Genomic DNA, 55,600 nt, shown 5'->3' on the forward strand with positions numbered 1-55,600 from the left:
CGCCTCCGCGAGCCGCTCCGGCCGGACCCGTCCTGGTCCGCGGCGTAATTAACTTCGTTATAGCATACATTATACGAAGTTATACGAGGTTCGGCCGCCAGCGCGTCCACCCGGGCGGCGCCGCCCGTCCGCACCAACTCCCGCCAGGCGTAGGCCACTTCCGGATCGGTCGGGCGGCCCTCCCGAAGGCGGCGGGTGAGCACGGCACCGACCAGGGCGAAGCGGGACTCCCAGGACGGGGCCGCTCGTAGCCGTTCCTCCAGCCGGCCGGCCTCGCGCCCCCACAGGTCCGCGAGCGAGACCGCCGCCGCGCCGGAGGTCGAGAGGCCGCCGAGGACGGCGTGCGCGACCAGCGGTGAGAGCCGCAGTTGCAGGCACACCACGCCGCGACCGCCGCCCCGCAGCCCGTCCGCCCCCAATGCGATCACCGAACTCCCGGACAGCCGGCGGTCCCCGTCGTCCACCGTCATCGGCCCGTCCCCGAGATCGACCCCGATCGACACCGCCGGAAACGGCACGATGCCCAACTCGATCCCGTTCTCCGCCGGTATCCGGAACCCGGCCATGCCGACACCCGGCAGCCGCCACGAGGGAGTCGAAAGCTCCCAGTCGGCCGCCCCCTGCTGCCCCGCCCCGGTGGATCGCACACCACCAGCCTACGGCGGGCCGAACCGGCCGCGAACCCATGCAGAGCAGGGGAGTTGGCGGCACACGGGCCGCCCCCTCCGAGAGCGCCCGGGCGGGGCTGCGGGTGGTCAGAACCCGGCGGTCAGGCCCTTGGTCAGGGTGACCAGGCCGCCGGCCAGGGCCAGGGCGAGGACCAGTCGACGGAGCGGGCGGTCGGGGATGCGGCCGGACAGCAGGTGGCCGGCCGCTGTGCCCGCCGCGACGGCGCTGCCCGCGGCGGCCCATTGCGGGTGGGTGAGAGCCGGGAAGCCCTTCGCGGAGAGCGACATCGCGTTGACGGCCAGCCCGAAGAGCTGGGCGTTCGGTAGGAACTCCCGCGCCGACCAGCCGCAGTTCGCCGCGTACAGCGACACCGCCGGACCGCCCACGCCCGCCGCCGCGTTCAACAGCCCGCCGGCCGCGCCCGCCGCCACCGCCCCGGGCACCCCGCGCAGCGCGGCCGCGCGCACCCCGAGCATCACCACCACGGACGCCACGCTCACCACCGCGCCGATCGCCACCAGCAGCACCGCCTCGGGCGCCGTCGCCGCCAGTCGCGCCCCGACCGGCACGGTGATGGCGGCGGCCAGCACCAGCGGCACCGTTCGCCCCGGCCGGACCCCGCGCCACTCGGCGGCCAGGCCCAGCACGCTGATCGCCCCCGACGCGCAGTTCGACAGCCCCACCCCGTCCGCCGGCCCGAGCAGCAGCACCAGCACCGGCGCGGCGATCAACGCGAACCCGACCCCGGAGAGCCGCTGCACCGCCGCCCCGGCCAGCACCACTGCCCCCAGCACCGCCACACCCACCGCGCAGCCTCCCGTCGAACCCCGCCATCGGGGTTCACCTGCTGTCGACGACCTTCGGCGGACGGCTCCTTGCCGCGGAGCGTTCGGCGGCGCGGCGGGCGAGCGGGGCGGGGGTCCGCTCCCGGCAGGCCAGCCACTCGCGGGCCTCGGCGACGGAGCGCGGCCGGTAACCGGGGCCGCCGCAGCAGCTCTTGTGGAAGCCGACGCCCGCGCCGAGGAGGAGGGTGAGGGTCTGCCAGGCGGCCGTGTCGCGGCGGCGGGGCGCGGCGAAGGCCGAGCCCGCGTGGAGCAGGGGCCCGGCGCAGCGCGGGCAGCGGCGTTCGTGGTCGCCGAGAAAGCGCTGCTTGTAGGAGGCCCGGCAGGGCAGGCAGACGTACGAGGTTTTCCCGTGGGCCATGCCCGCCAGCGTACGGGCGGGCCGGGGGAGGGTTCGACCGGGTTTTCGAAGGCCCGTCCCGGTGGCGGGAGTTACCAGGCGAAGGGGGAGACCGCGCCCACGCGGGAGGCGGTGAGGGAGTGGCGGAGGCGGCGGTAGGCGGCGTCGTCGAAGTGGCCGGCGCGGGGGTGGAGGACGGTCGCGGCGGAGAGGGCGACCGCGTCGGGGAGGATCGCGGACCAGCCGGCGTTGCCGGAGAGGCCGGCGGCGAGCGCCGCGACGGTGGAGTCGCCCGCGCCGGTGGGGTTGCCGGTGACGGCGGCCGGCGGGGCGCAGCGCCAGGCGCCGTGGGTGTCGACGGCGAGCAGGCCGTCGGCGCCGAGCGAGGCGAGGACGGCTTCGGCGCCGCGCCGCAGCAGGGTGCGGGCGGCGTCGTGCGGGTCGGGCAGGCCGGTGGCGGTGGTGAGTTCGGAAGCGTTCGGCTTGATCACGGTGGGCCGGGCGGGCAGCGCGGCGAGCAGCGCGGGGCCGTCCGCGTCGAGCACCACGGGGATGTCGAACGTGCGTCCGAGGGTGACGAGTTGGGCGTATCCGTCGACGGGCGCGCCGGGCGGGAGGCTGCCGGAGAGGACCAGCACGGCGGCCTGCGGAAGGTGGCGCCGGGTCTCGGCGACCAGGGCGTCCCACTCGGCGGGGTCGAGCACCGGGCCGGGTTCGTTGAGCATGGTGGCGTCGGTGGGGTCGATCACGGCGACGGTGCGGCGGGTGTCCCCGGCGATCGGGACGGGGGCGTGGTCGAGCCCGGCGGCGGTGAGTTCGGTGCGGACCGCGTCACCGGTGGGGCCGCCGAGCGGCAGGACGCAGCGGGCCGGGCGGCCCAGCGCGGTCAGCACCCGGGCCACGTTGACGCCCTTGCCGCCGGCCTGGGTGGCGACGCCGGTGACCCGGTGGCTGGTGTGCGGGCGGAAGCAGGGAACGGTGTAGGTGACGTCCAGCGCCGGATTGGGTGTGACGGTGAGGATCACGACGGACGCCCCCAGGAAACTCGACTGGCTGTTCGAAGCTGCTTGATCATAGCGATATTCGCGCATATTCGAGCAAATCGAACCCCGGGTGGGCGGCCGGACCGCTACTTGAGCAGCCGGGACAGGCGCCGGTCGGCCAGCACCCGCCCACCGGTCTGGCAGGTCGGACAGTACTGCAGCGAGGAGTCCGCGAAGTTCACCGAGCGCACCGTGTCCCCGCAGACGGGGCAGCTCTCGCCGGCCCGGCCGTGCACCGCCAGGTTGGCCTTCTTCTCCGACTTCAGCCCCTCGGCCGGCGCCGCCCGCAACTGCTCCAGCGCGCCGCCCAGTTCCTGTCGGATCGCCGTGTGCAGTCGCTCCAGCCGCTCCGCGTCCAGGGAGGCGGCCAGCGCGTACGGGGAGAGCTTCGCGGTGTGCAGGATCTCGTCGGAGTACGCGTTGCCGATCCCGGCAAGCACGGTCTGGTCGGTGAGGAAGGTCTTCAGCCGCTGCTTGGCCCCGGCGGCGAGCGCGGCGAGCTGCTCCGGGGTGGCGGCCAGCGCGTCCACGCCGAGGCGGGCGATGCCGGGCACCTGCTGAGGGTCCGTCACCACGTGGGCGGCGAGGCGCTTGGTGGTGCCCTGCTCGGTGAGGTCGAAGCCGCTGCCGTCGTCCAGCACGAGCCGCAGCGCGAGCGGCCCGCGTCGGCTCGGCGGCTTGGCCGGGAAGGACGCGCGCCGGTGCACCCAGCCGGCCCGGGCCAGGTGCACCACCAGGTGCGGGCCGCCGTCGGTGGCCAGGTCGAGGAACTTGCCGTGCCGGGACACGCCGCTGACGGCCCGTCCGGTGAGCGCCTGCACCGGCGGGTCGAAGGTCTTCAACGCCTGGATCGACAGCACGTCCACACGGTCCAGGACGCGTCCGGCGCAGGCGGCGGTCATCCGCTCGGCGAGCGCCTGTACTTCGGGGAGTTCGGGCACCCGTCCAGTCTCGCCCCGCCCGGGCGGCCCGGGCCACCGGAGCGGCGACGGGCGGGGCAGCTGTCGGCAGCCTGCCGGTGCGCGCTAAGTTGTCTGTACAAGTCGGCGGGCCGGTGGCCGGTCGGCCGAGGGCCGCAGCCGGCCGGCAGCGGTCGGTGGGTTGACGGACGGGGAGCCGTCGGAGGGAGATTCGGGTGAGCCAGGACGCCGTCCCGGTCGTGGTGTTGGCCGCCGCGCTGCTGCACGCGGTGTGGAACGCGCTGGTGCACGGGGTGCGCGACCGGCTGGCCGGCGTGGCGCTGATGAACCTGGTGTTCGTGGCCTTCGGCGCGGTGTCCGCGCTGTTCGTGCCGCTGCCCGGGGCCCGCGCCCTGCCGTACCTGCTGGCCTCGACCGCGCTGCAGGTCGGCTACCAATTGCTGCTGGCCCGGGCCTACCGGCTCGGCGACTTCGGCCAGATGTACCCGATCGCCCGTGGCACCTCCCCGGCGGTGGTCGCGCTGCTCGCCGCGACCGTGCTGCACCACCCGGTGCCGGCCGGGCAGGCCGTCGCCGTCGTCGTGATCTCGCTCGGCCTGGCCGGGCTGGCCCTGGCCGGCGGGTGGCCGCGACGCGAGCAGCTCCCGGCGCTGGCCGCCGCGCTCGGCACCGGCGTCCTGATCGCCTGCTACACCGTGGTGGACGGGAACGGGGTGCGGGCCGCGAACTCCACCGGCGGCTACCTCGCCTGGATGTTCGTCCTCCAGGGCCTGGCCGTCCTCGCCGCCGTGGTCGCCGTGCGGGGCCGCACCCTGCTGCCCGCGCTGCGCGAGGGGCGCGCCGCGTCGGTGGCCGGCGGCCTGATGTCCCTCACCGCGTACGGCCTGGTGGTGTGGGCCCAGACCGTCGGCGACCTGCCCACCATCGCCGCCCTCCGGGAGACCTCCATCGTCATCGCGGCCCTGATCGGCACCCTCGTCCTGCGCGAACGCCTCGGCACCCTGCGGCTGGCCGCCAGCGCCACCGTCCTCACCGGCATAGCCCTGCTGGAACTCGCGCACTGACGGCGCGTCGGGCCGGCCGGCCTGCGGCGGCTTTCCTTCACCGTCGGGGGGAGCACCGACGGACCGGCCGACCGCACCCGCCGACCCGACGGCGCCGGCGCTCGGCCTCCAGTGGGCGCTCGCGCTCCAGGAGCTCTGCGAGCTCGGGGCGGTCGCTGTCGTGAGCGGGCAGGTGTCGTCCTCGATCCGAACGCTGATGATGTTCTGCTGCCTCCTGTTCACCGTCGTGTGCTGCGCGGTCGGTGCGGTCTGGGTGCGTCGGTGCCGGCGCAGTGCCGAGGCGCTCACTCCCGGCAGCCGGCCGTTCCGGCTGGGCCGGACCACGGCGGGCCGGTGGATCCCGGTGCTCAACCGGTGGACGCGCTGGCGGGTCCTGCTCGGCCGGTGGCGTACCTGGGGCCTCGCCGGCATCCCGCTGCCGGACCACCGTCCGCCAACTGGCCGCCCCCGACATCCCGTCGACGGACCCCTGGGAGGACGCCGTCGCCGCAGACCGGGCGAAGCTCTCGGCGCATTGAGGCGGGCGCGACGGCCAACTGGTCTGTCACTCGGGTGAGTTGAGTGCGGGTCTGGGCAGGGTGGCAAGGCCGGTCGGGGCCGGCTGCCGGCTCAGGCTCTGCCGACTCGTCGTCCTGCCGGCGTGGAAGCTCTCAGGCCAGGGAGGCCAGTGCGGTGGCCAGGCGGTGGGCGGCGTCGGTCAGTTGGGCGTGGGTTTCGGCGGCGGCGAAGGTGGTGCGGGTGCGGGGGGCGGGTTCGGCGGTGAAGTAGCCGCGGCCGGGGGAGACGGCGACGCCGTGCCGCAGGGCGGCCGAGGTGAAGGCGCCGGGGTCGACCGTGCCGGGCAGCGGGAGCCAGAGGTGGAAGCCGCCGTACGGGAGGCGGTCGGGCAGGAGTTCCGGGGCGCGGTGGGCCAGGGCGGCGGCGAAGAGCTGCCGGCGGTCCGTCAGCTCGCGGGCCAGGGTGCGCAGGTGGCGCGGCCAGTCCGGGGAGGTGACGAGTTCCAGGGCGGCTTCCTGGAGGGGGCGCGGGACGAAGAAGGAGTCCACTGCCTGGACGGCGCGGAGCCGGGCCAGGGCCGGGCCGCGGGCGACCAGCGCGCCGACCCGGAGGCTGGGGGCGGCCGCCTTGGTGAGCGAGCGCAGGTGGACCACGGTGCCGTCGGGGTCGTCGGCGGCGAGCGGCGGCGGGAGCTCGGGGGCGTCGGCGTGGGCGAGCAGCCGGGCGAAGTCGTCCTCCACCACGAAGGCCCCGGCCCGCTTCGCGGCGGCCAGCACGGCCCGCCGCCGCTCGGCGCCGAGCACCGCGCCGGTCGGGTTCTGGAACAGCGGCTGGCAGACGAACAGCCGGGCGCCGGTGGCCGCGAACGCCTCCGCGAGCCGCTCCGGCCGGACCCCGTCCTGGTCCGCCGGGACGGGCACCGGACGCAGCCCGGCGGCCCGGGCGATCGCCAACAGGCCCGGATAGGTGGGGGATTCGACCAGGACCGGCGCGCCGGGCGGGGCCAGCGAGCGCAGCGCCGTGGTCAGCGCACTCTGGCCGCCGGCCGTGATCAGCACCTCGGCCGCGGTGACGCCGCCGCCGATCTCGCGGGCGAACCAGCCGCGCAGCTCCGGCAGGCCCTCCAGCGGCGGGCGGCCCCACGCGCCGGGCCGGCGGGCCGCCCGGGAGAGCGCACCGGCGAGCGCGCGTTCCGGGAGCAGCGACGGGTGCGGGTAGCCGCTGTTCAGGTCGATCACCTCCGGCGGGGCCAGGGCGAGCGCCGCCAGCACCCCGGAGGCGTCCACCGTGCGGGCCGGCGGCGCACCGGCCTCCGCGCTGAGCGCGACCTCCTGCCAGGAGAAGTCGCCCTGCGCGACGGACGCGGGCCGCGGCTCGGCCCGGAACACCCCCGCGCCCGGACGCGTCACCACCACGCCCTCCGCGACCAGCTCGCGGATCGCCCGGGACACCGAGACCGGGCTGACCCGGTAGCGCTCCACCAGCTCCCTGCTACTCGGGACCCGCTCCCCCGGCGAGTAGCGCAACACGGTGCTGCGCAGCGCGTCCGTCAGCTCCTGCACGGTCATTGACAGGCCTTCCGATCAGCACGGAGCGACTGCTACCGTCGTTCATGTCAGCACAGAATAGCGCTATCCCTCTTCCGTCAGTAGCGGTCGGCGGCACCGTCCAGGCCGCCCTGGGGACGCTCTGCTTCTCCTTCACCTTCCCCGCGACCAACTGGGCGCTGCACGGCCTCGGCCCGTGGACGCTCACCGGCCTGCGCGGCGTGCTGGCCGGACTGCTCGCCGCGGTCTGCCTGTTCGCGTCCGGGGCCAAGGTGCCGCCGCGCTCCGCGTGGCCGGGCCTGGCGGCCGTCGTCGCCGGGTGCGTGATCGGCTTCCCCGTCCTGTCCACCTTCGCGCTGCGGATCTCGTCCACCGCGCACTCCGCCGTCGTGATCGGCCTGCTGCCGCTCGCCACCGCGACCGTCGCCGCGCTGCGGGCCGGCTCGCGTCCGCCGCGGGCGTTCTGGCTCGCCGCGTCGGTCGGGGCGGCCGCGGTGCTGGCCTTCACCGTCCAGCAGAGCCACGGCGCGGGCCTGGGCACCGCAGACCTCTACCTGCTCGGCGCGCTGCTGATCTGCGCGGTCGGCTACGCGGAGGGCGGCCGGCTGTCCCGCACCATGCCCGGCTGGCAGGTGATCGCCTGGAGCCTGGTCGCCGCCCTCCCCGTGATGGCCGCCACCGGCGCCTTCGCCCTCGCCGCCGAACCCGCCCACTGGACCTGGCACAGCGTCACCGGCCTGGCCTACCTCGGGGCGGTCTCCCAGTTCGGCGGCTTCGTGGTCTGGTACCGGGGCATGGCCGCGATCGGTGTTCCCCGGGCCAGCCAACTCCAGCTCGCCCAGCCGCTGTTGACCCTCTGCTGGGCCGTCCTGCTGCTCGCCGAACCGCTGCCCGGCACCGCCGTCCCCACCGCGCTGGCCGTCGTCGCCTGCATCGCCGTCACCCAGCGCGCGGGCAGTGCGGCGCGGCCCGCCGGGAGTTGAGCGGCTCCCGGCGGGCCGTGCGGGTCACGCGGATTCGGTGGGGAGGCCCGCCTCGATCCAGTCCTGGATGCCCTCGCGGTACTTGCGGACGTCGGTGTAGCCGAGGGCGGTGAGGCGGTCCGCGACCTGTCCGCTGTTGGCGCAGGCGGGGTTGGAGCAGTAGGTGACGATCGCGGCGGAGCGGTCGGGGAGCAGGGCGGCGGCCCGGCTGTCGACCTCGGACGGGTGGAGCGCGAGCGCGCCGGGGAGGTGCTGGCGGGCGTAGTACTCGCCGGCCAGCGTGTCGACGACGGTCACGGTGCCGGCGTCGATCGCGGCCGACAGGTCGGCACGGGTGATGAGAGCGGTCATGTCACCATCTCCAAGGGATTCGGACTACAGTCCTCTTATGGCTCAGGACATTAACGGACCGCAGTCCGGTTCGGCAAGGGCGGATACGGCGACGCCGCTGGAACTCCTCCGGACCCCGCCGCCCAAGGAGCGTGCCGACGCCGCCCGCAACCGCGCGGCGGTGCTGGCGGCGGCCGGCCGGCTGTTCGCCGAGCACGGGGTGGACGCGGTGTCGATGGACCAGGTGGCGACGGCCGCGGGCGTCGGCAAGGGCACGCTGTTCCGGCGCTTCGGCGACAAGTCGGGGCTGGCGGTGGCGCTGCTGGACGCCCGCGAGCGCGAACTCCAGGAGGGGATCCTGCACGGGCCGGCGCCGCTCGGTCCGGGCGCCGCGGCGGACGAACGGGCGGTCGCGTTCGTGGGGGCGTACCTGGACCACCTGCTGCCGCACCTGGCACTGGTGCGGATGTCGGAGACGGCCGCGCCGGGCGCGCGCTACCGGATCGGCGCGTACCGGTTCTGGCACCGCCACCTGACGGTGCTGCTGGCGGGGACGCCCGACCCCGAGCACACCGCGCACGCCCTGCTCGCGCCGCTGGCGGCCGAGCACGTCACCGCCCTGCTGCCGGAACTCGGCGAGCGGCGGCTGCGCGAGGGCGCCGAGCGCTCGGTCCGCGCCGCGTTCGCCGCGACGGGCTGACGGCGCGTCAGCGGATCGGCCCGTTCGGGTTCGAGGGCGGCGGCCGGTCGGGCGCGGGGCACGGGGCCGCCGCCGGGGCGGTGCGGACGGCGGCGGCGTCCGGGAGGCGGAAGGGTCAGCCGGAGAGGCAGCAGTAGAGGTGCTGGTCGGCCTTCTTGGCGCGGCGGGCGAGGACGCCCAGGCGGTGGATCAGCTGGACGAGTTCGGCGGTGGGGAGCGGGCGGAGCTCCTCGGCGCGGACCCAGCGGGCGGCGAGTTCGGGCAGCCGCTTGCGGTCGATCAGGGCGAGGGTGTCACGGGTCTCGTCGGAGAGTTCGACCACCCAGGGCCCGGTCATCCACGGGTCCTCCTGGTCGACCGCGGTGACCTCGCCCTCGTCCCCGGCCGTCGGCCAGGGCTGCGGTCCGGTCGGCCACACCGAGTGGTCGGGTGCGCCGCCGGCCTCGAACTCCTTGGTCTCCACGGCGGCGACCAGGCGGCGCAGCACGGTGGTCGGGTCGATCCGCTTGGCCCGCACCGACTCGAAGGCCTCGGCGGGCTTCCCGTCCTTGGCGGCCATCACCTTCTGCACGGCCGCCGCGTCGGCGGCCCGGAAGTAGTCGGTCTGCAGGTCAAGGTCCAGGGTCAGGTTCTCGGTCATGTCGCACGCTCCCCTCGCTCGGCAAGGTGCCCAGTGGACCACGCGGAGCGGACGCTTGGGTACCGGGCCACCGGTTCGCCGCCGTCCTGTGATCTCCCGGCCACCCTGCGGAGCCGACCCGGCGCGGACCAGGGGGAGCGGGCCGCGCTCGTCGCCCCCGCACAGGGCGCGGCGCGGCCCGTCCCGGTCAGTAGGAGCCGGGGATGTTCGCGGCCCGGCAGGCCGCGGCGAACTGCGGGCTGCAGATCTCCTCGGCCTTGTAGAGGCCGGCCGCGACGACGGTCTCGGCGACCTTGGCCTTGGTGACGACGACCGGGCTGAGCAGCATCGAGGGGATCTGGTTGTCGCCCGAATCGGTGATCGTGGAGGCCACCGAGGTGACGTCGATGCCCTTGACCAGGTAGACGGCCATGTTGGCGGCGGCCTCCGCCTCCGGCTGGTACGGCTTGTAAATGGTGTACGCCTGCTCGCCGGTGAGGATCCGTCGGACGGCGTCCAGTGAGGCGTCCTGGCCGCCGACCGGCACGTCGGTGCGGCCGGCCTTGTGCAGGGCGTCGATGATCGCGCCGGCCATGCCGTCGTTGGCGGAGTAGACGGCCTGGAAGCCGTTCTTGCCCAGCTTGCTGATCGCCTCGTTGACCTTGGCGGCGGCCACCTCGGGCTTCCACTCGCCGGACTGCTCGTAGGCGATCCGCTTGACCTTGCCGTCCAGCGCCCGGTGCGCGCCGGTCTTGAAGTCGGCCGCGTTCGGGTCGGTCTCCGCACCGTTGATCATCACGATCTCGGCGTTCGAGGCCTTGGGCCCGAGGGCCTCCAGCAGCCCCTGGCCCTGGAGTTCGCCGGTGCGCTGGTTGTCGAAGGAGATGTACGCGGCGACCTTGCCGGCGGCCAGCCGGTCGTACGCGATGACCTTGGTGCCCTTCTTCGCGGCCTCGTCCACCCACGGCGCGGTGACGGCGGCGTTCACCGGGTCGAGCAGGATCACCTTGACCTTGCGGGCGAGCAGCGCGTCGAACTGCTGCTTCTGGGTCTTCTCGTCCCCGTCGGCGTTCGCGTAGTCGATGCTGCACTTCGTGCACTGGCCGGTGACGGCGGCCTCGATCAGCGGCTTGTCGAACGCCTCGTACCGGGTGGACGAAGCGCGTTCGGGCAGCAGCAGGCCGATCGCCTGATTGCCCGAGGCCGACGCGGAGTTGTCGTCCCCGCAGGCGGCGAGCGACATCGTCATCGACACGGCGGCGGTGCCGATGACGAGTCGACGCGTCATCGAATTCATGGTGGGTGGTGCCTCCCTGACAGCGCCGCGTCCCTGCGGCGAGGTGAAGGGGAGTCAAGCCCACCCATCATGTGTCGTCAAGAAGTAAATCATTGGTCAGGGGGATAGAACCAAGTCGTTACCTTCTTGAATGCAAGTCGGGAGGTCCGCCCGGATTGCGGTCAGCGCTCGTTGCGCGCCACCAGGAACACGCCGCCGACCACGATCGCGCCGCCGAGCATGATCGGCCAGGTCAGCGACTCGGAGAGGATCAGCCAGCCGAGGAACACCGCCACCACCGGATTCACGTACGCGTAGGTGGCGACCAGCGGCAGCGGTGCGCGCTGCAACAGCCAGGCATAAGACGTGAAGGCGACGATGGAGCCGAACAGCACCAGGTACGCCAGCCCCACCCAGGACGCGGTGGACACCTCCGCCGGGTGGAAGCCGGCCGGCTCGCCCCGCAGGAAGGACAGCGCGAGCGCGCCCACCCCGCCCGCGAGCATCTCGTACACGCTCGCCACGAACGAGTCGGCCGGCATCGGCAGCCGCCCCGCCAGCACCGAGCCGAGCGCCCACACCACCGCGGCGGCCACCACCAGCAGCATCCCGGACAGCTCCACCTCGCCGGTCAGGCCCGGCGCGGTCAGCACCGCCAGGCCGACCAGGCCCACCAGAACGCCAGCCAGCGTGGCCGGCCCGGTCCTGGTGCCGAACGCCCGCCGCAGCAGTACCACCCACAGCGGCACGCTCGCCACCATCAGCGCCGCCAGCCCCGACGGCACGGTGCGCTCCGCCAGCACCACCATGCCGTTGCCGCCGACCAGCAGCAGCACGCCCACCAGGGCGGCGGAGGCGAACTGACGCCACGTCACCCGCAGCGTGCGTATCCCGCGGCGGGCCGCCAGCCCCACCGCCAGCAGCGCCGCCGCCGCGACGAACCGCAGCGCGCCCGAGAGCAGCGGCGGCATGGTCTCCACCACCACCCGGATCGCCAGATAGGTCGACCCCCACACCACGTACACGATGCCGAGCGCCGCCCAGACCGCCGCGCCCAACCCGGCCGGGCGGGCGCCCGGGGAGCCGGGCGCGGGTGAACAGTCGGGGTCGGCGGCGGACTGCGGAGAGGTTGCGGACATGTGCGTCTCCTTCACTTGCTCCTGACGATGGTTCGGCGGAATGACACCACACTCCGTCCGCCACCGGCAGGGAGTTCCGGCAGCCGATACGCGCGAACCCCGCCCCGCGCACGCCGGACAGGGCCGACCGGATGAACCGGCGCACCACCGCACCCCCAACCGGCCCCACCGCCCCGGCCCCGAGTGGTAGGCATGGGGGCGGCCCGAGCACAGCCGACCCGAGGAGCGGCCGGATGGCATGGTTCGCCGCCCCCGAGTACCGACTCGCCCGCGAGCTGTTCCTGCGCCTGCTCGCCCTCGTCTACCTGTGCGGATTCCTCGCCGCCGCCCGCCAGTTCCGCGCCCTGCTCGGCAGCCGCGGCCTGCTCCCGATCCCGCGCTTCGTCGCCCGCGTCCCCGCCCGCCGCGCCCCCAGCCTGTTCCACTGGCACTACAGCGACCGCCTCTACGCCACCGTCGCCCGGACCGGCGCCGTCCTCGCCGCCGCGCTGCTCGCCGGCCTGGCGAACCACGTCCCGCTCGGCGCCGCGATGGCCCTGTGGGCCCTCCTCTGGGCGCTCTACCTGTCGATCGTCAACGTCGGACAGACCTGGTACGCCTTCGGGTGGGAATCCCTGCTCCTGGAAGCCGGCGCCCTCGCCGTCCTGCTCGGCAACGCCGGCACCGCCCCGCCCGTCCTCGGCATGTGGCTGCTGCGCTGGCTGCTGTTCCGGGTCGAATTCGGCGCCGGACTCATCAAATGGCGCGGCGACGCCTGCTGGCGCAACCTCACCTGCCTCTACCACCACCACGAGACCCAGCCCATGCCCGGCCCGCTCAGCTGGTACTTCCACCACCTGCCCAAGCCGCTGCACAAGGCCGAGGCCGCCGCCAACCACTTCGTCCAACTCGTCGTCCCCTTCGGCCTGTTCCTGCCCCAGCCGATCGCCTCCGACGCCGCCCTGCTGATGATCGCCACCCAGCTCTGGCTGATCGCCTCCGGCAACTTCGCCTGGCTGAACTGGCTCACCGTCGCCCTCGCCTGCGCCGCCCTCGACACCGGCACCCTGCGCCGCGTCCTGCCGATCGCCCCCGACCCGCACTACCCCGCGCAACCCGTCTGGTACCAAACGGTGGTGGCCCTCTACGCCCTGCTCGTCCTGGTCCGCTCCTGGCGGCCCGTGCGCAACCTGCTGTCCCCCCGGCAGCAGATGAACCGCTCCTACGACCCGCTCCACCTCGTCAACACCTACGGCGCGTTCGGCTCCGTCAACCGGATCCGCCACGAGATCGTCCTCGAAGGCACCCGCGACCCCGAGGGACGGCACGGCTGGCGGGAGTACGGCTTCCACGGCAAACCCGGCGAACCCCGGCGGCTGCCACGCCAGTTCGCGCCCTACCACCTGCGCCTCGACTGGCTGATGTGGTTCGCCGCGATCTCCCCCTCCTACGCCCACCCCTGGTTCCTGCCGCTGCTCGCCCGACTCCTCGTCAACGACCCCGACACCCTGCGCCTGCTGCGCCACAACCCGTTCCCCGGCACCCCGCCCGCACTCGTCCGGGCCCGCCTCTACCGCTACCGCTTCACCACCGGCCCCGAACTCCGCGACACCGGCGCCTGGTGGCACCGCACCCCGCTGCGCGACTTCCACCACCCCGTCGGCCTCGACGAGCTGCGCCGACTCCTCCCCGCCCCCGCCGGAGCCCGCCCGTGAACCGCCCCAACTCCCGCCACCCACCCCGGAAAGGCGTACTGTCGGTGCCGCTCCCTACCGTACGGACCACGCGGACGGGCCCCGGCCCGACGCCACCGGTCCAGCGCGGCCCGGCAATTCACGGGGTCAGGTGCGTGCAAGCGTCGAACGCGCACCCGTATTCTGGCCTCCCGCGACGCCACCGCCGCCGCAACCACCCCACCCGCCCCCCTGCCCGCCACCACGCCACGAACCGGACTTCACATGACAGTGCGCACCCTGAACGACGCCGACGACGCCGCGTCCGAGACCGCGTCCGCGACGGACGGCGAGACCCGCCAGAGCACCCGTGAGGAGCTCGGCCGGTTCGCCGACCAGGGCGGCTTCACACTCAACCACGAGACCAACCCCTGGCTGGAAGCCGCCGAGACCCTCAACGGACCCGAGGACGCCCGCGCCGCGTCCACCGTCCTCGCCGAACTCCGCAGCCGCGACACCCGCGCCGTCGGCAAGGCCGCCAACGCCATCGCCGACAAGGCCGGCCTGCGCATCCCCGACACCCTCGGCGGCCTCACCACCCTGCTCGACCTGCTCCAGCGCGTCCACGCCACCTCCGCCACCCTGCGCGCCGAGGTCTACGACCACGACCTGCACCAGCTCGCCGCCGCCACCGGCACCAGCACCTACCGCAAGGAACAGGGCGTCAAGCTCGGCTGGAACCGCCGCCGCGTGCTGCGCGGCCAGGCCCGCGCGCTCGCCTCCGCCGGCACCCGCGCACCCGGCCGCGCCGAGCTCCACGCCGCGCTGGTCGCCGCGGCCGCCGCCCACCGCGACTGGACCGCCCTCGCCGCCGACGTCGCCGGCACCACCCGGCCGTCCGTGCCCGTGGACGGGGCCCTCCTCACCGAGACCGCGAACGTCGTCGAATCGCTGGCCGACGCCGTCCGCTCGCTCGCCCGACTCCTCCCCGAGCGCGCCCTCGACTCCCTGCCGCTCGGCGAACTCGCCGACCTCGTCGACCGGTTGGCCGCCGACGAAGGCACCCTCTACCGGCTCTCCGCCCTCCGCCAGCTGCGCCTCGAACTCGCCGAACAGGGGCTGACGGAGCTGCTGGAGGAGCTGACGGAGCGTCAAGCCGACAAGGACGCTGCGCTCGCCGCCTACGACCGTCACCAGTCCGCCCGCGCCGCCCTCGCCGCAGGGCCGCGCCAGGCGACGGACGAGACGGCCGGGGAGACCGAGACCGCGGTCGACGAGGCTGCGGTCGAGGAGGCTGCGGAGGTCGCAGTTGAGGAGGCTGCGGTCGAGGAGGTCGCGGAGGAGGCTGCCGTCGAGGTGGCGGTCGAGCCCGAGACCGAGCCGGTTGTCGAGGCTGCTGCCGAGGTTGAGGCGGAGCCGGTTGTTGAGGCCGAGGCGGACGTCGAGCCTGAGGTCGAGCCGGTTGCCGAGATGACGGAGGTTGAGGCCGAGGCGGAGGTTGAGCCTGTGGTCGAGCCGGTTGCCGAGGTGACGGAGGTTGAGGCCGAGCCGGTTGTTGAGGCTGCGGCCGAGGCGGAGGCTGAGCCTGTTGCCGAGGCGCAGCCGGTTGCTGAGACGGAGCCGGTTGTTGAGGCCGAGGCGGAGGTTGAGCCTGTGGTCGAGCCGGTTGCCGAGGTGGCGGCTGAGGTTGAGGCCGAGCCGGTCGTTGAGGTCGAGGCGGAGGCTGAGCCCGTTGCCGAGACCGAGCCGGTCGTTGAGGCTGAGCCGGTGGTAGAGGCCGTGGCCGAGGCGGCGGTTGAGCCTGAGGCCGAGCCGGTCGCGGAGGCGGCGGCCGAGGTTGAGCCCGTTGTCGAGGCTCCGGTCGAGGTTGTCACGGAGGAGGCTGCTGCCGAGGGTGAGGCGGAGCCGGTCGTGGCGGCGGAGGTTGAGCCCGAGGCCGAGCCGGTCGCGGAGGCCGTCGCCGAGGAAGCGGCTGAGGTTGTGGCGCCGGTGGTTGAGGCCGAGCCGGAGACCGAAGCAGTCGCTGAGCCGGTCACCGAGCCGGAGTCGGTGGTGGAAGCCGTCGCAGAGGCGGAGGTTGAGCCTGAGGCGGAGCCGATTGTTGAGACCGAGGCCGAGCCGGTGGTTGAGGCCGTCGTCGAGCCTGTCGTCGAGGTTGAGGTCGAGCCGGTCGTCGTGCCCGAGCCTGTCGTTGAGGCCGTCGGCGAGACCGTTGCGGGGCCGGTGAAGCCGGAGTTGACGCCTGGGAAGCCGATCACCGGGTACTCCGCGGAGGAACTGGTCGCGTTGGTGGCGTGGTTCGACGCGGACGGGACGGTGCGGAGTGACGACGAGTTGCTGCGGGCGGCGATGAAGGAGCTCGGGTTCGCCCGGCTCGGGCCGCGGATCAAGGAGGCGCTGGGGGCCGCGGTGGCGGCCGTCCGGGGCTGACATTCCACCAGTGGTGCCCTTCGTGCCCGTCGTTGTGCGAGTTCGCGCAGCGGCGGGCACGGTCGTTTCCGGGAGGACGGTCAGCGGGGCTGTTCGCGGAGGGCCTTGGCGAGGGCCTGGAGGGCCGGGGCGGCGTCCTTGAGGGTGGTGCGGTGGGCGGGGGAGAGGGCGGCCAGGGAGTCGGCGAAGATCTCCGTCCAGGCCTGTTCGACCAGGGCCATGCCGTGGACGGCGCCGGCGGTGGGGTGCAGTTGGACGGCGCGGCGGTCGTGGGGGTCGGGCTCGCGGCGGACCAGGCCCTGGGCGACGAGTCCGCGCACGGTGGTGCTCACGTTGCTGGCGTGCAGGCCGAGTTCCCGGGCGACGGTCTTGACGCCGACGCCCGGCGAGTCCAGGACGTGGCGCAGGACTTCCAGGTCGGACGGGGCGAGGGGGGTCAGTCCGGCCTCGCCGGGGCCGCGCAGTCGCAGGACGCGGCCGAGCGCGTACAGGGCGGGGGTGAGGGCCCGCGCCTCGCGCAGCAGGGCCGGGTCGTCGTCCGCGTCGGTCGAAGAAGTCATGGCGTGACCCTAGCAATACCTATAGCTATACCTCTATACATGGAGTGCGCCTGTCGCCGAATCCTCCGACCGTCCAGGAGTACGGATGTCGACCCTGTCCCGGGCGCGGGTGCCGAACGCGCAGGCCGCGCCTGCCGTGACGCTCACCGCGACGCTCGCCCTGCTGTCGTTCCTGATGCCGCTCGCCACGGACATGTACCTCCCGGCGTTCCCCCGGATGATCGAGGAGCTGGGCACCACCGCCTCCGGGGTGCAGTCCACGCTCACCGCGTTCCTGATCGGCTCGGGGGCGGGGCAGTTGGTGCTCGGGCCGCTGTCCGACCGGTTCGGGCGGCGCGGACCGATCCTGGTCGGGGCCGCGGTGTGCACGGTGGCGACGGCGCTGTGCGCGGTCGCGCCGAGCCTTCCCGTGCTGGTCGTGGTGCGCTTCGTGGCCGGGTTCTCCGGCGCGGCCGGTCTGGTCGTGGGGCGCGCCGTGGTCGCCGACCTGGCGTCAGGAGTCGTCGCGGCCAGGCTGTTCGGCGTGCTGATGGCGCTCGGCGGCATCGCGCCCGTCCTCGCGCCGCTGGCCGGCGGCGTCGTGGTGGGCGGGGCGGGCGGCTGGCGGGGAGTGTTCTGGGTGCTGGCGGCCGTCTCGGCGGTGATGTTCCTGGCCGCGCTGACCTTCCTTCCGGAGAGCCTCCCGGCGGAGCGGCGGCGGGCCGGCGACCCGGCGGCGACCGCCCGGGCGGCCCGGTCCGTGCTCACCGACCGGGTCTACCTCGGGTACACCTTCGCGTTCACGTTCGGCTGCGGCGCGGTGTACTGCTACATCGCCGGATCGCCGTTCCTGCTGCAGAACGTGCTCGGGTTCGGGGTCGGCGGGGCGTCGCTGGCGTTCTCGGCCGGTGCCCTGGCCGCCGCGGTGTCGAGCGCGGTCGGGGCCCGGCTGGTCGGCCGGCACACCCCCGAGCGCCTGCTGCGGATCGGCCTGACCGTGCTGCTGGTGGCGACCTTCGCCGCGCTGGCGCTCGCGCTGGCCGGGCGGCTGGACCGGGTGCCGGCGCTGTCGCTGATCTTTTTGGGGTTCCTCGGTCTCGGCCAGGTCTTCGGCACGGCGACCGCACTCGCCGTCGGGCGGGTGCCGCACGCCGCGGGCACCGGCTCCGCCGTCCTCGGCGCGCTGCAGAGCGCCTTCGGCGCGGCGGTCGCGCCACTGGTCGGCCTGGGCGGGGAGCACACCGCGGTGCCGATGTTCGTCGGCATGGCGGGCTGCGCGCTGGCAGCGGTGCTGTCGCTGCTGCTGACCCGCGAGAGCGCCCCGGCGGCGAACCCGAACTGACGCGACATCAGGAGTCGGTCGATCGGTTCCGGCGGGCGATGGGCGGCGCATGGCGGGCTGCTTGCTGCCGGCCCGTGAGGGTGCCCCGGTGACGAGCGGGACCTGACGCGGCATCCAGGTTCGGGCGGTCGGCGGTCAGTGGTCGGCGGGCTGTCTGCTGTTGGCCGATGAAGGTGGCCCGGCGGCGACTGGAATCTGACGGGGCATCAAGAGTGGGGCGGTCGGCGGGCGGGGCGCGCGGGGCTGTCTGCCGCCGCCGGCCGTGTGGGTTCCCCAGCAGCGAGTGGGACCTGGCGTGGCATCAAGTTCCGGGCGGTCGGTGGTCGGTGGGCGATGGGCGGGGCGCGCCGGGCTGTCTGTCGCCGGCCCGTGAGGGTGCCCCGGCGGTGAGTGGAACCTGATGTGGCATCAACGTCCGGGCAGACGGCTGTCAATGGTCGGTGGGCGACGGGCGCGGCCTGGCGGGCTGCTTGCTGCTGGCCCGTGAGGGTGCCACCCGGCGTCAACGTCCGGGCGGGCGGGGGTGTGCGGCGGGGAGGGTGCGGTCGCGCTCGTCGGCCCGTGGTCGGGGGCGAGGTCAGCGGTGGTGGTCGGCGAGGGCCGTGATGCGGGCGGCGAGGGCGGCGAGGGTGGGGTCCTGGCGGGTGGCGGCGGCGGTGAGGCGGCGCAGGTCGGCGTACGGGTCGCCGGTGGTGCGGTGGGGGAGGCCGAGGCGGGCGAAGGCGCGGGCGATCAGGCCGTGGGCGGTGGCGGGGCGGCGGCGGGCGAGGGCCTTGACAGCGGCGACGGCGTTGGCGAGGGCGCTGGCGGGCCGGGACCATTCGGTGTCGTCGGCGCGGGCGTCCGGGTTCTCGGCGTCGTAGCCGGGGTCGTCGGCGACGGACGCGGCGCGCACGTCCAGGTCGAGCCGCCAGAACAGCGGGACGCCGGAGAAGCGGACGAACAGCAGGCGGCGGCGGTCGGAGTGCAGGAAGTCCGGGTCGCTGCGCACCTGTTCGACGGGGCGGACGGCGGCGAGCGCGGCCGTCCCGGCGGCGAGGCAGGAGGGGAAGGCGGCGTCGGGCACCACCCAGCGGAGGTCGATGTCGCTGAACCGGTCGGCGGTTCCGGCGGCGAGGGAGCCGAGCAGGTCGGTGCTGGAGCCGTCGCAGCAGCGTTCGAGGGCGGTGCGGACGGCGGCGGCCAGGGCGTCGCGGGTCATTCGCCGATGTCCTCGTGCCACAGGTCGGGGCGGGCAGCGATGAAGTCGGTCATCAGCCGGACGCACTGCGGATCGTTCAGCAGGGTGATGCCGGTGCCGTGCTCGGCGAGCCAGTTGTGGCCGCCGGTGAAGGTGACGGACTCGCCGATCACCACGTGGCCGATGCCGAACTGCCGGACCAGGCCGGAGCAGTACCAGCAGGGGGAGAGCGTGGTGACCATCACCGTGTCCCGGTAGCCGCGCAGCCGGCCGGCGGCGCGGAACGCGGCGGTCTCGGCGTGCATGGACGGATCGCCGTCCTGGACGCGGCGGTTGTGGCCGCGCCCGAGCAGTTCGCCGTTCAGGCCGAACAGCGCCGCCCCGATCGGGATGCCGCCCTCGGCGAGGCCGAGCCGGGCCTCCGCGACCGCGACCGTCAGCCACTCGCGGGCCTGATCCTCCGTCACCCGACCGTCCACCGGCCACCTCCTCCTGTCCGGTGCCGTCTACCCGCTCGTCCCGGTGCTCACCGCCGGCGGGGCGTTGTTCGCCCGATGGGGTGTTCGCCGCGGGCGGGGCGCGGTGGACCGAAGGGCTGAACCCGGCCACCCGCCGGGCGGGCGTGCGGTCGGCCGCCGGGGTCCGAACCTACGTTGGGGGCGACCCCGCCCGGGCCGTGTCCGGCGGCCGGGCGCCCACCCGAGGAGTGAGCATGACGGCAGAACCGATCGCGTCGCCGGCCGCGCTGGCGATGACCCTGGCCGCGATCGCGGCGACGGGGGCGACCCCGCGGCCCTCGGGGGAGTCCCTGGCGGAGCAGCGGCTGCGGATCTCCGTCGGCATCACCCGCCAGCTGTCGGACCGTTCGCTGGCCACGCAGGGCACCTGGGAGCTGGCCTGGCTCGGGCTGAGCCCGTACAACGCGAACCTGGCGTACGTGGCGCGGAACCTGCACGACCCGAACGTGCTGGCGGTGGTCGTCCGCGGGACGGACGCCGAGGTGACCGACCTGCTGGAGGACCTGGACGTCGGCACGGTGGTCCCGTTCACCACCGGCGGATCCGCCCGGCCGCTGTCCGTGTCGAAGGGCGTGATGGCCGCGTTCACCGAGGTGCTCGGCATGCTCGACGCGCCCCCGCCGACCGGCGGCGGCCTGGAGCAGGCGCTGACCGGCCTGATCGCCGACGCGCCCGGCCAGGCGGCGGTGTACGTGATCGGCCACAGCCTGGGCGGCTGCATCGCGACCGTGCTGGCCCTGCACCTGCACGCCCGGGCCTGGGGCGGACCGAGGCCGGAGGTCGGGGTGATCACCTTCGCCGCGCCCACCGCCGGACTGAAGGACTTCGCCGAGCACTTCGAGTCGGTGAAGTGGACGGTCGACCTGCGCTACGCCAACGACTACGACCTGGTGCCGCGGGCCTGGGACGACCTCGCCGCCGCCCGCAAGTGGTACCCGGCCGACCACGGGCCGGTCGCGCCCGCCGACGTCAAGGACGTGCTGATCCCCGAGTTCGAGGCGCTCACCGGGCCCAACACCTACGTCCAGCCGGGCAAGGCGCAGGGCCTGAACGGCGAGTACGGGCACTACGACCACGACCTGGTGAAGAGCTCGACCGAGGACTTCTTCGGCCAGGTCGCCCACCAGCACGCCAACTCCACCTACCTGAAGCTGCTGAAGGCGCACCAGTTGCCCGCCGGCCCGGTGGTGACCTCCGTCGAACCGGCCACCGGCGAGGCGGGCAGCACCGTCGTCGTCACCGGCCGCGGCTTCGGCCCGGACAGCGCGGTCGACTTCGGCACCCTCGCCTGCCCGGCCCACCTGGTCGAGAGCGACACCCGGATCACGGCGACCGTGCCCTTCGGCACCGGTGTCGTCGACGTCCGGGTCACCACCACCCTGGGCACCTCGCCCGCCGTCCCGACCGGGCAGTTCGCCTACGGCGGCCCGCAGCCCGTCCTGCTCACCGGCATCAGCCCCGACAGCGGGAAGGCCGGGACCACCGTCACCCTCACCGGCACCGGCTTCGCCGAGCACCCCGTCGTCTACTTCGGCAAGCGCCGCTCGGACTCCGTCACCTACGAGTCGCCGACCCGGATCACCGCGCAGGCGCCGGCCTCCGGCTCTCCGCGCAGCAGGACGGTGGACGTCCGGGTGCTGGTGAACGGCTACCTCTCCCCGGCCGGACCCGCCGACGAGTACACCTACCCCGACTGACCCGCGCCGGGTCAGCGCAGCACCGCCGCCAGCAGGTCGGCGCCGAGGGCGGCGGTGGCCGGCAGGTCGAGCGCGTGGTGCACGTAGCGGCCCCGGCGGCGGGCCGTGAGCAGGCCGGCCCGGCGCAGCGCCGCCAGGTGCCGGGAGACCTCGGGCGCGGTGAGGTTCCAGGCGTGCGCGAGCTCCCCGGTGGTGTGCGGGCCGCGCGCCAGGGTGCGGACCAGCCGCAGCCGGACCGGGTGCGCGAGCGCCTCCAGCCGCTGCTGCACCAGGTCCAGCGGGACGGCGTCGGCGGGTCCGCCGGCCACCGGGTACTGGACCACGGGCTGCCAGCCCGCGGCGTGCACGGCGACCAGGTGCGGGTGGCCGAAGACGCTCGGCAGGAAGGTGACACCCGCCGGGCCGGCCGCCGTCGCGGAGTCCTGGAGCTTGTCGAGGACGAGCGAACCGCCGTCCGCCGTGAGCGAGACCGCCGCCGACACCTCGGCCAGCGCCGCCGCAAGCCCCTGGCGGACCGTCAGGTCGGCCTTGGCGCGGACGTCCTGGCCGAGCCGGGCGGCCAGCGCCGGCCACTCGGCGTCGAAGAAGGCCTCCGCGCACTGCTCCAGGGTCTCCCGGATCCGCGCCCGCACGGACCCCGGGTCGGTCAACAGGCGGTCGGCGAACGCCTCCTGGCGCGGGCCGCGGGCCTGCGCCCGGTCGAGCGCGTCGGCCCGGGCGGCCGGGTCGAGCAGCGGCGAGCCGCCGGCCGGCCCGAGGCGGGGAGAACCGCAGGTACTGATCAGCGCCGTCCGGACGTACCGGTCGTCGTCGATCCGGTCGACGTCGTCCAGCTCGGCGGCCAGGGTGGCGCGCGGCCGGGCCGGCACCAGGAAGTCGGCGCGGGAGGACCGCCACAGGAACTCGGCCTCGTGCAGCCGGTCCGCGAGCTCCGGCCGCAGGTCCGCCCGGACGGCGGCCGCCCACCCGGCGTGCTGCGGGTGGTGGTCGGGCGCGGCCAGCACGTGCAGCACGGCGGCCAGTTCGGCGAGTGGTGAGACGGCGAACCGGATCCGCTCCGGCGGCGTCCCGGTCAGGTCGATGCGCAGGGTCACCCGCCCATCCTCCCCGCCCGCCCGTCCGGCCCGCCACGCGCCCACCGGCTCCGCGCCAACCCGGCCGCCGGCTACTGGAGTTGCCGCCACCTGCGGGCTCGCCCTCGGCGCGTGCACGGACGAGCGGCACTGCACCGCCCCGGCCATGGATCTCGGCTACGCCGTCCTTCACGGGCCGGACTCCGGGTGGTGCACATCGGCTGCGCCGCGGTCCTCCCGCTCCCGATCGAGTGGCTGGGCGGCGAGATCGGCCTGTGCACCGTGCCCGTCGCGATGCTGCGGCAACTGGCGGTCGGCGCGGCGGCCCGGCCCCGTCCGGCGCTCGGGCCGCCCCGCCTGCAACGGGAACCCGCCGGCCGAGCTGGGCTCCGCGACGCCGGCGGTCACGGCCCGGGGTGCCGCCCTCGCCCTGCTGGTCGGGCCCGGCCGGTGGGCTCGGTCGCGGGCCGCCGCTTAGCACGCCGGTGAACCGCGGACCGGACCGGCCGCCCGTGGACGGCTCGGTCCGGCCCGCGGCGCCCTACGGGTGGCCGGTCGGTCGGGCCAGGACCACCGGCAGGGTGCGGTGCCCGTTGGAGATCAGCGACTCGACCGGCTCCAGCTCGGCGCCCGGGGCCAGCGCGAGCGCCGGGAAGCGTTCGAACAGCGCGCGCAGCGTCGTCCGGGCCTCCAGTCGGGCCAGCGGTGCGCCGAGACAGAAGTGCGGGCCGTGGCCGAACGCCAGGTGGTCCTTGACCGGCCGGGTGACGTCGAACGCCGCGCCGCTGTCGCCGTGCCGCACCGGGTGGCGGCCGGCCGCCGCGTACGACGCGAGGATCGCCTCGCCCTGATGGACCGTCACCCCGCCCGGCAGCTCGATGTCCGCCAGGGCGTACCGCATCGGCAGGTGCGCCAGCGGCGACTCCCGGCGCAGCGACTCCTCCACCACGTCGTCCCAGCCGGCCTTGCCCTCGCGGACCAGGGCCAGCTGGTCGGGGTGGGTGAGCAGCAGCGCGATGGCGTTGTCGATCAGGTTGACGGTGGTCTCGTAGCCGGCGGCGACCACCAGCATGACGGTGTCGAGCAGTTCCTCCTCGGTGAGCGCCCCGCCGTCGCCCTCGGTGTCGCGGGCGGCGATCAGCAGGGAGGTCATGTCGTCGCCGGGCCGCTCGCGCTTGCCCGCGACCAGCGCCGAAATCACCTCGTACAGCGCCACGTTGTTGGCCTGCGACTCCTCCGGGCCGAGGGTGGTGTCGAACACCCCCTCGACGTAGTGGCTGAAGCTCTCGCGCAGTTCGTCGGGCAGGCCGAGCAGGTGGGCGATGACCAGGATCGGCAGCGCGCGGGCCAGCTCCTGCCGCAGGTCCACCGGCGTCCCGTCGGCGCCGGCGGCGGCGACCGCGTCGAGCAGCCCCGCCGTCATGCCCTCGATGCGGTCGGCCAGGCCCGCGACCTGACGGGGCGTGAAGGCCGCGCTCACCAGGCGGCGCAGCCGGCGGTGGTGCTCGACGTCGGTGGTGGACATGTTGCGGGCCGTCACCCACAGGGCCAGCGGCCAGCCGGCCGCCACCCGCTCGTAGTCCGGCCAGTGCTGCGGGCCGTTCTTGGCGATGCGCGGGTCCTTGAGCAGTTCCTCCAGCAGGTCCGGGTCGGACACCGCCCACACCTGCACGCCGAGGATGTCGGCGGGCGTGGCGGGCCCGCGCGCGATCAGTTCGGCGGTTTCGGCATCGCGGGCCCGGCCGGTGGGGTCCAGGACCAGCATCGAGTGATCGACCGGGCACTTCAGCGGGCGGTTCAGCGAGGTCGTCGGATTCTCCAACTGACGCTCCACGAAAGCTCCTTCAGACGGGTCGAGACGCGGGTCGGGCGCGTTTCGTCGAGAATCACCCGCGGTCCGGAGGCCTGTCGAGTGCGCATCACCCGGGCCCCCGCGCGCCGGACGCGCCCCTGCTCAGCGCCCCTTTTCCTGCCAACTCCGGCGTTGCCCGACCGGCCCTTCCCGATTGACGAGGACCGTCAACCCGCGTGACCCGGACGGCCCCGGCGAAGACCGTTTGCGGCATGACGACGACCACCACCACACCCCGGCCGACACCCCGCCAACTCGTCCGGGCCGGCGGCGGAGCGCGCTACGCGGCGGCGCTCGCCGTGGACGCGGTCGGCACCGGCCTGCTGCGGCCCTTCCTGCTGCTGTACGGCATCACGGTGCTCGGCCTCGGCGCGGCCGCCACCGGCCTGGCCATGACGGCGGGGATCGTCGCCGGCCTGGCCGCGATGCCGCCGCTCGGCCGCTGGCTCGACCGGGGCGCGCGCAGCACCGCCGTCGCCGCGTCCATGCTGGTGCGGGTCGCCGGGGTCGCGGTCCTGCTCGCCACCCCGCACGGGAACGCGGTGCTGTTCGCGGCCGCCGCGCTGATCCTCGGCATCGGCAACCAGGCCTGGCCCGCCGCCCACGCCGCCCTGGTCGCCACCGTCTCCGACGGCCCCGTCCGCGACGCCGCGCTCGCCGCCGCCCGCGCCGTCCGCAACGCCGGCCTCGGCGTCGGCGCACTGCTCGCGACGGTCTGCCTGAGCGGGGGAGCACCCGCCCTGCGCGCCCTGGCGGCCGTCTCGGGTGCGGGCTTCCTGGCGGCGGCCCTGCTGGCCCACTCGGTGCGGGTGACGGCCGTGCCCGCGACGTCCTCGACCGCCACCCCCGTCGCGACGCCGACCGGGCGGGGGCTGGGCGCCGTGCTGCTGGCCAACGTGGTGTACGTGTTCTGCCTGAACGTCCCCGAAGTGGCGCTGCCGCTCATTCTGGTGACGGTCCTTCATGCTTCGCCGGCCTGGTCGGCGGCGGTCTTCGTCACCAACACCGTGCTGGTGGTGGCCCTCCAACTGCCCGTCACCACCTGGGCGGCGGCCCGCTGGTCGCGCGGCACCGTGCTGGCCCTGTCCGGTGCCGTCCTCGCCGCGAGCTACCTCGGCTTCCTGCTGGCCGCCCCGTTCGGACCGCTCGCCGTCGCCCTGGTGTCCGTGCCCTGCACCCTCGGCGAGATCCTCTACGCGGGCAGCTCCACCGCCCTGGTCACCGCCCTCGCCCCGCCACCCGTCCTCGGCCGCGCCCTGGCCCGCTTCCAACTCTCCACCGGGCTCGGCCTCGCCCTCTCCCCGGCCGCCATCACCGCCCTCACCGCCCTCAGCCCCCTCGCCCTCTGGACCACCCTCGCCACCACCACCCTCGCCGCCTCCGCCACCGTCCACCACACCACCCGCCCGACCTGAGCCCCCGACAAGTTGACGATTCCCACTGCTCGCCGTCCCGGCCCGGCCGGAGGCCGCTTTCACGAGCCGGCGGAGTCGATTCATCGCTTCGGGGGCCGGCTGCCGGTCCCGTGGGTTGACGATTCCTTTAAGGTGCGGGGATGCGAGATTTCGGGGCGGGACTGCGGTTCCTGTTCAACGGGCAACGGTGGGTGGCGCGGCACGGGCGCTGGTGGGGCTTCGGACTGATTCCGGCGCTGATCACCCTGGTCGGGTACGTGGCCGCGATGGCGGTGCTGATCGTCTATGCGGGTGATCTGGCGTCCTGGGCGACGCCGTTCGCGGACGACTGGGCGGAGCCGTGGCGTGACATCGTCCGGGTGACGGTCGGCGCGGCGGCTGTCGGCATGGGCGGGCTGCTGGCCATGCTGACGTTCACGGCGGTCACGCTGCTGATCGGCGAGCCGTTCTACGAGTCGCTCTCGGCGAAGGTCGAGGAGACCGAGGGCGGCGGCCCGCAGGGTCCCGACCTGCCGTTGTGGCGCGAGCTCTGGATCGCGGCGAAGGACAGCCTCGCGGTGCTGCTGCGCGCCGCCGGTTTCGGCATCGTGCTGTTCCTGTGCGGGTTCATCCCGGTGGTGGGGCAGACCGTGGTGCCGGTGGTCGGCGTGTGCGTCTCGGGCTTCTTCCTGACCGTCGAACTGACGGGTACGCCGCTGCAGAAGCGCGGTCTGGCGCAGAAGGAACGGCTGCGCCTGCTGCGTTCGCGCACGGGCCTGGCGGTCGGTTTCGGCGCCGGTCTGGTGCTGCTGTTCCTGATCCCGGTGCTGACGGTGCTCGCGATGCCCGGCGCGGTGGCCGGCGCGACCCTGCTGGCCCGGGAGATCGCCCCGCACGAGGAGCCCGCCGAGGAGCCGTCCGACGACGACCGGTCCCCCGTGGACGGGCAGGACGGCCAGGACGGCCAGAACGGTCCGGGAAGCCCGTACCCGTACCCGTACCAGCAGCCGTCCGCCAACCCCTACCAGCAGCCGCACCCCGGCGAGGCCGGGCAGGGGTGGCAGTAGGCCGGATTCGAACCCCTTACCGAACGCGACGGGGATTTGACGTAGCGTCACCGACTGCGCGATAACGTCCCCATGTCCGTATCCGTGGATGCCGCTCCGCGCGGCATTGACCTCGGCGACCCGGCGTTCTGGCGGCTCCCCGAGAAGTTGCGTGTCGACGCGTTCGCCCGCCTGCGGGAGCGCCCGGGGCCGGTCGCGTTCACCGACCGGGCGACGGGGCGGCGCTGCTGGGCGCTGGTCAGGCACGCCGACGTGATGACGGCCAGCCGGTCCCCCGAGGTGTACATCTCGGGGCCCGGCGTGACCTCGCCGGAGCCGGCCCGCTGGGTGCGGACCGTGTTCGGCGACTCGATGGTCAACCTGGACGACCCGCAGCACGCCGACCTGCGCCGGGTGGTCGGCCGGGCGTTCACGCCCCGCCTGCTGGCCCAGGTCGAGCAGGACATCGCCCGCACCGCGTCGCGCCTGGTGGACCGGCTGGAGCAGGAGCGTCCGACCGACTTCGTGGCCGCCGTCGCGGGGGAGCTCCCGTACCAGGTGATCTGCTCGATGATGGGCATCCCGGAGGCGCAGCGCCGCGCCATCCTGGCCCGGATCAACCGGGCCTCCGCCTCGGCGGGCATGTCCCGGCGCGGCCTGCGGGTGCCCGGCCGGGGTCTGCACGCGCTGGCCGCGATGCACCTGACGGTGGCCGCGCTCGGCCGCGAGCGCCGCCGCCGCCCGACCGGCGACCTGATCTCCGCACTGGTCACCGCCGACGTGGACGGTCGCCGGCTGGGCTCGCGCGAGCTCGGCGCGTTCTTCTCGCTGCTGCTGGTCGCCGGCGTGGAGACCACCCGCAACGCGCTCGCGCACGGCCTGCACCTGCTGACCGCCCACCCCGACCAGCGCGAGCTGCTGCTCGGCGACCTGGACGCGCACCTGCCCGGCGCGGTGGAGGAGATCGTCCGGTACTCCACCCCGATCGTGCAGTTCCGCCGCACCGTGGCGGTGGACCACAAGCTGTCCGGGATCCGGCTGGCCGCCGGCGACAAGGTGGTGCTGTTCTACGGCTCCGCCAACCGCGACGAGGCGGTGTTCGACCGGGCGGACGCCTTCGACATCACCCGCTCGCCCAATCCGCACCTCGGCTTCGGCGGCGGCGGCCCGCACTTCTGCCTCGGCGCCCACCTGGCCCGCCAGGAGATGCGCACCCTGCTGCGCGAGCTGCTGACCCGCCTGCCCGGGATCCGCTCGACCGGGGAGCCCGAGCTCGTCCCGTCCTCCTTCGACCACCGGGTCCGCACCCTGCGCTTCACGTTCTGAGCCGGGCCGCGGGCACGGCGGAGGGGCGGCCACCGCGATCGGTGGCCGCCCCTCGCGGCGTGCTGACGCCGCAGGTCAGGACGGGTGGGCGCCCACCGCGTCGCGGACCTCCGCACCGAGCACGCTGTTCGCCCGGGCACAGTTCGCGCAGCAGAAGAACCGGCCCGCGACCTCCACGCCGTGGCCGACGATCCGCACCGTGCACTGCTCGCAGCGCGGTGCCAGCTTCTCCATCGCGCACTCGAAACTGTCGAAGACGTAGGTGTCGCCGGTGATCGTCTTGATCTCGAAGGACAGCCAGTAGTCGTTCTGGCACACCACGCAGACCGCCATGTCGGGCTCCTCTCGCCGTACGGGTCCACCGCCGAGTCTTGGCCCGCGCCGCACGGGCGGCAATCGGCGGCGGTCCGAACGGCTCCCGTCCGGGCATACCGTCCGATAATGGTCAGCAGGGCCCGGGTCAGCCGAGGAGGCCGAGATGATCATTCGAATCTGGGAGGCGCACGTCTCCCCGCTCCGGGTCGAGGAGTTCTGCGCCCGGCTCGCCTCGACCGTCATGCCCGGCTTCGACGAGTGGGACGGCTTCCTCGGCGGCGAGCTGCTCCGCGCCGTCTCCGACGACGACCACCGGGTCCAGATGATCACCCGCTGGCGCGACGAGGACGCCCTGCGCGCCTACGCCGGCCCGATGTGGCGGATCCGCCCGGTCTGGTCCGAAGGCGAACTCCACGACCTCGAACACCCGCCCACCGTCGGCCACTTCGAGTCGCTGCGGCGGATCGGAGCGGTCTCCGCCGACGGCTGACCGGCAGCGGCTCAGGCCCGCTCGGCCGGCCTGCCCCGTTCGAGCGGCAGGCCGCGGTCGACCGGGATGCCGCGATCGGCCTTCACCTGCTTCATCGTCAGATGCGAATGCACCTGCGCGATGCCCGGCAGGCCGGACAGCACATCGGTGACGAACCGCTCGTACGCCGACAGGTCCGCGACCGCGATCCGCAGCAGGTAGTCCGGGTCGCCGAACAGCCGGTGCGCCTCGACCACCTCGGGCAGCTCCGCGACCCGGCGCTCGAACTCGGCGACCGTCGAGCGGTCCTCGTGCCGCATCACCACCGTCACGAACGGCTGGAAGCCGCGGTCGACCGCCACCGGATCGAGCTGCGCGCGGTAGCCGCGGATCACGCCCTGCTGCTCCAGGTGCCGGACCCGGCGCAGGCACGGGGACGGCGTCAGCCCCACCCGGTCGGCGAGTTCGGCGTTGGTCAGCCGGCCGTCCTGCTGGAGCTCGTGGAGGATTCTGCGATCGAGGCGGTCCATGGCGCAACATTCTGCCTCACGGGTGGCCTGACCAGCGAAAACGGGACATCGGCTGCCAGCGCCCGAACGATAGCGTCCGGACGTCGCCCCCACCCCCCGACGCGAAACCGAAGGTGCCATGGACCCGCACGCCCTGCTGCTCTTCCTCGGCGTGGACCTGCTGCTGGTCTGCACCCCCGGGCCGGACTGGCTCTACATCGCCGCCCGCGGCCTCGGCCAGGGCCGCACCGCCGCGCTCACCGCCGTCGCCGGCGTGTGCGCCGGCTACGCCGTGCACACCGTGCTCTCCGCCGCCGGCCTCGCCGCCGCGCTCCGGGCGCTGCCCGGCCTGCTCCCCGTGTTGCGGCTGGCCGGCGCGGCCTACCTGGCCTTCCTCGCCGTCGGCATGCTGCTGAGCCTGCGCCGGGGCGGCGCCACCGGGGCGCTCGCCGCCGCCCGGCCCCAGCCCGCCGCCGTGGTGCTGCGCCAGTCGCTGCTCACCGCTCTGCTCAACCCGAAGGGCCTGCTGCTCTACCTGTCGCTCGTCCCGCAGTTCGTCGCCCCCGAGGCCGCGCTCCCGGTCGGGGCCCAGGTCGCCGCCCTCGGTGCCGTCAACGTGCTGTCCTGCGCCGCCGTCTACACCGCCGTGGCCCTGACCAGCGCCCGGTTCGCCACCCGCTTCGGCGGCACCCCCACCGCGGCCCGCCGGCTCTCGGCCGTCTCCGCGGTACTGCTCCTCGCGGTGGCCGGGGTGACCGCCGCCGCCTGACGCTCCGTCAGCCCGGGTTGCCCGGCGGCGCGTCGTGGGCGGCGAGGGCGGCGCGGAGGGTGAGGAGATCGGGGCCGCGGGTGGGGTGCAGGCCGGTGAGGGCGGCGGTGCGGCGGAGGCGGTAGTCGACGGTGTTGGGGTGCACCAGCAGGTGGGTCGCGGTGCGCCGCCGGTCGAGGTCGTGGGTGAGGAACGCCCGCAGGGTGTCGAGGAGTTCGGGCCGGTCGGCGAGCGGGGCGAGGAGCGCGGCGAGGGCGTCGCGGGCCGGTCCCGGCCGGCTGAGCTGGTACTCGAGGAGCACGTCGGAGAGCAGGTGCAGGCCGGGGCCGCGGCCGGCCGCGGTGGCGACCTGCCGGATCTCGGCGGCCAGCCGGACGGCGGCGGCGACCTCGGCCGGCGGGGCCGCCACCGCGGCGGCGACCAGGGGTGCGCCGCAGGCGCGGGTGAGCCGGTCGACGAGCGCGGTCAGGCCGTCCCGGTCGAGGGCCTCGGCGGGGGCGGCGGTGTCGTCGGGCAGCAGGGCGGCCCCGCCGTCGGTGGTGAGGGCGGTGAGCGGCGCGCAGTGGCGCTCCAGCTCGGCGCGCAGGCGGCGGAGCTTGCGGCGGGCGGCGACGGTGTGGTTGACGCCGGGGCGGGTCTCGTCGGGGTGCGGGCCGATGGCGAGCGAGAGCACCAGGTAGCGGGCGGGGAGCCGGACACCGGCCCGGTCGGCGGCGGTGCGCGGGTCGCCGCCTTCGAGCAGGCGGGAGAGCAGGGCCTGCCGGGAGACGTGTTCGTCGCCGAGCGCGGCCTGCCGTTCCTGGACATAGCCGGCCGCGACCGCGCAGCTGACCACCCGCAGCCAGCCGAGCAGCCGGTCCTGCGCGGTGGCGAGGTCGGCGAGGTCGGCGGGTCCGGCCTCGGCGAGCAGGCGGGCGGCGCACAGTTGGGCGCCGAGGTGGTAGGCGCCGACCACCGATTCCAGCGGGACGCCTTCGTCCGCCCGCCGGGCGGAGGACTCGCGGATGCGGGCGAGTTCGTCCTCGCCGGGCAGCTGCCCGGTGCGCAGGACCTCGACGAAGGCCCGAATGCCGCGCTCGATCTGACGGATCGTCTCGCCGCGGAGCTGCTCGGGCGGGAGGGCGTGGTAGGCGGGGAGGCGCTCCAGCAGGCGGGTCATCACGTCGGCGGCGAGCGCGGGGGCGAGGGCGAGCAGGCGCAGGTGGGCGGGGGTGCCCCCGAACCGCGGTTCGGGGGTGGCGAGTCCGGCGTTGGGTGCGGTCACAATCCACCTCGCGAATCTCTGTGCCGCGGCCCGGCGACGTGGCGGGTCGACGCGTCCATGATGGTTTCCCGGAGGTTACCTACCCGTAGGTAACTCGCGCGATCCCCCCACCGAACCCCCCTCAGGTCGCGCACCCCCACCCCCAGTTCAGAAACGGGAGAGCCATGTACCGAGCCGTCGCCCGGACGATCGCCACCGCCCTCGCCGCCGCCGCCCTCGCCACCGCGGCCCCTGCCGTCGGCGCCTCCGCCGCCACCGCCCAGGCCGACGCGTTCTACACCTACGACGGCAGTGCCCCGCTGTCCTCGTTCGCGCCCGGCACCGTGCTGAAGACCCGCACCCTCTCGTACCACCTGCTGGGCGTGCCCACCCCGGTGCAGGCCGTGCAGCTGCTGTTCCGCACCACCGACGCGCAGGGCCGCCCGTCCGCCGGGGTGACCACGGTGGTGCGGGGGCTGGGCAGCGACGGGTCGCGGGCGGTGTCGTACCAGTCGTTCTACGACTCGCTGAACCCCGCCGACAGCCCGTCCCGGGCGATCGCCGGCGGCCTCACCCTGGGCGGGGCGATCGCCAACGCGGAGGCGCTGTTCGTGGTGCCGTTCGTGCTCCAGGGCTACGACGTGGTGATCCCCGACACCGAGGGCCAGCGCGCCGACTTCGCCGCCGGACCGGAGTACGGCACCACCACGCTGGACTCGATCCGCGCGGTGTCCGCGTCCCCGGCGACCGGCCTGAACGCGGACACCCGGTTCGGCCTGCTCGGCTACTCCGGCGGCGCGATCGCCACCAACTGGGCCGCCGCGCTGGCCCCCGGCTACGCGCCGGACGTCAACCGGCGGCTGGTCGGCTTCGCCGAGGGCGGCCTGCTGGTCGACCCGGCGCACAACCTCAAGTACGTGGACGGCGGGGTGGTCTGGCCCGGCGTCATCCCGATGGCGGTGATCGGCGTCGCCCGCGCCTACGACCTCGACCTGACGCCCTACCTGAGCGACTACGGCAAGCAGGTGTACGCGAAGATGCAGGACGCCTCGATCGTCAACGCGCTCGGCCAGTACCCCGGGCTGACCTGGAAGAAGCTCGCGAAGCCGGAGTACTCCGACCCGAACTCGATCCCCGCGTTCCTGGCCGCCGTCAACAAGGTCAACCTCGGCTCGGCCGCGACGCCCACCGTCCCCGGCTACCTCGCGCAGGGCAACGCGGGCGTCCTGGAGGGCACCTTCAGCAACCTGCCCGGCATCGGCACCGGCGACGGCGTGATGGTGGCCGGCGACGTCCGCGCGCTGGCCCGGCAGTACTGCGCCACCGGCAACAGCCGGATCGCGTACCAGCAGTACGACCTGCTCAGCCACCTCGGCACCGCCGTCCCGTGGGCGCCCACCGCGGTCGCCTACCTGAACGACCGGTTCGCCGGGAAGAGCGCCCCCAGCGACTGCGGCCGGATCCCGGCCGGCAACTCGCTGGCCCCCGAACAGCCCGTTCCCGCCGGGAGGTGACACCGCGAAGGGGCCCGCCCTCCCGGGCGGGCCCCTTCGCTGCGGTGACGGGCCGTCAGAGCTCGCGCGGGAACTGCTTCGCGCCGCTGCGGATCTGCAGCGCCGCGACGATCTCGGCCACGCCGATCACCAGCAGGCCGCAGCCCGCCAGGATCGCCAGCGCGGTGATCGAGTGCGCCGGCCACACCATCAGCACGATGCCGGCCAGCAGGTTCAGCGTGCCGATGAAGCCCTGCCAGCCGCGGGCCGGCATCAGCGGATCGGAAGCCACCGCCGCGAGTTGGGTGATGCCGCGGAACAGCCAGCCGATGCCGATCCACAGCGCCAGCAGCAGGATCGACTGCGCCGCCGAGCGGAAGCACAGCAGCCCCAGCAGCACGCAGATCGCGCCGCTGACGAACGCCAGCACCCGCAGCGCCGTCGAGGCGTGCGTCCCGAACGCCGCGACCAGCTGCACCACGCCGATCACCAGCAGGTACAGGCCGAACAGGACGCCCACCACCCACAGCGTCTGCTTCGGCCACACCAGGACCACCACTCCCAGCGCCAACGAGATCAGACCCCCCGTCAGCACCGCCTGCCAGGCCAGCCGCGCCAGTTGCTGGAACGGCCCGGCCAGGCCGGGACGGTCCTCGGTCCGATAAGGGTCTGCCATGGCTCCTCCGGGATTGCCGCTGCGGGACACGATCACCTCCCACCCTCGACGCCCGTCCCGCCCGCGGGCACCACGGACTCCGCCGAACGGACGAACCGGAGCGTCCCGTTCGCACCCGGATCCGATACCGTCCGTTCACCCGGGCGTCCTGACGGGCCGTCTACCATCTGACGCTATGACGGATCAGGGGCGGGGGAGCCCACCGAGCGGGGTCGACGGCGCGGGGGACGGCACGGGGGACGGCGGCGGGCCGGGGCGGTCGAGGGCCACTACATCGTCTGCGGCGGCAACTCGCTCGCCCACCGGCTGATCCTCGAACTCACCGAGCAGTACGAGGTGCCGGTGATCGCCGTGGTGCCGGACCTCGCCCGCGAACACGGGCCCGCCATCGCCCAGTTACCGGGCGTCGCGGCCGTCCTGGAGTACTCCACGCTGACCGGCGAGGCGCTCGGCGCGGCCGGCGTCGAGCGGGCCCGGGGCATCGCGCTGATGGACGGCACCGACCAGGAGAACATCCACGCCGCGATGGCCGCCGAGAACCGCAACCACGGGGTGCGGATCGTGCTGCGGATCTTCAACCAGCGGCTCGGCGAGCACCTGGAGAAGCTGCTGCCCAACTGCGCGGCGCTGTCCGCCTCCGCGACCGCCGCCCCCGCGTTCGCCAACGGCGCGCTCGGCCGCCCGCACTCCGTCGAGGTCGGCGGACGCCACCTGTACGTCGCCTACGACGAGGACATCCACAGCAACCAGATCTGCCTGGTCGCCGACCGGATCGACCGTCAGGACCTCACCCGGCTGCGGCTGCTGCCCGACACCGGCGGCCGGGCCGCCGACTTCATCCGGATCGCCGAGCGCTTCGGCTCCGGCGAGGGCCCGATCGAACTCGGCCGCCCCGACCTGTCGCCCGCCCACGAACCCGGCGGACTCGCCGCGCTCCAGCCCCTCGACAACGAGCCGGCGCTCCGCCAGCCGCTCGCCAAGCGGATCAAGTGGTGGCTGCTGGACAGCCTCAAGTACTTCACCAACACCCGGCTGCGGATGATCCTGGTCACCGCCTTCGCCGCGATCGTGGTCGGCGCGGTCGTCCTCTACTACCGCACCCAGCACCCGCCCGGCCTCGGCTGGACGCTCTACTCCACGCTGCTGGACGCGGCCGGCGCCGCCCAGCCCGACCTGCCCGGCGACCAGGCCCTCGGCGACCCGTGGGCGCGCGCCGCCCAGGTGCTGATCACCTTCTGCGGCATCACCTTCGTGCCGCTCGCCACCGCCATCGTGGTCGAGGCGCTGGCCAGCGGCCGGCGCGGCCTGCCCCGGCCGCCCGGCGCCCGCACCCGCGACCACGTCATCGTGGTCGGCCTCGGCAACGTCGGCACCCGGGTCGCCACCCTGGTCCACGCCACCGGCCTGCCCGTGGTCTGCCTGGAACGCGATCCGCAGGCCCGCGGCATCGCCGCAGCCCGCGCCCTCGGCATCCCCGTCCTGATCGGCGAAGGCCCGCTGGAGGCGCAGCTCAAGCAGGCCCGGGTCAAGCACGCCCGCGCGGTCGCCGCCGTCACCTCCGACGACGCCGCCAACCTGGAAGCCGCCCTGGAGGCCCGCGCCGTCCGGCCCGAAGTCCGCATCGTGGTCCGCCTGTTCGACGACGACTTCGCCCACCACGTGTACGCCACCCTCGGCAACGTCGCCTCCCGCTCGGTCTCCTACCTGGCCGCGCCCGCCTTCGCCGCCGCCCTGATGGGCCGGGACGTCCTCGGCACCCTCTCGGTGTTCCGGCACGTCCTGCTGGTCGCCGAACTCACCGTCGAGGAGGGCTCCGGACTGGCCGGCCAGAACATCGGCGACCTGGAGGCCACCGGCGGCGTCCGGGTGGTCGCCGTCCGCCTGCAACGCCGCGCCGACGCCTACCAGTGGAACTTCGCCGACCGCTCCCGCCGCCTGGTGCCCGGCGACCACATCGTGATCGCCGCGACCCGGGCCGGCCTGGCCCGTATCATCCAGTGAGCGTCGGCGGCCCCAACCCGGGGCGCCGCAAGGGGAACTGACGGGGCGTCGATGATCAGCGCGATCCTGAACAACAACACGGCCCTGATCCCGGCCTTCCTGGTCCTGGCCGTGCTGCTCGGCTCCGGCGGGTGGGCGCTCGCCGCGCGGCGCGGCCTGCCGCGCTGGTCCACCGTCCTGCTCGCCGTCGTCCTGGCCGGGGAGCTGGTCGCCACCCTGTGCCCCACCGGCCCCGGCGGCGCCCAGGACCCGTCCTGCGCCTGGGGCGCCGACCTCGGCTTCACCCTCAACGCGGAACAGGGACAGCTCAACCTGCTGATGTACGTCCCCATCGGCCTGCTCGGCGTGCTCGCCTTCGGCCGGCCCGCGACGGTCGCCGTCGGCGTCCTCGCCCTGACCGGCGTCACCGAGACCGTCCAGGGCCTGCTGCCGTTCATCGGCCGGGCCTGCGACGGCGGCGACCTCGCCGCGAACACCCTCGGCGGGCTGGCGGGCGTCCTGCTCGGCTGCGCCGTGCGGCTGGTCCAGCGGCGGCGGATCCGGCCCGGCGGGCGGGAGTTGGCGTTCGGCTCCGCGATGGCCGTCGCCCTCGGGGCGCCGGTGCTGGCCCTCCAGTTCATGGTGCTGGAGCCGACGGTCGCCACCGGCACCTCCGGGGCCACCGGGCCGCAACGCGAACTCGCCCGCCGCGACGCCGAGTTGCTGTTCGGCCCCGGCGTCCGGGTGGTCGCCGTCCAGCACGAACTGCTCGGCCCCGGGATCGAGCGGCTGGCCGTCACCCTCGAACACGAGTACTTCACCCTGGACTGGCCGTCCGGCCTGCTGCGCGACCTGGACGGGGCCTTCCTCCCCGGGGAAGCGGACAGCGGCCCCGCCACCGACCAGCAGGCCCGCGAGACCGCCGACCGCTTCCTCGCCCAGTGGGCCGCCGGCCGCATCACCGCCGGCGAGCCGGCGTTCGACCCGCACGGCGGGCAGGGCGGGCGCCGCCGCTTCACCTACCAGGTCGCCGGCGGCACCGTCCACGTGGACGTCGACGGGAACAACCGGGTGGTCGAGTTCCGGCAGGACTGACGGCCGCGCCGCCCGTCCGGAGCCGGAACTGCCGCCTTCGGGTGCGGAATTCGCACCGCGGGTTCCGCAGTCCACGAATGCGGAACCCGCGGGCGAACCCGGACCGGTTCACTCCGTTCCCGAACCTCGAAATCCGGCCGCCGAAAATGGCGCGATCACAGCCATTCCTTCCGCACGGCCTGGGCGCCCGCCTGGAAGCGGCTTTCCGCGCCCAGACGATCCATCAGGTCTTTCATCATTCGACGCACCGTTCGCAGGGAGAGGCCCAGCTTGCGGCTGGCGGACTCGTCCGTGTGGCCCTGGCCCAGCAACTGCAACAGGGCGCGCTCGGAGCCGGTGAGGTCCTGGTCGTCACGGGCGGCGGGCTGCCCGAAGTCGGAGCCGTTGCGCCAGAGTTCCTCGAACAGTGCGCACAGGGGCTGGATGAGGGCCGCGCCGTGCAGCTCCAGGGCGCCGCGGCGGCCGTCGGCGGGGTCGCTCGGTATCAGGGCGATGCTGCGGTCGACTATCACCAGTCGCATCGGAAGTAAGGGCACGGTGCGGGTCATGCCGCCCAGATCGGCCAGCCAGCGGGCATAGCGCAGGGTGTCGGGGTCGTTGCGGAAGCTCTCCTGGAAGATGCTGCGGATGGCCACTCCGCGCTCCAGGGCCAGCTGGTTGGGGTGCTTGCCGGCCTGGATGGAATCGGGGCGCACGGCGCCTCCGCGCATCAGGGACAGGCACTCCTCCTGCGCGGTCGCCGCGAGTTCCTCCAGCCGGTCGCGGACGGCGTCGAGGGAGTCCAGCCGCAGGACCATCTCGTCGTCGAGCCGCCGGTCGAGGTACTCGGCGGAGAGCGCGGCGATCGCGGTCCGGGCGCTCTCCAACTGCTGCTGGCGATGGAGCAGTTGGTTCTGGTTGTGGGCGAGCAGTCTGGTCAGTCCCACCTCCGGGCTGACGGCCCGCAGATTGCGGGAGTCGCTCGCGGGCCGCAGCAGCGTCAGTTCCAGCAGTTCGTCGAGTGCTTCCCGTACCTCCGCCTCCGACAGGTGCAGTTTGGCGGCTATCTGCTCCACCCCTCTGTCCGGCTCGGCCAGCAGGGTCCGGTAGACGCTCTCCGTCAGTGCGTTCAATCCGAGTGCTTGTAACACCACGCGATTCTCCCCCGGGTCGATGATCATCATCATCGCTTCGCCGCGGTCGGCGATGCAATGCTTTCCGCAGACGAAATGATCTGGCACGTAGTTGCCCCGCTACTTGGTGCCACCCCCGAAGTCGTGACACCGACTCGCCCCGGAGGCAAGATCTTCCTCGGCGGCGCGGAAAGCGCCGCGATATCCGGGGCGGGTTCCGCGAACTTCCCACGGACGCAGCATGGTTACGAATCAGGAGGGAACAGTCGTGGCCCACTCCATACGCATCGTTTGCACCGGTCTGGTCTTTGCTTTCACCCTCGGCCTGGGCTCCGGCGCCATGGCCGGCAGCACCGCCGACCGCCCGGCCGGCGGCCAACGCACCGCCGCCAGCACCGGCTTCGACTGGGACATCGCTCCGGCCGCGCCGCCCGCGCAGAGCTGACCCGCTCAGGTGCACCTGGTCGCGGTGACTCTCACCAGTCCTGACCCGGTGCCACTGCGACTGACGCCTGCGGCGGTCACCGATCTGATCTGGCTCCACAGCCGACCCGAGGACCGCGTGGAACACCTCCGCGCCCGGGTCGACGCCGATCGGTGCCGCATCGCTGCCGCGGTCATCGCGGACACTCCGGACGCGGCGGCCGCCAGCCTCCGCCGCGTCTGTGAACGCGCCCTGCAGCACGTGCCGGCCCTGCGCGGCTGGCGCCTCGCCCTCGTCTGAGACCTCCGCGAGCCGAGTCCACGGCTCCGCCGACCGCACGCCCGCGGTCGCGTCGAGAGGTCCGCCCCCACCTGCCCGCCGCCGTCCGAACCCCGCGGACCGGCCGGGCCCCTGACGTCCGCTCGGGAAGCAATCCGCCCGAGAGCGACAGCCCCGACGGCCGATGCGGTGGCCGTCACGGGCTCCCTTGTCCCGTCCGCCGGAGTCCGCGCGCCCCGGAGCCCTCCTGGGTGCGGCCGGCGGAATCTCCTCCAACTCCCGTTCCCCGAAAGGAATGTGTCCACCATGCGCATGCTCACCAAGATCGCTGCCGTCACGGCCCTCGCCATCCCGATGTTCGGCATCGCTCCCGGTGTCGCCAGCGCCACCACCGCCGTCTCCGAGTCCGTCAGCGCCGCCACTCCGGCCGGCTGCTCCAGCGTCACGCAGATCGGTGTCACCGGCTACGTCACCGTCGGCGGCCAGACCATGGCGTCGGTGAAGCAGTACAAGGGCTGTGGCAAGAACTACGCCTACATGTACGTGTGGCAGGGCTACCGCGACACCCACAGCAGCTGGCAGGGGTGCACCAGCATCGTCACCGGCACCACCATCCAGGACGTCCAGTGCAACGACAACATGGTGGAGATCTGGTCCTCCGGCGCCGACACCCTGTCGCAGTGCACCCAGGCCATCGGCTGGAACGGCACCGGCCCGTGGCCGGTCGCCGGTGACGCCGTCGGCAAGACCGACGTCCGCTGCTGACCGCCCGGCCCACCGGCCGGCCCTCGCAACACCGGGCCCCGGGACGGCTGTTGACGACCGATCGGCGCGTTCTCCGACGCCGGTCGTCGATCGAGCAGCAGTGGTCCCCGGCCCGTCGGAACCCTGATCCCGCCCGGTGCGCGGCACCGGGCGGGGCGGGACCGATCCTCCAACGAACGAGAAGGAACCACCGCATGGCATCCGTCACCAAGACCCGGACCGCCGCCACCCGACTGCTCACGGCCGTCGCCGTGCTGAGCGGCCTGGTGCTGAGCGCCGCGCAGGCCCACGCGGCCACCCCGACGCCCCCGGCCGGGGAGTCGTCGGCCACCGCCACCGTGCTGCCCGTGGTGGACATGGAAGCCACCGTGCTGGCCGCCCAGATCGACCCCCGGCGCGCCGACAGCACGCAGACCCCGGGAGCCCACGACTCCGTCCTGGCCGTCGAGCAGGCCCTGCAGGCCCGCGGCTTCCTCGCCGCCCAGTGGGTGGACGGCTACTTCGGCACCAGCACCACCACCGCCTACGCCGCCTACCAGCGCTCCCTCGGCTTCAGCGGCCTGGACGCCAACGGGCTGCCCGGCGTCACCTCGCTCACCTCGCTGGGGCAGGGCCGCTACACCCTGACCCGCACGATCGGTCCCGGCGCGAAGCTGCAGCGCGACGGATACACCGTCAACACCCGGACCCAGAACATGCTCACCGAGGCCGAGCGCCTCCTGGGCTTCCACCTGACCCTGGACCAGGGCTCGTACAACCCGGGCGGCGACCCAACCTCCGCGGGCACCCACGACGGCGGCGGCGTCGTGGACATCAACGTGGACGGCATGACCAGCGCCACCCGCAACAACGTGGCCCTGGTGCTGCGTCAGGTCGGCTTCGCCGCCTGGGTCCGCAACCCCACCCAGGGCAACTGGCCGTGGCACATCCACGCCGCGGCGATCAACGACACCGACCTGGCCACCCAGGCCCAGAACCAGACCGGCGACTACTACCTCGGTCTGAACGGCCTGGCCAACCACGGCGCCGACGACGGCCCGCGCATCACCATCCAGACCTGGGAGCAGTACCAGCGCACCCACTGACCGCGCGCGGCTCCACCCGCGTACCACCACGCACCGCTCCACGACACACCACGAGAAGAGACAGCAGTGAAGAAGATACGCACCATGCTGACCGTCGCCGGCACCACGCTCGCGCTGGCCGTGCCGATCGTCGGGGCCACCCCCGCGTTCGCCGCGTCCCGCGACGGCTCCTGCGACTCCGGTGAGTTCTGCTACTACTACAACAGCGACAACGCCGGCTCGATCTCCGACTTCACCGGCTCGCTCAGCAACTACGGCGACACCCAGCCGAGCTGCTACGACTTCAAGAGCGCGGGCAACGGCCAGGGCGTCTGCATCAAGAACAACGCCGCGTCGGTGTGGAACCGCTCCGGGCAGACCGTCCGCGTCTACTTCAACAGCGGCTACGCCGGCTCGTACCAGGACTTCGCCCCCGGCGCCAAGGGCAACCTGAACTCCACGCTGAAGAACAACAACGCCTCGCACCAGTTCCTCGGCGGCGGCGGCAGCGGCAGCAACGAGAACGCCACCAACGACTTCGACGGCGGGACCCGCGGCTTCGCCGCCAACAACTGCACCGCCTTCGCGGCCTACCGCATCGCCAGCCGTCTCGGCGTCTCGAACTTCAGCAACTCCTACGGCGGCACCACCTGGGGCAATGCCGCGCAGTGGGACGACGCGGCCCGCCGCCTCGGCATCACCGTCAACACCACCCCGTCCGTCGGCGCCATCGCCGTCAACGACGTCCACCGGGCGAGCGACGGGATCATCTACGGCCACGTCGCCTACGTCAACGCGGTCTACTCCGACGGCTCCTTCGACGTGGAGGAGTACAACTGGAACAACAAGCTCGCCTACGGCACCCGCAGCGGCATGCACGTGAGCAGCGCGGACAACGCGTTCCAGTGGATGATCCACTTCTGATCGACCCGGCAGGACACCGGCATCCCCGCGGTGGTCCTGCGAGCGTGCGGGGCACGGCGGTTTGACAGGTCCGCCGGCGCCGGAGCGGTACGCAGCGAAGCCCCGTCGGGCAGGTGACTCCTCCGAGTCGCCCGCGCCCGGCGGGGCTTCGGCGTGCCGGTGCCGGCGTTGCGGCTACTTGTTGGTGAAGGCGGCCGGGCGCTTCTCGGCGAAGGCGGTCATGCCCTCCTTCTGGTCCGCGGTGGCGAACGCGGCGTGGAACAGGCGGCGTTCGAAGCGGACGCCCTCGGCGAGGGTGGTCTCGAAGGCGCGGTTGACGGACTCCTTCATCATGACCGCGGCGGGGAGGGACATCGCCGCGACGGTCTCGGCGACGGCAAGGGCCTCGGTCAGGAGCTGCTCGGCGGGGACGATCCGGGAGACCAGGCCGGCCCGCTCGGCCTCCTCGGCGTCCATCATGCGGCCGGTGAGGCAGAGGTCCATGGCCTTGGCCTTGCCGACGGCGCGGGTGAGGCGCTGGGAGCCGCCGATGCCGGGGATGACGCCGAGCTTGATCTCCGGCTGGCCGAACTTCGCGGTGTCGGCGGCGATCAGGATGTCGCACAGCATGGCCAGCTCGCAGCCGCCGCCCAGGGCGTAGCCGGCGACGGCGGCGACCACGGGCTTGCGGAGGCGGCCCAGCTCGTCCCAGGGGCCCAGCCAGTCGTCGAGGTAGACGTCGGGGAAGCGGTTGTCCTGCATCTCCTTGATGTCGGCCCCGGCCGCGAAGGCCTTCTCGGAGCCGGTGACCACCAGGGCGCCGATCTCGGGATCCCGGTCGAAGGCCTTGGCCGCCGCGACCACCTCGGTCATCAGCTGGGTGTTGAGCGCGTTGAGCGCCTTGGGGCGGTTGAGGGTGATGATGCCGACCCGGCCCTTGCGGTCCACCAGGATCGTCTCGTACTCGGTCATCGCCGCTTATCCTCTCCACGCTGAGCGGAACACTGAACTGACGGTGGATACGATCTCCGAACACCGCCCCGGATACCAGTCTCGACAGGCGAGACGATGGTCACCTCGCGAGTCCCAGGTCACCGCCCTCGGGGACGGCGAAGAAGCGGGCCACGTCCTCGGGGCCGACCGCGGCGAGCGTGCCGGGGCTCCACCGCGGGTTGCGGTCCTTGTCGACGACCTGGGCGCGGATGCCCTCGACCAGGTCGGGGTGGGCCAGCGCGGCGCAGGAGATCCGGTACTCCTGGTCGAGGGTGGCGGCCAGGGTGGGCAGGGTGCGGGCCCGGCGCAGCGCGGCGAGGGTGACCTTGAGCATGGTGGGGGACTTGCCGAGCAGTTGCTCGGCGGCCTCCTTGGCCTCGGCGAGGCCGGTGGCCCGGAGCCGGTCGAGGATCTCCTCGACGGTGTCGGCGGCGTAGCAGTGGTCGATCCACTCGCGCTGCGCGGCGAGTTCGGAGGCGGGGGCGGGCTGCGCGAGCCCGGCCAGCGCGGCCACCGGGTCGGCGGCGGCGAGCAGCGCGGGCAGCGCGGCCGAGGGCAGGAAGTGGTCGGCGAAGCCGCAGTACAGGGCGTCGCCGGCGGTCATGGTGGCGGCGGTGAGGCCGACGTGGGTGCCGAGTTCGCCGGGGGCGAGCGCGAGCAGCCGGCTGCCGCCGACGTCGGGGACGAGGCCGATCCGGGTCTCGGGCATGGCGACGGCGGAGCGTTCGGTGACGACCCGGACCGCGGCGTGCGCGGACAGGCCGACGCCGCCGCCCATGGTGATGCCGTCCATCAGCGCCAGGTAGGGCTTCGGGTAGCGCGAGATCAGCTCGTTGAGCGGGTACTCGACGCGGAAGAACGCCCGGCCGCCGGCGCCGCCGAGCTTGGCGTCGTCGTGGATGGCGCGGATGTCGGCGCCCGCGCACAGGCCGCGGTCGCCCGCGCCGGTGAGCAGGACGGCGGTGATCCGGTCGTCCTCGGCCCAGACGTCGAGGGCGGCGCGGACGGTCTCCAGCATGCCGTGGGTGAGCGAGTTGAGGGCGCGCGGGCGGTTGAGGGTGATGCGGCCGGTGCTGCCGGTCCGTTCGACCAGCACGTCCTGTGGGGTGTCCATCGCCACGCTCCGATCCGGGATGCACGGAAAGTACGAAGATCTTCCCGTGCACGGTACCGGGCCCGCCCGGGCGGACGGTGAGTGCGGGGTGCGGCGGGCCCGGGCGCGGGTCAGCAGGGGCGCAGCGCGGTGGTGAGCAGCACGGGTTCGGTGGGGGCGAAGGCGCGCGGGGCGTAGCCGCAGAGCGGCACGGACCAGGGCGCGGGCGGGGCGGCGTGGGCCTGCGGGGCGGGCATCAGCAGGTTGGCGGCGGCGAACGCGGCTCCGCAGATCAGGGTGCGCAGCTTCGTCATCGGGGTCCTCCGGGGAGAGAGTTGTCCGCGAGCGGTGCGGCGCGTCCTCTCGGGCACCGGGCGTGGGAGGACCGGTTCGGGACGGAGCCGCGTGATGTCGCGTCAACTTCTAGCGGTGGACGGGTTTGCGGGCCCGCAACCTCACCCGAAATGCGGCGAGCTGCGGGCACGTGGTTGACGTACCCGCAGCCCGCGAGGGCGGATCAGCCGATGATCCGTCCGGTGACCTCGCCGAACCCGACCCGCAGCCCCCCGGGCCGGGGGCGGTGGCGGTGATGGACACCTCGTCGCCGTCCTCCAGGAAGGTGCGCCGGGTGCCGTCGGGGAACTTGAGCGGGTGCTCGCCGTTCCAGGTCAGTTCGATGAGCGCGCCGCGGGTCTCCGGCTCGGGGCCGGAGACCGTGCCGGAGGCGAACAGGTCGCCGGTGCGCAGGCTCGCGCCGTTCACGGTGAGGTGGGCCAGCTGCTGGGCGGCGGTCCAGTACATGGTGGCGAACGGCGGCCGGGAGATCGGGTGCCCGTTCAGCGCGACCTCGATCGCCAGGTCCAGGCCCCACGGCTCGGCGTCCCGGTCGTCGAGGTACGGCAGCAGCTCGACGTCGCGGGCCGGCGGGGTGACCCGGGCGTGCTGGAGGGCGTCCAGCGGCACCACCCAGGGCGAGAGCGAGGTGGCGAAGGACTTGCCGAGGAACGGGCCGAGCGGCACGTACTCCCAGGCCTGGATGTCGCGCGCCGACCAGTCGTTGAGCAGGCAGACGCCGAACACGTGCTCGGCGAAGTCGGCGAGCGGCACCGGCGTGCCCATGGTGCTGGGTGCGCCGACGACGAACGCGACCTCGGCCTCGATGTCCAGGCGGCGGCTCGGCCCGAAGGACGGCGCCGCGTCGGCGGGGGCCTTGCGCTGCCCGGACGGGCGGACCACCGGGGTCTCGGAGACCACGACGGTGCCGGAGCGGCCGTGGTAGCCGATCGGCAGGTGCTTCCAGTTCGGGGTGAGCGCCTCCTGGCCGGGGCGGAAGATCTTGCCCAGGTTGGTGGCGTGGTGCTCCGAGGCGTAGAAGTCGACGTAGTCGCCGACCTCGAACGGCAGGTGCAGTTCGACCTCGGCCAGGTCGATCAGGCAGCGCTCGACGGCGGCCCGGTGGGCGGTGTCGGTGAGCCACTCGGTGAGGCCGGCGCGGACCGCCTGCCAGGTCGAACGGCCCGCCGCCATCAGCGGGTTGAGCGTCTCGGCGTCGAGCAGCGGGGACGGGCTGCCGACCGCCCGGGCGGCCGCGCCGGCGTCCAGCACCCGCTCGCCGATCCGGACGCCGATCCGCCGCCGGCCGGGCCGGTCGGGGGCGGTGAAGACGCCGTAGGGGAGGTTGTGCACGCCGAACGGCGAGTCCGCGGGCAGATCGAGCCAGGTGGTGGTGGTCAAGAGTTCTCCAGGAGGCCGAGTCGGGCGAGGTCTTCCAACGGCTCGGCGATGCTACAGGTGCCGAAGGCGGTGAACGAGGCGCGGATCCGCGCGGTCTGATGGTCCGTCAGCGACTGCACGGCGGTCGCCAGCCGGGCCCCGTCGCGCTCCGCGAGCAGTTCGACGGCCTGCTCGCGGTCCGAAGCCCCGGCCGCCAGCAGGACGTTGAGGAAGCCGTGGTGCTCGTAGCCGGTGCCCAGGTCGGTGTGCCGCACCGCGTGGTGCAGACCCGCCGTGCACTTGTACGGCAACTCGCGCTCGGCACAGGCCAGTTGGAACGCGGCGAGCTCGGCGACGCTCGGGAACGCCGGGTAGCTCAGGCCGCCGGTCCGGTACTTGGCGCGGTACGGGGTGCCGGCCAGCGCGTCCAGGGAGTCCTCGATCCGCTCGGAGCGGGGCACCTCGACGGCGGCGGCGACGCCCTCCGGCAGCAGTGCGTCCAGCTCCGCCACCGCGGCCCGGACGTCCTCGCCGGCCACGTACTCGACGCCGGCCAGCGGCAGCCCGGCGGCGGACTTCAGGGCCTCCGCCAGCCGGCCGGTCGGTACGGTCACACCGATCGGGAACCGCGGTGCCAGCGCCACGAGTTCGGGCAGCTTGTCGACCGGCGCGAGCAGCGGGCCGACCGCCGCCGCGTACGGGGCGGCCCGGTGCGCCAGGTGCGCGGGCACGGCGTCGGCCAGCGGCAGGTCGCCGGGCGGGAAGACCGCCGCGTCGTCGAACAGCCCGCGGTACAGCTCGGGTACGTTCATCGCCTCGCCCAGGTCCACGCGTAGTTCGGGTCCTCGCTGGCGGTGGCAGCCTCGCCGAGCTCCAGCGGGCGGAAGGTGTCTACCATGACCGCCAGCTCGTCGAAGAACTCCACGCCGATCGAGCGCTCGTACGCGCCCGGCTGCGGGCCGTGGGTGTGGCCGCCGGGGTGCAGCGAGATCGACCCCTGTCCGATGCCGGAGCCCTTGCGGGCCTCGTAGTTGCCGCCGCAGTAGAACATCACCTCGTCGCTGTCCACGTTCGCGTGGTAGTACGGAACGGGGATCGACAGCGGGTGGTAGTCCACCTTGCGCGGCACGAAGTTGCAGATCACGAAGTTGTTGCCCTCGAACACCTGGTGCGCCGGCGGCGGCTGGTGCACCCGGCCGGTGATCGGCTCGAAGTCCGCGATGTTGAAGGCGTACGGGTACAGGCAGCCGTCCCAGCCGACCACGTCGAACGGGTGGTCCGGCAGGGTGTAGCGGGTGCCGACCACGCCGCCCGGGCCGCGGTGCTTGACCAGCACGTCCACCTCGCCGCCGTCGACCAGCAGCGGGCCCTCGGGGCCGCGCAGGTCGCGCTCGCAGTACGGGGCGTGCTCCAGCAGCTGCCCGTACTTGGACAGGTAGCGGCGGGCCGGGGTGATGTGGCTGTTCGCCTCGATGCAGTAGGCGCGCAGCGGCTCGTCCCCGGTCGGCACCCAGCGGTGGGTGGTCGCCCGCGGGATGATCACGTAGTCGCCCTGACCGACCGTCAGGGTGCCGAACACCGACTCCAGCACGCCGGCGCCCGACTCCACGTACACGCACTCGTCGCCCAGGCCGTTGCGGTACAGCTCGCTGGGCGAGCCAGCCGCCACGTAGGAGATCCGCACGTCCGCGTTGCCGAGGACCAGCCGGCGGCCGGTGACGACGTCCGCCGACTTCCACTCCTGGCCGGGGAACAGCTCGTGCAGCTTCAGGTGACGGGGGAGCAGCGGGAGGTTCGCGGTGGTGGACTGGTCCGGCAGCTCCCACACCGAGGCGGCCGTCACCGCCGACGGGATGTGCCGGTGGTACAGCAGCGAGGAGTCCGAGAAGAAGCCCTCCTCGCCCATCAGCTCCTCGTAGTAGAGGCCCCCCTCGGGGGTGCGGTGCTGGGTGTGCCGCTTCGGTGGCACGGAGCCCAGCTGCCGGTAGTACGCCATCGTCCCGCTTCTCCCTCGTCGCCCTGGTGACTGTCCGTCAGAGGTTGCCGCGCTGCTCCTGCTCGCGCTCGATCGCCTCGAAGAGCGCCTTGAAGTTGCCCTTTCCGAAGCCCAGCGAACCGTGCCGCTCGATGAACTCGAAGAACACGGTCGGCCGGTCGCCGATGGGCTTGGTGAAGATCTGCAGCAGGTAGCCGTCCTCGTCCCGGTCGACCAGGATGCCGCGCGACTTCAGCTCGTCGATCGGCACCCGGACCTTGCCGATGCGCTCGCGCAGCTTCGGGTCGTCGTAGTAGGAGTCCGGGGTGTTCAGGAACTCCACGCCGCGCGAACGCAGCACGTCGACGGTGGTGAGGATGTCGTTGGTGGCCAGCGCCATGTGCTGGCAGCCGGGGCTGGTGTAGAACTCGAGGTACTCGTCGATCTGCGACTTCTTCTTGGCGATCGCCGGCTCGTTGAGCGGGAACTTCACCCGGTGGTTGCCGCTGGCGACCACCTTCGACATCAGCGCCGAGTAGTCGGTGGCGATGTCGTCGCCGACGAACTCCGCCATGTTCACGAAGCCCATCACCCGGTTGTAGAACGACACCCACTCGTCCATCTTGCCGAGCTCGACGTTGCCGACCGCGTGGTCCAGCGCCTGGAACAGCCGCTTCGGGGCGCCCTCGGGGCGGACCACCGAGGTCTCCTTGGCGATGTAGCCCGGCAGGTACGGGCCGTGGTAGCGGGAGCGGTCGATCAGGGTGTGGCGGGTCTCGCCGTAGGCGGCGATCGCGGCGCGGCGGACGGTGCCGTTCTCGTCGGAGACGTCGTTCGGCTCCTCCAGGACGGTGGCGCCCTGGGCGCGGGCGTGCTCGATGCACTTGTCCACGTCCGGGACCTCCAGCGCCAGGTCGACGACGCCGTCGCCGTGGCGGCGGTGGTGCTCCAGCAGCGGGCTGTCCGGCAGCACGCCGCCCTTGATCACGAAGCGGCAGGAGCCGGAGCGCAGCACGAAGGCCTTGCGGTCGCGGCGGCCGGTCTCCGGGCCGGAGTACGCGACCAGCTCCATGCCGAAGACGGCCTGGTAGTGCAGGGCGGTCTGGGTCGCGTTGCCGACCACGAAGACGACGGCGTCCTGGGCGGTCACCGGGAACGGGTCGGTCGAGGCGTCGTACTCGACCAGGCCCACCAGGGTGCGCAGCTGCTCGGCGGTGAGGCCGGCCTCCAGCTCCTCGGGCGTCAGTTGAACAGCGGCGTCGGCGGTCATTGGTGCATTCCTCCACGTCGAGGTCGGTTGCGAGGAGCTTCCTCCTGCCGGGTGAGGTGGGCAACAGGTCCGATTCCTGCTGCTCAATGTGTACAAGATGAGCAGCGGACGGCCGGTCCGACTGGGCGGATTGCTCAGTGTTCCGCCCGATCGCCGCCAGGTTGACGGATCGTGAGGTACCGGGCGAACCACTGCGTGGCCAGGTCGGCGACGGTCTCCAGCGCCCCCGGCTCCGCGAACAGGTGGCCCGCACCGGGGACGACCTGCAGGGCGCTCTCGCAGCGCAGCTCGGAGCGGGCCTGCCGGTTCAGCTCCACCACCTCCTCGTCCGCGCCGCCGACGATCAGCAGCGTCGGCGCGGTCACCAGCGGCAGCCGGGCGCGCGCCAGGTCCGGGCGGCCGCCCCGGGAGACGATCGCGCCCGGTTCGGCGTCCCGCTCGGCGGCGGCCCACACCGCGGCGGCGGCGCCGGTGCTCGCCCCGAAGTAGCCGAACGGAAGCCCCGCCAGCGGCGGGTGGCGGCGCACCGTGCGGGTCGCCTCGGCGAGGCGGCCGCCCAGCAGGCCCGGGTCGAACACCTTCCAGCGGTCCTCCGCCTCACGGGGCGTCAGCAGGTCGAACAGCACGGTCGCCAGGCCTTCCCGGTGCAGCCGCTCGGCGACCTGCCGGTTGCGCGGACTGTCCCGGCCGGAGCCGCTGCCGTGCGCGAACAGCACCACGCCGAGCGGGTGTTCGGGCACCGCGACACTTGCCGGCCCGGTCGGGAAGGCCAGTTCGTGCACCTCGACCACCGGGTGGTGCGGCTGGTTCGCGCGGGCCAGCGCGGCCAGCACCTCGTCGTCGGTGGTCTGCCGGAAGTCCTGGTAGAACTCGCCGACGGCGAGGAACCGGGACGGGGCGTGCACGGCGACGAACGCGTCCGCCGCGCCGGCCAGCCGGGACGTCCAGTCGTGCGGGGCGACCGGCACCGCCAGCACCACCCGGGACGCGCCGCGGGCCCGCACCATCCGGCACGCCGCCAGCGCGGACGACCCGGTCGCCACCCCGTCGTCCACCACCAGCACGGTGCGCCCGGCGAGCGGCACCGGCGGCCGGCCCGCCCGGTACGCGGCCGCGCGGCGGGCGAGTTCGGCCCGCTCGTGGGCCTCCACCGCCGCGAACTGCTCGGGCGTGACGCCCGCCGCGTCGACCACCGTCTGGTTGACCACCCGGGCGCCGTCCTCGCCGACCGCGCCCATCGCCAGCTCCGGCTGGCCCGGCACCCCGACCTTGCGGATCACGCACACGTCCAGCGGCGCGCCCAGCGCGGCCGCGACCTCCACCGCGACCGGCGCCCCGCCGCGGGGGAGCGCCACCACCACGGCGTCCTGCGCGTCGGGGTGTCGGCGAGCGCGGCGGCGAGCCGGCGTCCGGCATCGGTGCGATCGGTGAAGTACATGGGGGAACCTCTCCGTTCTCCACCGTACGCGCGCGGGAGGGGAGCGGAGAGGTCGGGCAACCCGGGGCGCGGAAACCTGGACAGAACGGGTGATAAGTAAAAAATAAGAATGAACCGGTAGGTAGCGTTATTTTCACCTCAGACCGGGTAGCGACCAGTTGGCTCGCATGTCCCGACCACAAGGAGGTGGTTCTGGTGTCGACCCAGCTACCCAAGGGTATGGAGCACCATCCGGACATCCTGGCCCTGCGCGAACACGCGGAAGCCGTCACCTCGACGACCGGCGCGCAGGGAGTCGAGGCGCTGGCGATCTGCACCGGCCTGTTCCTCGCGATCTCCCCGTGGGTCGTCGGCTTCTCCGAGTTCCCCGGCCTCACCATCAGCAACCTGGTGCTCGGCATCGCCTTCGCCGTCCTGATGGCCGGCTACGGCCCGGCGTTCGGCCGGACCCACGCCAGGGCCTGGGCCTGCGTGGTGATCGGCGCATGGACGGTCATCGCCCCGTGGGCGGTCAACGGCGGCGCGCACGTCCGCCGGACCATCCTCACCAACGTCATCACCGGCGGCGTGATGACCTGTCTCGCGCTGGCCGCCGTCGGCCTCGCCTTCACCGGCATGACCGGCATGGCCCGGCGCCGCGACTGAACAACCCTTGCCGCCTCCCCGTCCGCCCCGGTCCGCCGCCGGGGCGGACGCCTGCTCTCCGCTGCTGCGCCAGTGACTGACAGGGTGTCAGGAAGCGTCGGCGGGGCGGGTCATGCGGAGCACGTCGAGCGCCTCGTCGAGCTGGGCCTCGGTGAGCAGGCCGCGGTCCAGGTAGCCGCGCTCGACCACGACCTGGCGGATGGTCTTGCGCTCGGCGAGCGACTGCTTGGCGACCTTCGCGGCCTCCTCGTAGCCGATGTACCGGTTGAGCGGGGTGACCACCGACGGCGAGGACTCGGCGTACTCGCGGGTGCGCTCGGCGTTCGCGGTGATGCCGGCCACGGTGCGGTCGGCCAGCAGGCGGGCGGCGTTGGCCAGCAGGCGCACCGACTCCAGCACGTTGCGGGCGATCACCGGGAGCATCACGTTCAGCTCGAAGTTGCCGCTCGCGCCGGCCACCGTGACGGTCGTGTCGTTGCCGATCACCTGCGCGGCGACCATCAGCACCACCTCGGGCAGCACCGGGTTGACCTTGCCCGGCATGATCGAGGACCCCGGCTGCAGGTCCGGCAGGTTGATCTCGCCCAAGCCGGTGCGCGGGCCGGAGCCCATCCAGCGCAGATCGTTGGCGATCTTGGTGAAGCCGGTGGCGATCGTGCGCAGCTGACCGCTCAGCTCGACCAGGCCGTCGCGTGCGCCCTGCGCCTCGAAGTGGTTGCGGGCCTCGGTCAGCGGCAGCCCCGTCGCCCGCGCGACCTCGGCGATCACCGCGGCGGAGAAGCCGGGCGGGGTGTTGATGCCGGTGCCCACCGCCGTTCCGCCGAGCGGCAGTTCGGCGACCCGGGGGAGCGCGGCCGTCAGTCGCTCCACCCCGTACCGGACCTGCGCCGCGTAGCCGCCGAACTCCTGGCCGAGGGTGACGGGCGTGGCGTCCATCAGGTGCGTGCGGCCGGACTTCACCACCTCGGCGAACTCCGCGGACTTCGCCTCCAGTGCGCCCGCCAGGTGCTCCAGCGCCGGGACCAGGTCGTGCACCACGGCGCCGGTCGCCGCGATGTGGATCGAGGACGGGAACACGTCGTTCGACGACTGCGAGGCGTTGACCTGGTCGTTCGGGTGCACCGGGCGGCCCAGGCGCTCGGCGGCCAGGGTGGCGATCACCTCGTTGGCGTTCATGTTCGACGAGGTGCCGGAGCCGGTCTGGAACACGTCCACCGGGAACTCGTCGTCCCAGCGGCCGTCCGCGACCTCCTCGGCCGCCGAGCGGATCGCCGCCGCGACCGGCTCCTCCAGCACGCCGAGGCGCGCGTTCACCGTCGCCGCGGCCGCCTTGATCCGGGCCAGCGCCGCGATGTGGGCGCGCTCCAGCCGCTGCCCCGACACCGGGAAGTTCTCGACCGCCCGCTGGGTCTGCGCCTGCCACTTGGCCGCCGCCGGCACCCGGACCTCGCCCATCGAGTCGTGCTCGGTCCGCCAGCCCTGCTCGTTCCTGCTGTCCGCCATGGTTGGGACACCTCCTGGTCCCGTCAGCCTTCCACGGCCGCCGGGCATTCCCGCGGTTCCCGGCGAGCGTGTCGGGCCCGCGCCGGCCGGGTGGCCCGGCGCGGGCCGACGGGGCGTCAGCCGTGGTGCGGGGGCTCAGCCGTGGTACGAGGCGATGATCTTGGTGAAGGCGTAGGCGGACTGGCTGATGCCGCTGCAGCTGTCGCCCGCCGAGGTGCCGGACGGGCAGGGGCGGTCGCGGTTGACGGCCCAGAAGGTGAAGCGGGCCAGGTGGTGGGACTTCGCGTAGTTCAGGATGGTCGTGAAGTCGGTGGTGGAGACCGTCTCGTCCGACTCGTCGGTCTTCCCGTTCATCGAGGAGATCCCGATGTGCTTGTACGCCGTGGCCGAGTCGTAGCCGTAGGCGCTCGCCACCGCGTTCTTCAGGCCGTCGGCGGCCTGGGTGGAGACGGTGCCCATCGAGCCGCTGTGCCCGCCGAAGTCGAACGGCATGATGGTCCAGCCGTCCACCGCGAGGCCGGCCGCCGCGCCCTTCTTGATCAGGTCGACGCCGACGGAGTCCGGGCCGGTCGGGGTGGTGCCGAAGGTCACGTACACCTTCAGGCCGGGGTTGTTGGTCTTCACCGTCTTCAGCGCGCTGATCACCCGCTGGCGGACCGTCGCGTTCGCGGCCTCGGTGTTCTCGATGTCGATGTCGATCGCCTTCAACCGGTAGGCGTCGATGACCTTCTGGTAGGCGCCGGCCAGCGCGGACGCCGAACTGCACTTCTCGCCCAGCTTGTTGCCGTCCCAGCCGCCGAAGGACACCAGCACGTCGCCGCCGGCGGCCCGGATCGCGTCGACGGTGCTCTGGTCGCTGCCGCCGGTGAGCGCCCGGGAGCCGTCCCACTTCGGGTTGCAGCCGCCGTCGGAGAGCATGAACGCCAGCGTGAACTGGGTGGCGCCGGTGGCCTGCATCACCTGCACCGGGTTCTGCGGGCTGCCCCAACCCAGGTACTCGTAGGGCGCGTTGAGGCCGACCGGGTCGGGGGAGGCGGCCTGTCCGGCGGGGGCCAGGGCGAGTGCGCCGGCCGTCAGGGCGGCGGTGGCGGCGAGGGCGAGCAGCGTGCGGGCGGGGAGGTGCTTGGCCATGGGTCACCGTTCCGGGAGTCCTGGACGCCGCCGGGCGCGGGGGTGCCCGACGGCCTGGGGGCCGCCGGGTGCGGGTGCCTGACGGCGCGCAACTGTTAGGAAAGTTTCCTGACCTGATAGGGAATCAGCTCGTTCTGTGCGCGTCAAGACTCCGGGCCGGGCGGGCGGCATACTCCTCGGTAGCCCCGTTCCCCGCAACCCTCCGAGGAGCCCGCCCGATGGCCACCGCCCCCGCCGACCGCACCTCCGGCCGTCCCGCCGGCCGTCCCGACCCGCTCGACCTGCTGGGGGTCGACGAGCTGCTCACCGAGGACGAGCGGCTGATCCGCGACACCGTCCGCGCCTTCACCGAGCGGCACATCCGGCCGCACCTCGCCGACTGGTTCGAGCACGGCACCTTCCCGGTCCGCGAGATCGCCCCCGAGCTCGGCAAGCTCGGCGTCCTCGGCATGCACCTGGACGGCTACGGCTGCACCGGCTCCACCGCCACCGAGTACGGCGTCGCCTGCATGGAGCTGGAGGCCGCCGACTCCGGGCTGCGCAGCTTCGTCTCGGTGCAGGGCTCGCTCGCCATGCGCTCCATCCACGCCTACGGCTCCGAGGAGCAGAAGCTGCGCTGGCTCCCGGAGCTGGCGGCCGGCCGGGCCGTCGGCTGCTTCGGCCTGACCGAACCCGAGGTCGGCTCCGACCCGGCCGCGATGCGGACCCGGGCCCGGCGCGACGGCGGCGACTGGATCCTCGACGGCGCCAAGATGTGGATCACCAACGGCTCGGTCTCCGACGTCGCCGTGGTCTGGGCCGCCACCGAGGACGGCGTCCGCGGCTTCCTCGTCCCGCGCGGCACCCCCGGGTTCACCGCCACCGACATCCCCGGCAAGCTCTCCCTGCGCGCCTCCGTCACCAGCGAACTCGCCTTCGACGGCGTCCGGCTGCCCGCCGACGCGATGCTGCCGGAGGCGCGCGGCCTGCGCGCCCCGCTGTCCGGGCTCGGCGAGGCCCGCTACGGCATCCTGTGGGGGACGGTGGGTGCCGCCCGTGACTGCTACCGGGCCGCCGTCGAGTACGCCCGCGACCGCGAGCAGTTCGGCCGGCCCATCGGCGGCTTCCAGCTCACCCAGCAGAAGCTCGTCGACATGGCGCTGGAGCTGGAGAAGGCCTACCTGGTGGCCGTCCGGATCGGCCGCCTCAAGGACGAGGGCCGGGCCCAGCCCGCGCACATCTCCTTCGGCAAGCTCAACAACGTCCGCACCGCGCTGGAGATCGCCCGCACCGCCCGCACCATCCTCGGCGCCAACGGCATCACCACCGCGTACCCCGTCCTCCGGCACGCCAACAACCTGGAGTCCGTCCTCACCTACGAGGGCACCTCCGAGATCCACACCCTCGTCCTCGGCGAGGCCATCACCGGCGAGGCCGCCTACCGCTGAGAAATCGCTGGTCACGGCGTCAAGAGCGGCTCTACGGTGGCGACATGACGACGACCACCACGCTCTGGCGCCCCACCGGCCCCACCGAGCTGGCCCTGGTCGCCGCGTCCGGCTGGCGGGCGTGGCCACCGCGCCTGCCCGAACAGCCGATCTTCTACCCCGTCCTGAACGAGGACTACGCGATCCGGATCGCCCGGGACTGGAACGTCCCGGCGTCCGGCGCCGGCTACGTGACCCGCTTCGAGGTCGAGACCGCGTTCCTGTCCCGCTACCCCGTGCAGCAGGCCGGCGGCGAGACCATCCTCGAACTATGGGTACCCGCCGAGGAGTTGAACGAGTTCAACCGCCACCTGGTGGGCGAGATCGAGCTCGTGCACGAGTTCCGCTGACCCCGCCGCTGGCGGGCCCGGGGTGGTGGTGAGGTGCGCGGGGGCGTCGAGGGGTTGCGTCTTGTCGGGTGGGGATGGTCCGGCCACGAAACAGCGGGTACGCTCCAGAGCGACTTGGAGGTCCGTCCCCGTATGACGTCATTCACGCCCGAACTCCGCTTCGCCCAGAAGGTCCTCGACGAGCAGCCGTTCAGTGTTCTGGTCGGCGCCCGGGTGGAGGTCTTCGAGCCGGGCCGCGCCGTCCTGGCGCTGGACATCCGGGAGGACCTCAAGCAGCAGAACGGCTTCGTCCACGGCGGCGTGCTGGCGTACGCCGCCGACAACGCCCTCACCTTCGCGGCCGGTACGGCGCTCGGGCCGGCGGTGCTGACCGGCGGGCTGACGATCAGTTACGTGCGGCCCGCGACCGGCGTCTCGCTGGAGGCCGAGGCCACCGTGGTGTCCAGCGGGCGGCGGCAGGCGATCTGCCAGTGCGAGATCTTCGCCGTCGCGGCGGACGGCACCCGGACGCTGTGCGCGGTCGCGCAGGGCTCGGTGCTCACCGCAGGATGACGCGACGCCCACCCGCCGTGCCCGCCGACGCCGACCCGGTGGCGGCGGCCGGCGACCTGGTCGCGGCGCGCTTCCCCGAGCTGCGCGCGGCGTTCGTCGCGGGCAGCGTGCTCACCGCGCGGCGCACCCCGACCTCGGACCTCGACATCGTGGTGCTGCTGGCCGGCCCGCCCGCCCCGTACCGGGAGAACCTACGGCATCTGGGCTGGCCGGTCGAGCTGTTCGTGCAGACGGAGGCCGACTGGCACCGCTTCGCCGAGCAGGAGACCGCCGCCGGGCGCTCGCCGCTGCTGCACATGTGCGCGGAGGGCCGGCTGCTGGCCGACACGGACGGGCTCGGCGCCGCACTGCGGGAG

55 protein-coding genes and 1 pseudogene are annotated in these 55,600 nt (G+C 73.7%); 25 read left to right on the top strand and 31 right to left on the bottom strand.

Translation table 11 applies throughout. The features are described 5' to 3' along the window. From KCH_RS42810 to KCH_RS29370, 5 genes are all read right to left on the bottom strand, one after another. Positions 1-647, bottom strand: a 647-nt coding sequence (locus tag KCH_RS42810) for a hypothetical protein (protein ID WP_208865999.1), incomplete at its 3' end; no start/stop codon positions are given. Positions 648-755: 108 nt separating this feature from the next. After that, positions 756-1,475: a sulfite exporter TauE/SafE family protein gene (locus KCH_RS29355; RefSeq protein ID WP_244305480.1), complete on the bottom strand. Its 720-nt coding sequence runs from the start codon at positions 1,473-1,475 to the stop codon at positions 756-758. Between the two features lie 34 nt (positions 1,476-1,509). Then, positions 1,510-1,872, bottom strand: coding sequence for a hypothetical protein (locus tag KCH_RS29360; RefSeq protein WP_051653575.1), 363 nt, complete (start codon positions 1,870-1,872; stop codon positions 1,510-1,512). Between the two features lie 71 nt (positions 1,873-1,943). Continuing rightward, positions 1,944-2,876: a 1-phosphofructokinase family hexose kinase gene (locus tag KCH_RS29365; protein ID WP_035867949.1), complete on the bottom strand. Its 933-nt coding sequence runs from the start codon at positions 2,874-2,876 to the stop codon at positions 1,944-1,946. A 104-nt stretch (positions 2,877-2,980) separates the two neighbouring features. Further along, entirely contained in the window at positions 2,981-3,835 is an 855-nt protein-coding gene (locus KCH_RS29370; RefSeq protein WP_035867950.1) for an Fpg/Nei family DNA glycosylase, read from the bottom strand. Positions 3,836-4,029: 194 nt separating this feature from the next. Here KCH_RS29370 and KCH_RS29375 point away from each other — a divergent pair, with 194 nt between their 5' ends. Beyond that, a complete protein-coding gene (locus tag KCH_RS29375; RefSeq protein ID WP_035867951.1) occupies positions 4,030-4,878 on the top strand; it encodes a DMT family transporter in 849 nt (282 codons plus the stop codon). A 650-nt stretch (positions 4,879-5,528) separates the two neighbouring features. Here KCH_RS29375 and KCH_RS29380 read toward each other — a convergent pair. Further along, entirely contained in the window at positions 5,529-6,944 is a 1,416-nt protein-coding gene (locus KCH_RS29380; protein WP_035867953.1) for an aminotransferase-like domain-containing protein, read from the bottom strand. 44 nt (positions 6,945-6,988) lie between these two features. Between KCH_RS29380 and KCH_RS29385 the strand changes: the two genes are divergently transcribed. After that, positions 6,989-7,906, top strand: coding sequence for a DMT family transporter (locus tag KCH_RS29385; RefSeq protein WP_084223991.1), 918 nt, complete (start codon positions 6,989-6,991; stop codon positions 7,904-7,906). A 24-nt stretch (positions 7,907-7,930) separates the two neighbouring features. Here the strand turns inward: KCH_RS29385 and KCH_RS29390 are convergent, their stop codons facing one another. After that, positions 7,931-8,257 carry a rhodanese-like domain-containing protein gene (locus KCH_RS29390; protein WP_035867956.1) on the bottom strand — a complete coding sequence of 109 codons (327 nt, stop codon included), beginning with the start codon at positions 8,255-8,257 and terminating at the stop codon, positions 7,931-7,933. A 37-nt stretch (positions 8,258-8,294) separates the two neighbouring features. Here KCH_RS29390 and KCH_RS29395 point away from each other — a divergent pair, with 37 nt between their 5' ends. After that, positions 8,295-8,936: a TetR/AcrR family transcriptional regulator gene (locus KCH_RS29395; protein ID WP_157032242.1), complete on the top strand. Its 642-nt coding sequence runs from the start codon at positions 8,295-8,297 to the stop codon at positions 8,934-8,936. Between the two features lie 115 nt (positions 8,937-9,051). On the opposite strand, the gene KCH_RS29400 is transcribed toward KCH_RS29395, so the two are convergent. From KCH_RS29400 to KCH_RS29410, 3 genes are all read right to left on the bottom strand, one after another. Continuing rightward, a complete protein-coding gene (locus KCH_RS29400; protein WP_035867958.1) occupies positions 9,052-9,576 on the bottom strand; it encodes a hypothetical protein in 525 nt (174 codons plus the stop codon). Positions 9,577-9,763: 187 nt separating this feature from the next. After that, the gene (locus KCH_RS29405; RefSeq protein ID WP_035867963.1) at positions 9,764-10,852 is read right to left on the bottom strand and encodes a sugar ABC transporter substrate-binding protein; all 1,089 of its coding nucleotides are present in this window, start codon (positions 10,850-10,852) and stop codon (positions 9,764-9,766) included. Positions 10,853-11,013: 161 nt separating this feature from the next. Next, a complete protein-coding gene (locus KCH_RS29410; protein ID WP_051653576.1) occupies positions 11,014-11,970 on the bottom strand; it encodes an EamA family transporter in 957 nt (318 codons plus the stop codon). Between the two features lie 233 nt (positions 11,971-12,203). Here KCH_RS29410 and KCH_RS29415 point away from each other — a divergent pair, with 233 nt between their 5' ends. Further along, positions 12,204-13,664: a lipase maturation factor family protein gene (locus tag KCH_RS29415; protein WP_035867965.1), complete on the top strand. Its 1,461-nt coding sequence runs from the start codon at positions 12,204-12,206 to the stop codon at positions 13,662-13,664. Positions 13,665-13,790: 126 nt separating this feature from the next. Here KCH_RS29415 and KCH_RS41780 read toward each other — a convergent pair whose 3' ends face one another. Next, positions 13,791-14,249, bottom strand: a complete 459-nt coding sequence (locus tag KCH_RS41780; protein ID WP_157032243.1) for a hypothetical protein — start codon at positions 14,247-14,249, stop codon at positions 13,791-13,793. A 123-nt stretch (positions 14,250-14,372) separates the two neighbouring features. Between KCH_RS41780 and KCH_RS37995 the strand changes: the two genes are divergently transcribed. Beyond that, entirely contained in the window at positions 14,373-16,052 is a 1,680-nt protein-coding gene (locus tag KCH_RS37995; RefSeq protein ID WP_157032244.1) for a hypothetical protein, read from the top strand. A gap of 80 nt (positions 16,053-16,132) precedes the next feature. On the opposite strand, the gene KCH_RS29425 is transcribed toward KCH_RS37995, so the two are convergent. Further along, positions 16,133-16,612, bottom strand: coding sequence for a MarR family winged helix-turn-helix transcriptional regulator (locus tag KCH_RS29425; RefSeq protein ID WP_051653578.1), 480 nt, complete (start codon positions 16,610-16,612; stop codon positions 16,133-16,135). 85 nt (positions 16,613-16,697) lie between these two features. Here KCH_RS29425 and KCH_RS29430 point away from each other — a divergent pair, with 85 nt between their 5' ends. Then, positions 16,698-17,933, top strand: a complete 1,236-nt coding sequence (locus KCH_RS29430; RefSeq protein ID WP_035867967.1) for a multidrug effflux MFS transporter — start codon at positions 16,698-16,700, stop codon at positions 17,931-17,933. 577 nt (positions 17,934-18,510) lie between these two features. Here the strand turns inward: KCH_RS29430 and KCH_RS29435 are convergent. Both KCH_RS29435 and KCH_RS29440 read right to left on the bottom strand, forming a co-directional pair. Further along, positions 18,511-19,134, bottom strand: coding sequence for a hypothetical protein (locus KCH_RS29435; RefSeq protein ID WP_035867969.1), 624 nt, complete (start codon positions 19,132-19,134; stop codon positions 18,511-18,513). Beyond that, the gene (locus KCH_RS29440; RefSeq protein WP_157032245.1) at positions 19,131-19,580 is read right to left on the bottom strand and encodes a nucleoside deaminase; all 450 of its coding nucleotides are present in this window, start codon (positions 19,578-19,580) and stop codon (positions 19,131-19,133) included. Before KCH_RS29440 ends, KCH_RS29435 begins: the two co-directional genes overlap by 4 nt. Positions 19,581-19,825: 245 nt before the next feature. Here KCH_RS29440 and KCH_RS29445 point away from each other — a divergent pair, with 245 nt between their 5' ends. Beyond that, on the top strand, positions 19,826-21,328 hold the full coding sequence (locus KCH_RS29445; RefSeq protein ID WP_035867973.1) for an IPT/TIG domain-containing protein: 1,503 nt from the start codon (positions 19,826-19,828) through the stop codon (positions 21,326-21,328). A gap of 11 nt (positions 21,329-21,339) precedes the next feature. On the opposite strand, the gene KCH_RS29450 is transcribed toward KCH_RS29445, so the two are convergent. Both KCH_RS29450 and KCH_RS29460 read right to left on the bottom strand, forming a co-directional pair. Beyond that, on the bottom strand, positions 21,340-22,422 hold the full coding sequence (locus tag KCH_RS29450) for a DUF5937 family protein (protein ID WP_035867975.1): 1,083 nt from the start codon (positions 22,420-22,422) through the stop codon (positions 21,340-21,342). 520 nt (positions 22,423-22,942) lie between these two features. Beyond that, a complete protein-coding gene (locus KCH_RS29460) occupies positions 22,943-24,166 on the bottom strand; it encodes a cytochrome P450 family protein (RefSeq protein WP_035874355.1) in 1,224 nt (407 codons plus the stop codon). Positions 24,167-24,465: 299 nt separating this feature from the next. Between KCH_RS29460 and KCH_RS29465 the strand changes: the two genes are divergently transcribed. The 3 genes from KCH_RS29465 to KCH_RS29475 all read left to right on the top strand — a co-directional run bounded on the left by KCH_RS29465 (position 24,466) and on the right by KCH_RS29475 (position 28,019). Continuing rightward, complete coding sequence (locus KCH_RS29465; protein ID WP_035867980.1) at positions 24,466-25,668, top strand: MFS transporter; 1,203 nt, start codon at positions 24,466-24,468, stop codon at positions 25,666-25,668. 140 nt (positions 25,669-25,808) lie between these two features. Continuing rightward, positions 25,809-26,714, top strand: coding sequence for an EI24 domain-containing protein (locus KCH_RS29470; protein WP_051653579.1), 906 nt, complete (start codon positions 25,809-25,811; stop codon positions 26,712-26,714). A gap of 72 nt (positions 26,715-26,786) precedes the next feature. After that, positions 26,787-28,019 carry a cytochrome P450 gene (locus KCH_RS29475; RefSeq protein WP_035867981.1) on the top strand — a complete coding sequence of 411 codons (1,233 nt, stop codon included), beginning with the start codon at positions 26,787-26,789 and terminating at the stop codon, positions 28,017-28,019. Positions 28,020-28,094: 75 nt separating this feature from the next. On the opposite strand, the gene KCH_RS29480 is transcribed toward KCH_RS29475, so the two are convergent. Next, positions 28,095-28,352 carry a hypothetical protein gene (locus KCH_RS29480; protein ID WP_035867987.1) on the bottom strand — a complete coding sequence of 86 codons (258 nt, stop codon included), beginning with the start codon at positions 28,350-28,352 and terminating at the stop codon, positions 28,095-28,097. 145 nt (positions 28,353-28,497) lie between these two features. On the opposite strand from KCH_RS29480, the gene KCH_RS29485 reads away from it, so the two are divergent. Then, positions 28,498-28,824 (top strand): antibiotic biosynthesis monooxygenase family protein, encoded by a 327-nt coding sequence (locus KCH_RS29485; protein ID WP_051653580.1) that lies wholly within the window; start codon positions 28,498-28,500, stop codon positions 28,822-28,824. 11 nt (positions 28,825-28,835) lie between these two features. On the opposite strand, the gene KCH_RS29490 is transcribed toward KCH_RS29485, so the two are convergent. Further along, complete coding sequence (locus KCH_RS29490; protein WP_051653581.1) at positions 28,836-29,333, bottom strand: Lrp/AsnC family transcriptional regulator; 498 nt, start codon at positions 29,331-29,333, stop codon at positions 28,836-28,838. Positions 29,334-29,451: 118 nt separating this feature from the next. Here KCH_RS29490 and KCH_RS29495 point away from each other — a divergent pair, with 118 nt between their 5' ends. Continuing rightward, complete coding sequence (locus KCH_RS29495) at positions 29,452-30,081, top strand: LysE family translocator (RefSeq protein WP_035867988.1); 630 nt, start codon at positions 29,452-29,454, stop codon at positions 30,079-30,081. A gap of 7 nt (positions 30,082-30,088) precedes the next feature. On the opposite strand, the gene KCH_RS29500 is transcribed toward KCH_RS29495, so the two are convergent. Beyond that, positions 30,089-31,345, bottom strand: a complete 1,257-nt coding sequence (locus KCH_RS29500) for an RsbRD N-terminal domain-containing protein (protein ID WP_051653582.1) — start codon at positions 31,343-31,345, stop codon at positions 30,089-30,091. Positions 31,346-31,509: 164 nt separating this feature from the next. Here KCH_RS29500 and KCH_RS29505 point away from each other — a divergent pair, with 164 nt between their 5' ends. Then, positions 31,510-32,838, top strand: coding sequence for a lipase family protein (locus tag KCH_RS29505; RefSeq protein WP_035867990.1), 1,329 nt, complete (start codon positions 31,510-31,512; stop codon positions 32,836-32,838). A gap of 55 nt (positions 32,839-32,893) precedes the next feature. Here KCH_RS29505 and KCH_RS29510 read toward each other — a convergent pair whose 3' ends face one another. After that, positions 32,894-33,493 (bottom strand): HdeD family acid-resistance protein, encoded by a 600-nt coding sequence (locus KCH_RS29510; RefSeq protein ID WP_051653583.1) that lies wholly within the window; start codon positions 33,491-33,493, stop codon positions 32,894-32,896. A gap of 273 nt (positions 33,494-33,766) precedes the next feature. Here KCH_RS29510 and KCH_RS29515 point away from each other — a divergent pair, with 273 nt between their 5' ends. Both KCH_RS29515 and KCH_RS29520 read left to right on the top strand, forming a co-directional pair. Continuing rightward, positions 33,767-35,494 carry an NAD-binding protein gene (locus tag KCH_RS29515; RefSeq protein ID WP_279635948.1) on the top strand — a complete coding sequence of 576 codons (1,728 nt, stop codon included), beginning with the start codon at positions 33,767-33,769 and terminating at the stop codon, positions 35,492-35,494. A 51-nt stretch (positions 35,495-35,545) separates the two neighbouring features. Then, on the top strand, positions 35,546-36,568 hold the full coding sequence (locus KCH_RS29520; RefSeq protein WP_035867996.1) for a VanZ family protein: 1,023 nt from the start codon (positions 35,546-35,548) through the stop codon (positions 36,566-36,568). 155 nt (positions 36,569-36,723) lie between these two features. Here KCH_RS29520 and KCH_RS29525 read toward each other — a convergent pair whose 3' ends face one another. After that, positions 36,724-37,680: a helix-turn-helix domain-containing protein gene (locus KCH_RS29525; protein ID WP_244305481.1), complete on the bottom strand. Its 957-nt coding sequence runs from the start codon at positions 37,678-37,680 to the stop codon at positions 36,724-36,726. A 268-nt stretch (positions 37,681-37,948) separates the two neighbouring features. Here KCH_RS29525 and KCH_RS41785 point away from each other — a divergent pair, with 268 nt between their 5' ends. From KCH_RS41785 to KCH_RS42815, 5 genes are all read left to right on the top strand, one after another. Then, a complete protein-coding gene (locus KCH_RS41785; RefSeq protein WP_157032246.1) occupies positions 37,949-38,125 on the top strand; it encodes a hypothetical protein in 177 nt (58 codons plus the stop codon). A 9-nt stretch (positions 38,126-38,134) separates the two neighbouring features. After that, on the top strand, positions 38,135-38,404 hold the full coding sequence (locus tag KCH_RS29530) for a hypothetical protein (RefSeq protein WP_035867998.1): 270 nt from the start codon (positions 38,135-38,137) through the stop codon (positions 38,402-38,404). A gap of 285 nt (positions 38,405-38,689) precedes the next feature. Continuing rightward, positions 38,690-39,148: a hypothetical protein gene (locus KCH_RS38000; protein WP_051653584.1), complete on the top strand. Its 459-nt coding sequence runs from the start codon at positions 38,690-38,692 to the stop codon at positions 39,146-39,148. 194 nt (positions 39,149-39,342) lie between these two features. Beyond that, positions 39,343-40,233 carry a peptidoglycan-binding domain-containing protein gene (locus KCH_RS29540; protein ID WP_208866000.1) on the top strand — a complete coding sequence of 297 codons (891 nt, stop codon included), beginning with the start codon at positions 39,343-39,345 and terminating at the stop codon, positions 40,231-40,233. A gap of 66 nt (positions 40,234-40,299) precedes the next feature. Continuing rightward, complete coding sequence (locus tag KCH_RS42815; protein WP_167574145.1) at positions 40,300-41,136, top strand: CHAP domain-containing protein; 837 nt, start codon at positions 40,300-40,302, stop codon at positions 41,134-41,136. Positions 41,137-41,310: 174 nt separating this feature from the next. Here KCH_RS42815 and KCH_RS29550 read toward each other — a convergent pair whose 3' ends face one another. From KCH_RS29550 to KCH_RS29585, 8 genes and pseudogenes are all read right to left on the bottom strand, one after another. Then, the gene (locus tag KCH_RS29550; protein ID WP_035868001.1) at positions 41,311-42,087 is read right to left on the bottom strand and encodes an enoyl-CoA hydratase; all 777 of its coding nucleotides are present in this window, start codon (positions 42,085-42,087) and stop codon (positions 41,311-41,313) included. Positions 42,088-42,187: 100 nt separating this feature from the next. Beyond that, a complete protein-coding gene (locus KCH_RS29555; RefSeq protein ID WP_035874383.1) occupies positions 42,188-43,222 on the bottom strand; it encodes an enoyl-CoA hydratase/isomerase family protein in 1,035 nt (344 codons plus the stop codon). Between the two features lie 110 nt (positions 43,223-43,332). Further along, the gene (locus KCH_RS29560) at positions 43,333-43,515 is read right to left on the bottom strand and encodes a hypothetical protein (protein ID WP_035868003.1); all 183 of its coding nucleotides are present in this window, start codon (positions 43,513-43,515) and stop codon (positions 43,333-43,335) included. Positions 43,516-43,718: 203 nt separating this feature from the next. Next, positions 43,719-44,935, bottom strand: a pseudogene (gene fahA, locus KCH_RS29565) (fumarylacetoacetase). Continuing rightward, positions 44,932-45,744: a hypothetical protein gene (locus KCH_RS29570; protein ID WP_244305482.1), complete on the bottom strand. Its 813-nt coding sequence runs from the start codon at positions 45,742-45,744 to the stop codon at positions 44,932-44,934. Before KCH_RS29570 ends, fahA begins: the two are co-directional and overlap by 4 nt. After that, on the bottom strand, positions 45,723-46,910 hold the full coding sequence (locus KCH_RS29575; RefSeq protein WP_035868004.1) for a homogentisate 1,2-dioxygenase: 1,188 nt from the start codon (positions 46,908-46,910) through the stop codon (positions 45,723-45,725). Before KCH_RS29575 ends, KCH_RS29570 begins: the two co-directional genes overlap by 22 nt. Before the next feature lie 37 nt (positions 46,911-46,947). Continuing rightward, positions 46,948-48,159 carry a 4-hydroxyphenylpyruvate dioxygenase gene (gene hppD / locus KCH_RS29580; protein ID WP_035868006.1) on the bottom strand — a complete coding sequence of 404 codons (1,212 nt, stop codon included), beginning with the start codon at positions 48,157-48,159 and terminating at the stop codon, positions 46,948-46,950. A gap of 134 nt (positions 48,160-48,293) precedes the next feature. Next, complete coding sequence (locus KCH_RS29585; protein WP_341865431.1) at positions 48,294-49,517, bottom strand: phosphoribosyltransferase family protein; 1,224 nt, start codon at positions 49,515-49,517, stop codon at positions 48,294-48,296. A gap of 275 nt (positions 49,518-49,792) precedes the next feature. Here KCH_RS29585 and KCH_RS29590 point away from each other — a divergent pair, with 275 nt between their 5' ends. Beyond that, the gene (locus tag KCH_RS29590; RefSeq protein ID WP_084223993.1) at positions 49,793-50,242 is read left to right on the top strand and encodes an SPW repeat protein; all 450 of its coding nucleotides are present in this window, start codon (positions 49,793-49,795) and stop codon (positions 50,240-50,242) included. Between the two features lie 87 nt (positions 50,243-50,329). Here the strand turns inward: KCH_RS29590 and KCH_RS29595 are convergent, their stop codons facing one another. Both KCH_RS29595 and KCH_RS29600 read right to left on the bottom strand, forming a co-directional pair. Continuing rightward, the gene (locus KCH_RS29595; RefSeq protein WP_035868009.1) at positions 50,330-51,745 is read right to left on the bottom strand and encodes a class II fumarate hydratase; all 1,416 of its coding nucleotides are present in this window, start codon (positions 51,743-51,745) and stop codon (positions 50,330-50,332) included. 135 nt (positions 51,746-51,880) lie between these two features. Further along, a complete protein-coding gene (locus tag KCH_RS29600) occupies positions 51,881-52,876 on the bottom strand; it encodes a chitinase (protein WP_035868012.1) in 996 nt (331 codons plus the stop codon). Between the two features lie 218 nt (positions 52,877-53,094). Here KCH_RS29600 and KCH_RS29605 point away from each other — a divergent pair, with 218 nt between their 5' ends. The 4 genes from KCH_RS29605 to KCH_RS42820 all read left to right on the top strand — a co-directional run. Continuing rightward, a complete protein-coding gene (locus tag KCH_RS29605; protein ID WP_051653585.1) occupies positions 53,095-54,303 on the top strand; it encodes an acyl-CoA dehydrogenase family protein in 1,209 nt (402 codons plus the stop codon). 44 nt (positions 54,304-54,347) lie between these two features. Further along, a complete protein-coding gene (locus KCH_RS29610) occupies positions 54,348-54,692 on the top strand; it encodes a hypothetical protein (RefSeq protein WP_035868014.1) in 345 nt (114 codons plus the stop codon). 132 nt (positions 54,693-54,824) lie between these two features. After that, positions 54,825-55,244: a PaaI family thioesterase gene (locus tag KCH_RS29615; RefSeq protein WP_035868016.1), complete on the top strand. Its 420-nt coding sequence runs from the start codon at positions 54,825-54,827 to the stop codon at positions 55,242-55,244. Then, positions 55,241-55,600: nucleotidyltransferase domain-containing protein (locus KCH_RS42820; protein ID WP_167574147.1), on the top strand; the 360-nt coding region annotated here is incomplete at its 3' end. The genes KCH_RS29615 and KCH_RS42820, both read left to right, overlap by 4 nt.

This window comes from Kitasatospora cheerisanensis KCTC 2395, assembly GCF_000696185.1.
Classification (GTDB): domain Bacteria; phylum Actinomycetota; class Actinomycetes; order Streptomycetales; family Streptomycetaceae; genus Kitasatospora; species Kitasatospora cheerisanensis.

What these genes read in the sequence shown, in the direction of transcription:
- KCH_RS29360 (WP_051653575.1), bottom strand. Translation starts at nt 1,872, where the DNA reads ATGGCCCACGGGAAAACCTCGTACGTCTGCCTGCCCTGCCGGGCCTCC.
- KCH_RS29380 (WP_035867953.1), bottom strand. Translation starts at nt 6,944, where the DNA reads ATGACCGTGCAGGAGCTGACGGACGCGCTGCGCAGCACCGTGTTGCGC.
- KCH_RS29385 (WP_084223991.1), top strand. Translation starts at nt 6,989, where the DNA reads ATGTCAGCACAGAATAGCGCTATCCCTCTTCCGTCAGTAGCGGTCGGC.
- KCH_RS29390 (WP_035867956.1), bottom strand. Translation starts at nt 8,257, where the DNA reads ATGACCGCTCTCATCACCCGTGCCGACCTGTCGGCCGCGATCGACGCC.
- KCH_RS29395 (WP_157032242.1), top strand. Translation starts at nt 8,295, where the DNA reads ATGGCTCAGGACATTAACGGACCGCAGTCCGGTTCGGCAAGGGCGGAT.
- KCH_RS29400 (WP_035867958.1), bottom strand. Translation starts at nt 9,576, where the DNA reads ATGACCGAGAACCTGACCCTGGACCTTGACCTGCAGACCGACTACTTC.
- KCH_RS29405 (WP_035867963.1), bottom strand. Translation starts at nt 10,852, where the DNA reads ATGAATTCGATGACGCGTCGACTCGTCATCGGCACCGCCGCCGTGTCG.
- KCH_RS29410 (WP_051653576.1), bottom strand. Translation starts at nt 11,970, where the DNA reads ATGTCCGCAACCTCTCCGCAGTCCGCCGCCGACCCCGACTGTTCACCC.
- KCH_RS29415 (WP_035867965.1), top strand. Translation starts at nt 12,204, where the DNA reads ATGGCATGGTTCGCCGCCCCCGAGTACCGACTCGCCCGCGAGCTGTTC.
- KCH_RS29425 (WP_051653578.1), bottom strand. Translation starts at nt 16,612, where the DNA reads ATGACTTCTTCGACCGACGCGGACGACGACCCGGCCCTGCTGCGCGAG.
- KCH_RS29430 (WP_035867967.1), top strand. Translation starts at nt 16,698, where the DNA reads ATGTCGACCCTGTCCCGGGCGCGGGTGCCGAACGCGCAGGCCGCGCCT.
- KCH_RS29435 (WP_035867969.1), bottom strand. Translation starts at nt 19,134, where the DNA reads ATGACCCGCGACGCCCTGGCCGCCGCCGTCCGCACCGCCCTCGAACGC.
- KCH_RS29445 (WP_035867973.1), top strand. Translation starts at nt 19,826, where the DNA reads ATGACGGCAGAACCGATCGCGTCGCCGGCCGCGCTGGCGATGACCCTG.
- KCH_RS29460 (WP_035874355.1), bottom strand. Translation starts at nt 24,166, where the DNA reads ATGCTGGTCCTGGACCCCACCGGCCGGGCCCGCGATGCCGAAACCGCC.
- KCH_RS29465 (WP_035867980.1), top strand. Translation starts at nt 24,466, where the DNA reads ATGACGACGACCACCACCACACCCCGGCCGACACCCCGCCAACTCGTC.
- KCH_RS29470 (WP_051653579.1), top strand. Translation starts at nt 25,809, where the DNA reads ATGCGAGATTTCGGGGCGGGACTGCGGTTCCTGTTCAACGGGCAACGG.
- KCH_RS29475 (WP_035867981.1), top strand. Translation starts at nt 26,787, where the DNA reads ATGTCCGTATCCGTGGATGCCGCTCCGCGCGGCATTGACCTCGGCGAC.
- KCH_RS29480 (WP_035867987.1), bottom strand. Translation starts at nt 28,352, where the DNA reads ATGGCGGTCTGCGTGGTGTGCCAGAACGACTACTGGCTGTCCTTCGAG.
- KCH_RS29485 (WP_051653580.1), top strand. Translation starts at nt 28,498, where the DNA reads ATGATCATTCGAATCTGGGAGGCGCACGTCTCCCCGCTCCGGGTCGAG.
- KCH_RS29490 (WP_051653581.1), bottom strand. Translation starts at nt 29,333, where the DNA reads ATGGACCGCCTCGATCGCAGAATCCTCCACGAGCTCCAGCAGGACGGC.
- KCH_RS29495 (WP_035867988.1), top strand. Translation starts at nt 29,452, where the DNA reads ATGGACCCGCACGCCCTGCTGCTCTTCCTCGGCGTGGACCTGCTGCTG.
- KCH_RS29505 (WP_035867990.1), top strand. Translation starts at nt 31,510, where the DNA reads ATGTACCGAGCCGTCGCCCGGACGATCGCCACCGCCCTCGCCGCCGCC.
- KCH_RS29510 (WP_051653583.1), bottom strand. Translation starts at nt 33,493, where the DNA reads ATGGCAGACCCTTATCGGACCGAGGACCGTCCCGGCCTGGCCGGGCCG.
- KCH_RS29520 (WP_035867996.1), top strand. Translation starts at nt 35,546, where the DNA reads ATGATCAGCGCGATCCTGAACAACAACACGGCCCTGATCCCGGCCTTC.
- KCH_RS38000 (WP_051653584.1), top strand. Translation starts at nt 38,690, where the DNA reads ATGCGCATGCTCACCAAGATCGCTGCCGTCACGGCCCTCGCCATCCCG.
- KCH_RS29540 (WP_208866000.1), top strand. Translation starts at nt 39,343, where the DNA reads ATGGCATCCGTCACCAAGACCCGGACCGCCGCCACCCGACTGCTCACG.
- KCH_RS29550 (WP_035868001.1), bottom strand. Translation starts at nt 42,087, where the DNA reads ATGACCGAGTACGAGACGATCCTGGTGGACCGCAAGGGCCGGGTCGGC.
- KCH_RS29555 (WP_035874383.1), bottom strand. Translation starts at nt 43,222, where the DNA reads ATGGACACCCCACAGGACGTGCTGGTCGAACGGACCGGCAGCACCGGC.
- KCH_RS29560 (WP_035868003.1), bottom strand. Translation starts at nt 43,515, where the DNA reads ATGACGAAGCTGCGCACCCTGATCTGCGGAGCCGCGTTCGCCGCCGCC.
- KCH_RS29575 (WP_035868004.1), bottom strand. Translation starts at nt 46,910, where the DNA reads ATGGCGTACTACCGGCAGCTGGGCTCCGTGCCACCGAAGCGGCACACC.
- hppD (WP_035868006.1), bottom strand. Translation starts at nt 48,159, where the DNA reads ATGACCGCCGACGCCGCTGTTCAACTGACGCCCGAGGAGCTGGAGGCC.
- KCH_RS29595 (WP_035868009.1), bottom strand. Translation starts at nt 51,745, where the DNA reads ATGGCGGACAGCAGGAACGAGCAGGGCTGGCGGACCGAGCACGACTCG.
- KCH_RS29600 (WP_035868012.1), bottom strand. Translation starts at nt 52,876, where the DNA reads ATGGCCAAGCACCTCCCCGCCCGCACGCTGCTCGCCCTCGCCGCCACC.
- KCH_RS29605 (WP_051653585.1), top strand. Translation starts at nt 53,095, where the DNA reads ATGGCCACCGCCCCCGCCGACCGCACCTCCGGCCGTCCCGCCGGCCGT.
- KCH_RS29610 (WP_035868014.1), top strand. Translation starts at nt 54,348, where the DNA reads ATGACGACGACCACCACGCTCTGGCGCCCCACCGGCCCCACCGAGCTG.
- KCH_RS29615 (WP_035868016.1), top strand. Translation starts at nt 54,825, where the DNA reads ATGACGTCATTCACGCCCGAACTCCGCTTCGCCCAGAAGGTCCTCGAC.